This window comes from Thioalkalivibrio sp. AKL7 (assembly GCF_000381705.1).
Classification (GTDB): domain Bacteria; phylum Pseudomonadota; class Gammaproteobacteria; order Ectothiorhodospirales; family Ectothiorhodospiraceae; genus Thioalkalivibrio; species Thioalkalivibrio versutus.
Genome location: NZ_KB906957.1, coordinates 1 through 57,671 on the forward strand (window position 1 = coordinate 1; position 57,671 = coordinate 57,671).

50 protein-coding genes and 1 tRNA gene (1 of these 51 running past the window's edge) are annotated in these 57,671 nt (G+C 67.3%); 25 read left to right on the top strand and 26 right to left on the bottom strand.

Annotated elements, in window-relative coordinates; all coding sequences use genetic code 11:
• Window positions 1-365 precede the first annotated feature (365 nt).
• Together G315_RS0112565 and G315_RS0112570 are read right to left on the bottom strand one after the other, a co-directional pair.
• Window positions 366-456 (bottom strand) — tRNA-Ser (locus tag G315_RS0112565).
• 96 nt (window positions 457-552) lie between these two features.
• Window positions 553-882: a DUF1820 family protein gene (locus G315_RS0112570; protein WP_018144371.1), complete on the bottom strand. Its 330-nt coding sequence runs from the start codon at window positions 880-882 to the stop codon at window positions 553-555.
• Between the two features lie 111 nt (window positions 883-993).
• Between G315_RS0112570 and G315_RS0112575 the strand changes: the two genes are divergently transcribed.
• From G315_RS0112575 to G315_RS0112585, 3 genes are all read left to right on the top strand, one after another.
• On the top strand, window positions 994-1,854 hold the full coding sequence (locus G315_RS0112575; RefSeq protein ID WP_026182023.1) for a diiron oxygenase: 861 nt from the start codon (window positions 994-996) through the stop codon (window positions 1,852-1,854).
• A gap of 70 nt (window positions 1,855-1,924) precedes the next feature.
• Entirely contained in the window at window positions 1,925-3,478 is a 1,554-nt protein-coding gene (gene mltF / locus G315_RS0112580) for a membrane-bound lytic murein transglycosylase MltF (protein ID WP_019612618.1), read from the top strand.
• A gap of 242 nt (window positions 3,479-3,720) precedes the next feature.
• Window positions 3,721-5,022, top strand: coding sequence for an NRAMP family divalent metal transporter (locus G315_RS0112585; protein WP_018144374.1), 1,302 nt, complete (start codon window positions 3,721-3,723; stop codon window positions 5,020-5,022).
• A 14-nt stretch (window positions 5,023-5,036) separates the two neighbouring features.
• Here G315_RS0112585 and G315_RS0112590 read toward each other — a convergent pair whose 3' ends face one another.
• On the bottom strand, window positions 5,037-5,945 hold the full coding sequence (locus G315_RS0112590) for an NAD(P)-dependent oxidoreductase (RefSeq protein ID WP_019612619.1): 909 nt from the start codon (window positions 5,943-5,945) through the stop codon (window positions 5,037-5,039).
• Between the two features lie 76 nt (window positions 5,946-6,021).
• On the opposite strand from G315_RS0112590, the gene G315_RS0112595 reads away from it, so the two are divergent.
• The 6 genes from G315_RS0112595 (at window position 6,022) to rlmKL (ending at window position 12,405) form a co-directional block, all read left to right on the top strand.
• Window positions 6,022-6,885 carry a DMT family transporter gene (locus G315_RS0112595; RefSeq protein WP_019612620.1) on the top strand — a complete coding sequence of 288 codons (864 nt, stop codon included), beginning with the start codon at window positions 6,022-6,024 and terminating at the stop codon, window positions 6,883-6,885.
• A 192-nt stretch (window positions 6,886-7,077) separates the two neighbouring features.
• Window positions 7,078-7,524 carry a DsrE family protein gene (locus G315_RS0112600; protein WP_018144377.1) on the top strand — a complete coding sequence of 149 codons (447 nt, stop codon included), beginning with the start codon at window positions 7,078-7,080 and terminating at the stop codon, window positions 7,522-7,524.
• Window positions 7,525-7,822: 298 nt separating this feature from the next.
• Window positions 7,823-8,269 carry a DsrE family protein gene (locus G315_RS0112605; RefSeq protein ID WP_018144378.1) on the top strand — a complete coding sequence of 149 codons (447 nt, stop codon included), beginning with the start codon at window positions 7,823-7,825 and terminating at the stop codon, window positions 8,267-8,269.
• 135 nt (window positions 8,270-8,404) lie between these two features.
• Window positions 8,405-9,310, top strand: a complete 906-nt coding sequence (locus tag G315_RS0112610; protein WP_018144379.1) for an ABC transporter ATP-binding protein — start codon at window positions 8,405-8,407, stop codon at window positions 9,308-9,310.
• 4 nt (window positions 9,311-9,314) lie between these two features.
• Complete coding sequence (locus G315_RS0112615; RefSeq protein ID WP_019612621.1) at window positions 9,315-10,100, top strand: ABC transporter permease; 786 nt, start codon at window positions 9,315-9,317, stop codon at window positions 10,098-10,100.
• Window positions 10,101-10,182: 82 nt separating this feature from the next.
• A complete protein-coding gene (rlmKL, locus tag G315_RS0112620; protein WP_018175988.1) occupies window positions 10,183-12,405 on the top strand; it encodes a bifunctional 23S rRNA (guanine(2069)-N(7))-methyltransferase RlmK/23S rRNA (guanine(2445)-N(2))-methyltransferase RlmL in 2,223 nt (740 codons plus the stop codon).
• Between the two features lie 102 nt (window positions 12,406-12,507).
• Here the strand turns inward: rlmKL and G315_RS0112625 are convergent, their stop codons facing one another.
• Together G315_RS0112625 and G315_RS0112630 are read right to left on the bottom strand one after the other, a co-directional pair.
• Entirely contained in the window at window positions 12,508-12,834 is a 327-nt protein-coding gene (locus tag G315_RS0112625; protein ID WP_018937860.1) for a hypothetical protein, read from the bottom strand.
• A gap of 9 nt (window positions 12,835-12,843) precedes the next feature.
• Window positions 12,844-14,175 (bottom strand): sulfite oxidase, encoded by a 1,332-nt coding sequence (locus G315_RS0112630; protein ID WP_019612622.1) that lies wholly within the window; start codon window positions 14,173-14,175, stop codon window positions 12,844-12,846.
• Between the two features lie 257 nt (window positions 14,176-14,432).
• Between G315_RS0112630 and G315_RS0112635 the strand changes: the two genes are divergently transcribed.
• Window positions 14,433-15,242 carry an FKBP-type peptidyl-prolyl cis-trans isomerase gene (locus G315_RS0112635; RefSeq protein ID WP_018144384.1) on the top strand — a complete coding sequence of 270 codons (810 nt, stop codon included), beginning with the start codon at window positions 14,433-14,435 and terminating at the stop codon, window positions 15,240-15,242.
• A 2-nt stretch (window positions 15,243-15,244) separates the two neighbouring features.
• Here the strand turns inward: G315_RS0112635 and scpB are convergent, their stop codons facing one another.
• From scpB to G315_RS0112660, 5 genes are read right to left on the bottom strand one after another with little or no spacing between them, the layout of a single operon-like run.
• Window positions 15,245-15,970, bottom strand: a complete 726-nt coding sequence (gene scpB / locus G315_RS0112640; protein ID WP_018144385.1) for an SMC-Scp complex subunit ScpB — start codon at window positions 15,968-15,970, stop codon at window positions 15,245-15,247.
• The gene (locus G315_RS0112645; RefSeq protein ID WP_018144386.1) at window positions 15,967-16,836 is read right to left on the bottom strand and encodes a ScpA family protein; all 870 of its coding nucleotides are present in this window, start codon (window positions 16,834-16,836) and stop codon (window positions 15,967-15,969) included. The genes scpB and G315_RS0112645 overlap by 4 nt, the downstream gene beginning before the upstream one ends.
• Before the next feature lie 15 nt (window positions 16,837-16,851).
• Window positions 16,852-18,072, bottom strand: coding sequence for a tryptophan--tRNA ligase (locus tag G315_RS0112650; RefSeq protein ID WP_018144387.1), 1,221 nt, complete (start codon window positions 18,070-18,072; stop codon window positions 16,852-16,854).
• Between the two features lie 57 nt (window positions 18,073-18,129).
• The gene (locus G315_RS0112655) at window positions 18,130-19,497 is read right to left on the bottom strand and encodes a DUF945 family protein (protein ID WP_018144388.1); all 1,368 of its coding nucleotides are present in this window, start codon (window positions 19,495-19,497) and stop codon (window positions 18,130-18,132) included.
• A gap of 50 nt (window positions 19,498-19,547) precedes the next feature.
• Window positions 19,548-20,162 carry an L-threonylcarbamoyladenylate synthase gene (locus G315_RS0112660; RefSeq protein WP_018144389.1) on the bottom strand — a complete coding sequence of 205 codons (615 nt, stop codon included), beginning with the start codon at window positions 20,160-20,162 and terminating at the stop codon, window positions 19,548-19,550.
• A 412-nt stretch (window positions 20,163-20,574) separates the two neighbouring features.
• Between G315_RS0112660 and G315_RS0112665 the strand changes: the two genes are divergently transcribed.
• Both G315_RS0112665 and G315_RS0112670 read left to right on the top strand, forming a co-directional pair.
• A complete protein-coding gene (locus G315_RS0112665) occupies window positions 20,575-20,871 on the top strand; it encodes a YciI family protein (RefSeq protein WP_018144390.1) in 297 nt (98 codons plus the stop codon).
• Window positions 20,871-21,728, top strand: coding sequence for a peptidylprolyl isomerase (locus G315_RS0112670; protein ID WP_019612623.1), 858 nt, complete (start codon window positions 20,871-20,873; stop codon window positions 21,726-21,728). Before G315_RS0112665 ends, G315_RS0112670 begins: the two co-directional genes overlap by 1 nt.
• A 41-nt stretch (window positions 21,729-21,769) precedes the next feature.
• On the opposite strand, the gene G315_RS0112675 is transcribed toward G315_RS0112670, so the two are convergent.
• Window positions 21,770-22,324, bottom strand: coding sequence for a copper chaperone PCu(A)C (locus G315_RS0112675; RefSeq protein ID WP_019612624.1), 555 nt, complete (start codon window positions 22,322-22,324; stop codon window positions 21,770-21,772).
• Between the two features lie 185 nt (window positions 22,325-22,509).
• On the opposite strand from G315_RS0112675, the gene G315_RS0112680 reads away from it, so the two are divergent.
• Together G315_RS0112680 and G315_RS0112685 are read left to right on the top strand one after the other, a co-directional pair.
• Window positions 22,510-23,766, top strand: coding sequence for an efflux RND transporter periplasmic adaptor subunit (locus G315_RS0112680; RefSeq protein WP_019612625.1), 1,257 nt, complete (start codon window positions 22,510-22,512; stop codon window positions 23,764-23,766).
• A complete protein-coding gene (locus G315_RS0112685) occupies window positions 23,763-26,951 on the top strand; it encodes an efflux RND transporter permease subunit (RefSeq protein ID WP_018144394.1) in 3,189 nt (1,062 codons plus the stop codon). The genes G315_RS0112680 and G315_RS0112685 overlap by 4 nt, the downstream gene beginning before the upstream one ends.
• Before the next feature lie 85 nt (window positions 26,952-27,036).
• Here the strand turns inward: G315_RS0112685 and G315_RS0112690 are convergent, their stop codons facing one another.
• Both G315_RS0112690 and G315_RS0112695 read right to left on the bottom strand, forming a co-directional pair.
• Window positions 27,037-28,368, bottom strand: a complete 1,332-nt coding sequence (locus G315_RS0112690; protein WP_018144395.1) for an MFS transporter — start codon at window positions 28,366-28,368, stop codon at window positions 27,037-27,039.
• Between the two features lie 46 nt (window positions 28,369-28,414).
• Complete coding sequence (locus G315_RS0112695) at window positions 28,415-29,032, bottom strand: TIGR02281 family clan AA aspartic protease (RefSeq protein ID WP_018144396.1); 618 nt, start codon at window positions 29,030-29,032, stop codon at window positions 28,415-28,417.
• A gap of 163 nt (window positions 29,033-29,195) precedes the next feature.
• On the opposite strand from G315_RS0112695, the gene G315_RS0112700 reads away from it, so the two are divergent.
• The 3 genes from G315_RS0112700 to ispG all read left to right on the top strand — a co-directional run bounded on the left by G315_RS0112700 (window position 29,196) and on the right by ispG (window position 32,787).
• Window positions 29,196-30,050 (top strand): hypothetical protein, encoded by an 855-nt coding sequence (locus tag G315_RS0112700; RefSeq protein WP_026182025.1) that lies wholly within the window; start codon window positions 29,196-29,198, stop codon window positions 30,048-30,050.
• Between the two features lie 54 nt (window positions 30,051-30,104).
• Entirely contained in the window at window positions 30,105-31,193 is a 1,089-nt protein-coding gene (locus tag G315_RS0112705; protein WP_018144398.1) for a hypothetical protein, read from the top strand.
• 367 nt (window positions 31,194-31,560) lie between these two features.
• Window positions 31,561-32,787, top strand: coding sequence for a flavodoxin-dependent (E)-4-hydroxy-3-methylbut-2-enyl-diphosphate synthase (ispG, locus tag G315_RS0112710; protein WP_018144399.1), 1,227 nt, complete (start codon window positions 31,561-31,563; stop codon window positions 32,785-32,787).
• 193 nt (window positions 32,788-32,980) lie between these two features.
• On the opposite strand, the gene G315_RS0112715 is transcribed toward ispG, so the two are convergent.
• Entirely contained in the window at window positions 32,981-34,546 is a 1,566-nt protein-coding gene (locus G315_RS0112715; RefSeq protein ID WP_018144400.1) for a PAS domain-containing methyl-accepting chemotaxis protein, read from the bottom strand.
• Window positions 34,547-34,715: 169 nt separating this feature from the next.
• Entirely contained in the window at window positions 34,716-36,098 is a 1,383-nt protein-coding gene (locus G315_RS0112720; protein ID WP_018144401.1) for an HDOD domain-containing protein, read from the bottom strand.
• 113 nt (window positions 36,099-36,211) lie between these two features.
• Here G315_RS0112720 and motA point away from each other — a divergent pair, with 113 nt between their 5' ends.
• Genes motA through G315_RS0112735 form a run of 3 tightly spaced genes read left to right on the top strand, consistent with a single transcriptional unit; the run spans window position 36,212 to window position 39,132 of the window.
• Window positions 36,212-37,066: a flagellar motor stator protein MotA gene (motA, locus tag G315_RS0112725; protein ID WP_018144402.1), complete on the top strand. Its 855-nt coding sequence runs from the start codon at window positions 36,212-36,214 to the stop codon at window positions 37,064-37,066.
• A gap of 19 nt (window positions 37,067-37,085) precedes the next feature.
• A complete protein-coding gene (gene motB / locus G315_RS0112730; RefSeq protein WP_018144403.1) occupies window positions 37,086-38,036 on the top strand; it encodes a flagellar motor protein MotB in 951 nt (316 codons plus the stop codon).
• Between the two features lies 1 nt (window position 38,037).
• Window positions 38,038-39,132 (top strand): GTP-binding protein, encoded by a 1,095-nt coding sequence (locus tag G315_RS0112735; protein WP_019612626.1) that lies wholly within the window; start codon window positions 38,038-38,040, stop codon window positions 39,130-39,132.
• A gap of 126 nt (window positions 39,133-39,258) precedes the next feature.
• Here G315_RS0112735 and G315_RS0112740 read toward each other — a convergent pair whose 3' ends face one another.
• From G315_RS0112740 to G315_RS0112760, 5 genes are all read right to left on the bottom strand, one after another.
• The gene (locus tag G315_RS0112740) at window positions 39,259-40,047 is read right to left on the bottom strand and encodes a sulfite exporter TauE/SafE family protein (protein WP_019612627.1); all 789 of its coding nucleotides are present in this window, start codon (window positions 40,045-40,047) and stop codon (window positions 39,259-39,261) included.
• Between the two features lie 18 nt (window positions 40,048-40,065).
• Window positions 40,066-41,046: a M14 family metallopeptidase gene (locus G315_RS0112745; RefSeq protein WP_018144406.1), complete on the bottom strand. Its 981-nt coding sequence runs from the start codon at window positions 41,044-41,046 to the stop codon at window positions 40,066-40,068.
• Between the two features lie 98 nt (window positions 41,047-41,144).
• The gene (locus G315_RS0112750; RefSeq protein WP_019612628.1) at window positions 41,145-45,050 is read right to left on the bottom strand and encodes an EAL domain-containing protein; all 3,906 of its coding nucleotides are present in this window, start codon (window positions 45,048-45,050) and stop codon (window positions 41,145-41,147) included.
• Between the two features lie 32 nt (window positions 45,051-45,082).
• Window positions 45,083-45,517, bottom strand: coding sequence for a response regulator (locus G315_RS0112755; RefSeq protein ID WP_018144408.1), 435 nt, complete (start codon window positions 45,515-45,517; stop codon window positions 45,083-45,085).
• Window positions 45,514-47,601 carry a PAS domain S-box protein gene (locus tag G315_RS0112760; RefSeq protein ID WP_026182027.1) on the bottom strand — a complete coding sequence of 696 codons (2,088 nt, stop codon included), beginning with the start codon at window positions 47,599-47,601 and terminating at the stop codon, window positions 45,514-45,516. The genes G315_RS0112755 and G315_RS0112760 overlap by 4 nt, the downstream gene beginning before the upstream one ends.
• A 241-nt stretch (window positions 47,602-47,842) precedes the next feature.
• On the opposite strand from G315_RS0112760, the gene hisI reads away from it, so the two are divergent.
• The 5 genes from hisI to G315_RS0112785 all read left to right on the top strand — a co-directional run bounded on the left by hisI (window position 47,843) and on the right by G315_RS0112785 (window position 53,359).
• Window positions 47,843-48,283, top strand: coding sequence for a phosphoribosyl-AMP cyclohydrolase (gene hisI / locus G315_RS0112765; RefSeq protein WP_018144410.1), 441 nt, complete (start codon window positions 47,843-47,845; stop codon window positions 48,281-48,283).
• Window positions 48,280-49,689 carry a cysteine--tRNA ligase gene (gene cysS, locus G315_RS0112770; RefSeq protein WP_019612629.1) on the top strand — a complete coding sequence of 470 codons (1,410 nt, stop codon included), beginning with the start codon at window positions 48,280-48,282 and terminating at the stop codon, window positions 49,687-49,689. The genes hisI and cysS overlap by 4 nt, the downstream gene beginning before the upstream one ends.
• A gap of 5 nt (window positions 49,690-49,694) precedes the next feature.
• Entirely contained in the window at window positions 49,695-50,342 is a 648-nt protein-coding gene (locus tag G315_RS0112775; protein ID WP_019612630.1) for a DUF1007 family protein, read from the top strand.
• A gap of 69 nt (window positions 50,343-50,411) precedes the next feature.
• The gene (locus tag G315_RS0112780; RefSeq protein WP_019612631.1) at window positions 50,412-51,467 is read left to right on the top strand and encodes a nickel/cobalt transporter; all 1,056 of its coding nucleotides are present in this window, start codon (window positions 50,412-50,414) and stop codon (window positions 51,465-51,467) included.
• A gap of 89 nt (window positions 51,468-51,556) precedes the next feature.
• Window positions 51,557-53,359 (top strand): long-chain fatty acid--CoA ligase, encoded by a 1,803-nt coding sequence (locus G315_RS0112785; RefSeq protein ID WP_019612632.1) that lies wholly within the window; start codon window positions 51,557-51,559, stop codon window positions 53,357-53,359.
• 122 nt (window positions 53,360-53,481) lie between these two features.
• On the opposite strand, the gene G315_RS0112790 is transcribed toward G315_RS0112785, so the two are convergent.
• The 6 genes from G315_RS0112790 to G315_RS0112815 all read right to left on the bottom strand — a co-directional run.
• Complete coding sequence (locus G315_RS0112790) at window positions 53,482-53,952, bottom strand: DsrE/DsrF/DrsH-like family protein (RefSeq protein ID WP_018144415.1); 471 nt, start codon at window positions 53,950-53,952, stop codon at window positions 53,482-53,484.
• A gap of 105 nt (window positions 53,953-54,057) precedes the next feature.
• A complete protein-coding gene (locus G315_RS14670) occupies window positions 54,058-54,204 on the bottom strand; it encodes a hypothetical protein (RefSeq protein ID WP_018144416.1) in 147 nt (48 codons plus the stop codon).
• Between the two features lie 102 nt (window positions 54,205-54,306).
• Complete coding sequence (locus G315_RS0112800; RefSeq protein ID WP_018144417.1) at window positions 54,307-55,872, bottom strand: dynamin family protein; 1,566 nt, start codon at window positions 55,870-55,872, stop codon at window positions 54,307-54,309.
• A 27-nt stretch (window positions 55,873-55,899) separates the two neighbouring features.
• Window positions 55,900-56,421, bottom strand: a complete 522-nt coding sequence (locus tag G315_RS0112805; protein WP_018144418.1) for a hypothetical protein — start codon at window positions 56,419-56,421, stop codon at window positions 55,900-55,902.
• Window positions 56,422-56,465: 44 nt separating this feature from the next.
• The gene (locus tag G315_RS0112810) at window positions 56,466-57,053 is read right to left on the bottom strand and encodes a DUF302 domain-containing protein (protein ID WP_018168534.1); all 588 of its coding nucleotides are present in this window, start codon (window positions 57,051-57,053) and stop codon (window positions 56,466-56,468) included.
• Between the two features lie 51 nt (window positions 57,054-57,104).
• On the bottom strand, window positions 57,105-57,671 hold the 3' portion of the coding sequence (locus G315_RS0112815) for an AAA family ATPase (RefSeq protein ID WP_018144420.1). 78 nt of this gene lie beyond the right edge of the window; only the last 567 of its 645 coding nucleotides appear in the window; its start codon lies beyond the right edge, outside the window — the gene reads right to left on this strand; its stop codon occupies window positions 57,105-57,107.

Genomic DNA, 57,671 nt, shown 5'->3' on the forward strand with positions numbered 1-57,671 from the left:
CTTCTTTGCACGAGCAAAGAAGTACCTCGCGGTGCGCTCGCGAGAGAGCGCCTGGCAGGCGGCGGACCGAAGCCACCGTAAACACCGGATGCCGAACCAGGACCAGCCACTAGCCGGCAAGCAGGATCCCCGAGGCCAAAAATGCAAAAGGGGCCAACCTGGCCCCTTTGCTTGAATCTGGCGGAGAGGGAGGGATTACGGCGACGTGGTCGCCGCCCTCCGGGCCGCCTCCGCTCTGCTTCGGCGTTCCGGTGTCGCTTCGCGCCACCGGTCGAACCATCATCTTGATCGATCGAGGGTTCGAATCCCGATACGCCAGGGGCTGGAAATGCAAAAGGGGCCAACCTGGCCCCTTTGCTTGAATCTGGCGGAGAGGGAGGGATTCGAACCCTCGATACGGGGTTACCGTATACACACTTTCCAGGCGTGCGCCTTCGACCGCTCGGCCACCTCTCCGTTTTCCGCAACCGCTGGACGGTCACGAAGCGCGGAATCCTAAACCAGGCGCGGCAGCGGCGCAATGGAGGGGACGAAAAACAGCAGCTTGCGGGATCAGGAACCGCCCTTGCCCGGCAGACCGGGAAAAGCGTGCACATTGCCCCCGGCAGTTCCCGCATCGTGAATGCGCGGGGTACCCACTGCCGTGACCTCGTCGATCCGAATCAACGCATGCATCGGCACATGGAAGCGCTCCACACCCTCGAACTCGGTACGCAAGCGCTCCTCCGAGGGATCCACCACCACCTGTGTGCGCTCGCCGAACAGCAGGCCCTCGATGGTGACGAAACCGTAAAGCTCGTCCTGGTAAACGTCACGGGCGTACAGCTCGTACGTTTTTCCGTTGTTCAGAAAATTGATTCGGTACCGCAGATTCTTGTCCATGGGCTCCATCATGGGGGAGCAACCGCAGATTGCAACGGGTTGGCGTTGGTCCGGAGCGCCAGAGTCGGTATGATTCCGGGCGTTATCCGCATGGGTCCCGGCACGCCAACGATGAATTCCTCCCAGGAGCTGCTCGATCATTTGAGCCGCAACAGCTCGCCGTACCAGGATCCGCTCATGCGGGTTCGCTGGGATGCGCTGTCTTCGGAGGACTACTGGATCCCGGAAGAGGCCATCTCGCTGTTCGGCACGCCCGAATATTCCGCGCTGTCGGGCGAGCAGAAGCGGCGCCTCTCGCAGTACGAATTTCTCTATTTCATCAGTGGCGCGCTGTGGCTGGAAGGCCTGTTCATGGAACGCATCTCGCGCATCTCCATGCACTCGACCGGCCGCCTGGACCGGCTGAACTACCGCCTGCACGAGCTGCGTGAAGAGGCCGGTCACAGCCTGATGTTCATCGAGTTCATGCGTCGCAGCGGGCTGGAGCTGCCGGAACGGCGCTTCCCGAAACCAAGGCTCGCCACCCTGGTCGGCCGCTTTGCCCCCTTCGAGTCCTCGATCTTCTGGATCGCAGTGATGATCGGCGAGGAGGTCCCGGATCGGATGAACCGTCTGATCCACCAGCGCCGTGACCAGATCAGCCCCACGGTGCATGACGTCGTCTCCACCCACATGATCGACGAAGCGCGCCACATGGCACATGCCCGCGACACGCTGGAAAGCTACCTGGATACCCTGCCGACCTGGCAGAAGGCGGCCTATCGCCCGCTGATGCGGCGGGTGTTCCGCCAGTTCGTGCACGCCTTCTACTACCCCACGGCGGATATCTACCAGCTCGCGGGCCTGCCCGCGGGCCCACACTACCGCCGTCTGGCGCGCGACAACCCACGCCGGGCCGCCTTCATCGATACCTGTGTCGACCCCGCACTGCAGATCCTCCGCGCCCAGGGCCTGGTCCTGAACTGGCGATAGGGTCACCATCTCGCCCTTCGCCGGTCGTCGGCTAGCACTGCCTGCACGGCCGATTGGGTATCATCGGTTCATGTTCCCGCACCTCCACCTTCGCCCCCCGAGCTCGACCTGGCGCCAGATCGAGCTCGGCGTGTTCATCGTATTGCTGGTGATGATCGGCCTGCGGGTCTGGTTCCAGCCGCCCTCGGCCCTGCAGCAATTGACCTTCCGCGAGGAACTGCAGGTAGTGCTGGTCGAAGCGCCTTTGGGGCGTTCGGAGCTGGCGGCCACTGAGGGCCACGACCAACTGGAACTGGCCCTGCTGCATGGCTTCGCGAAGGAACTGGGCACGCGCATTCGCGTAACCCGCGTGGAGACCGCCGCCGAGGCCCACCGCCGCCTGCGCGAACACCGGGCGGACCTGGCCGCCGGGCTGCTGGTGGACCCCGATGAACCGACGATCAAACGCGGTCCGGAGATCCTCGCCATCCAGCAGGTTCTCGCCTTCTGGCGCGGCAACGAATCCACCGCTGCACTGCCCGCCCTCGCCAGCCTGCCCGCCGGAACCCGACTGGGACTCACCGCACAGTCGCCGCTGCCGGAACGCCTGCGGGCCCATCTGGCCCACGCCGACGCGGCGAGGCAACAGGTATCGGTCCGGGCAGGGGATCCGGAGTCCGAGACCCCGAATCCGGGCCTGTTCGAGACCCTCGGGTACGAGCCGCGAGACCCGCCGGTCGAGCTGGTACCCATCGGGACCGCCGAAGCGCAACGCCAGGCATTGGCCGCGGGCCAAATCGACTATGCCCTGATGAGCTCCCTGGAGTTCGGCCGGCTGCAACGCTTGCATCCCGACCTGCGTACCGCCTATGAATTCGAGCGCGGGGTGGCCGTCACCTGGCTGTTCCCGGCCGGCTTCGACCGCAGCCTGATCGACGCGGCGGAGGCCTACATTGACCGCCTGCGAGGGAACCGTGACCTGGAACTGATGATCGACCGCTACCTGGGCCATCTGGAGACCCACGACCTGGTGGACGCCCTGACCTTCGCCCGGCGCGTGGATAACCAGCTGGATCGCTTTCGCGACCTGTTCGAACGCGCCGGCGCCGAATACGGCCTGGACTGGCGCTTCATCGCCGCCGTGGCCTACCAGGAGTCACACTGGAACGCGGAGGCCATCTCCCCCACCGGGGTGCGCGGGCTGATGATGCTGACCCAGAACACCGCGTCCGGCCTCGGCGTCGAGGACCGCACCGACCCGGCATCCAGCGTCGACGGCGGCACCCGCTATCTGCTGGACCTGCGTGAGCGTCTACCGGAACGCATCCCGGAACCGGATCGCACCTGGATGACGCTGGCGGCCTACAACGTCGGGCTGGGACACCTGCATGACGCCCGGCGCCTGGCCGATGCCAACGGCGACGATCCGAATCGCTGGCTGGACGTAATGCAGTGGCTGCCACGCCTGGCGGAACGCGAATGGCACGAGCAAACCCGCTATGGCTACGCCCGCGGCTGGGAGCCCGTGCTCTACGTGCAGAACATTCGCAGCTATTACGACAAGTTGATCCAGCGCTTCCCCGCAAGCAGCGACCATATCCCCAACGCACCGAAAGTCTACCGTCGCGTCCCGCTATCGCTCTGAAGCGTGGCGGGCGCGGTCAGCGCACGCCCTCGTCTTCCCTGGGCGACGCTGATGAGTCGCGTTGATCCCCCAAGTTTTTCGAGACAAGGCGCGCTGTGCGGGCCTTGGCGTCCTGCGATCCGCTGCCCATCCATCAGACCCAAGGCAGGATCGGGAACATGGGACACCCAAACGCACGTGTACATTGATCAGTGTTTCCCTAGAATCCGTACCCCCACACCCTTACCCCCGGACCCAGGCCCATGACCGCTACCACCCGCGCCTCCCTGCGCGCCGCCATCGGACCGGGCCTGCTGATGGCCGGAGCGGCGGTGGGCGTCTCGCATCTGGTCCAGGCCACCCGGGGCGGGGCCGAATACGGTCTACTGCTGATCCCGATCGTGCTGCTGGCCTGCCTGTTCAAGTACCCCTTCCTGGAATTCGGCCCGCGCTACGCCGCGGCCACCGGACATAACCTGCTCACCGGCTACCACCGCCTTGGCAACTGGGCCCTAGGACTCTACATCGCCGTCACCCTGGGGACGCTGTTCATCATCCAGGCCGTGGTCACCCTGACCACTGCGGGGCTGTTCGCACTGGTGTTCGGGCTGGACCTGTCGATGGTCGCGCTGTCCGCGCTGATCCTGGCGGCCTGCATCGGGTTCCTGATGGTCGAGGCCTACAAGGGCCTGGACCTGGGCATGAAGATCATCATGGCGGCGCTGAGCGTTTCGACGGTGGTCGCGGTCGCCCTGGCCTTCCAGGAGGCCCCGGACTGGCAGACCCTCTCCGGCGCACCGGAATGGTCGAGCCTGTGGACCCTCGCCGGCTTCGCCTTCGTGCTGGCCCTGCTCGGCTGGATGCCGATCCCGCTGGATGTCGCCGCCTGGCACTCGGTCTGGACCCAGGAACGCGCCCGCATGACCGGGCACCATCCCAGCGTGCGCGAGGCCGTGTTCGACTTCCGCCTCGGCTTCATCGGCGCCACCCTGCTGGCGCTTGCATTCATGTTGCTGGGGGCATTGCTGATGTACGGCACCGGCATCGGCTTCGCCCCGGGGGCGGCCGCGTTCTCGGCGCAGCTGGTGGATCTCTATGCCCAGAGCCTGGGCGAGTGGAGCCGCTCGCTGATCGCCATCGCGGCACTCACCACCATGTTCTCCACCACCCTGGCGGTCACCGACGCCTATCCGCGGGTCATCATGGCGATCATCCGCACCCTGCGAGAGAACGGCCACCAGGCGCAGGACATGGAACCCGCCCCCCGGGGCGAGCGCGGGCTGGACTGGTGGGGCTATCGCATCGCCCTGCTGATCGTCGCGGCCGGCGCGCTGGCCCTGATCTGGCTGGCCGGCGAGCAGTTCACGCGCTTCGTCGACATCGCCACCACCCTGTCGTTCCTGTCCGCTCCGATCCTCGCCTGGCTCACCTTCCGCGCGGTGATGTCACCGGACGTGCCGGCCGCCGCGAAACCGGGTCCCGGCCTGCGTGGCCTGGCCTGGGCCGGCCTCGTCTTCCTCGGCGGGTTCTCGCTGGCCTGGCTGGTCTGGCGCTTCGGGCTCTGAAGCGCCGCAAGCCGTCAGGAAGCCGCTTCGCTGGCGCGCACACAGAATCGCGCCAGGATGGCCACGTCGTGCCGCGCCTGTCCGGCCTCGAGCGCCGCATCCACGGCCTCGCGCACCGGCGTGAGCCCCTCCGTCGCCAGCCCGAGATCGCGGCTCAGGTCGGCGATAATCCCCAGATCCTTGTGGTACAGGCCGACTTGGAACCCGGGCTCGAAGTCGCCGTCCAGCAGGCGCTGCCCGTGCACCTCGAGGATGCGCGAAGAGGCAAACCCGCCCATCAGCGCCTCGCGCACCCGCGCCGGGTCGACACCGGACTGCTCCGCCAGGGCAAAGGCCTCGCCCACCGCGACCAGGGTCTCGCCCACCACCAGCTGGTTGCAGGCCTTGGCGATCTGTCCCGCGCCGCTGTCGCCGACGTGGGTCAGGGTGGAGCCCACCACCTCGAAGATCGGCCGCAGCCTCTCGACAACATCGACCGGCCCGCCCACCATCAGGCTCAGCGTCCCGGCCCGCGCGCCCGGCTCCCCGCCCGAAACCGGGGCATCCACGAAGGTCACCTCGCGTTCGGCGGCCGCGCGGGCGATGGCGCGGGTACGCATCGGGTCGATGGTGCTGTGATCGATCACGACCAGTCCGGGACGGGCATGCTCCAGGACCCCGTCCGGCCCCAGCATCAGCGCCTCGACATCCGGCGTATCGGAGACATTCAGCACCAGCACCCGCACGCCGCGAACCAGCTCCGGGAGGCTCGTGCATGGCTGCGCCCCATCCTGCGCGAGTGCTTCCGCCGTCTCCGGCCGGCGCGCCCAGACCTGGACGTCAGCCCCGGCGGCGAGGAGGTTGCGATTCATGGGCGCCCCCATGATGCCGAGGCCAATGGCCCCGATCGGCTGGAGTTCGGGCGGGATCTGGGATGCGGACATACGGCACTCCGAAAACGGTACCCACGCACTGTAACAACCCCGCTGGAAAAGCGGCACATGGAGGGTGAACCGGATCATGCAACGCGAACACCTGCACGGCTCCCTGCTCGCCTTCACCGGCGTGATGGCACTCAGCTTCGACGGACTGCTGGTGCGCCTGGCCGACACCCAGGGCATGGATATCGTCTTCTGGCGCGGGTTGCTGATGGCCCTCGCCCTGACCCTGCTGCTGCGTATCCTCGACGGGCGCTGGGCCTGGACCCACCTGCGACTGGGCGGGCGCGATGCCGGCTGGGTCGCGGCCGGGTTCGCGGCGACCACCATCCTGTTCGTGCTCGGCATCCTGCACACCACGGTCGCCAACGTGGTGGTCATCCTGGCGGCCTCGCCGCTGTTCGCGGCCGTGTTCTCCGGACTGCTGCTGCGCGAATGGGTGCCGCTGCGGACCTGGATCGCCATGCTGATCTGTATCGGCGGGATCGTCGGGGTGTTGGCCGGCTCGCTGGAGGCCGGGGGCTGGCTGGGCGACGCCCTGGCGCTGCTGGCGGCCCTGGTGGTCGGCATCAACCTGACCCTGCTGCGCCGCTCGCCCCGCGTGGACCGGCTGGCCGTGATCGCGGCGGGCGGGATGCTGGCCGCGCTGATCGCGTGGCCGCTGGCGACACCGCTCGCCGTCGGGCTCGACAGCCTCGCGGTCCTGGCGATCATGGGCCTCGTCCAGCTCCCGCTGGCGCTGACCCTGATCGCCCTGTCGACCCGCTTTCTGCCGGCCGGCGAGGTGGCCCTGTTCCTGGTGCTGGAGGCGGTGTTCGGCACCCTCTGGGTCTGGCTGTTCCTGGCCGAGGCCCCCGGCACCCTCACGCTACTGGCCGGCGGCCTGATCCTGCTCACCCTGGCCGTGCATGCAGCCTGGGGCATACACCAAAAAAGCTCACCCTAATATTCTAATTTTCGACTTTATATCAAATGCTTATCTTGTATTTGATCGGAATAATCGCCAACGGTTCCCGTCTTACCCATAACCGGACACCAGAGGCATGGACGCCGCCTGGATCCGGTCTCTGATTGCAACGCGGCATACGCCCCGGGCGTATCGAAAACAAAACACGGGAACAAACGCAGGAGCCCGATCATGAACAAACGCTTCATCCTTCCGCTGGCCATGGCCGCCGCCGTATTCGCCCTGCCGGGTACCGCCCTCGCGGATAGCTACTATTCCGAGCAGAAAGTCGTCTATCACGTGAACCACGACAACGAACAGCGGCAGATCGGCGCGATGCGGAACATCCAGAACCACATCAACGCCGTGGGCGCCGACCGCATGAGCATCAAGGTCGTGATGCACGGCAACGGGCTCAGCCTGCTGCAGCACGCCAAATCGAACGAGGACCTGAAGGCCTTCGTCGATCAGCTGAAGATGCAGGACGTGGACTTCCAGGTGTGCAACAACACCGTCGTTGGGCGGAACATCGACATTGCTAACGACCTCTACGACGCCTCCGAGGACGACATCATCCCGAGCGGCGTGGCCCACCTGTCGCACCTGCAGCAGCAGGGCTACACCTACGTGCGTCCGTAATACCCCTGCAGCAAGCACCCGGCGACCGCCATCTCCCGGTCGTCGCTTCGGGCCCGGGTCTTCCCGGGCCCTTTTCTTTGTGCAACTAGACTCCACTCGTAAACCCGCCCCACACGGCACATGACCCTTTTTGTGGCGCTGCAGACGGGAATAGGCGCGTGCGCAGGGCGTCTTATTCATACCTGTTGACCGCCTTCCCTGCGAAGCCCCCGGTCACAGCGCGCCAACCCCGGCGCAAGGCCCCGTGGCGTACCGCAACCCGCCCGGGTTCGTTGTTGTTTCAGAAGGAACCTGTGCAATGAACGCAATGAAACTGCTCTTTCCCGCCCTGCTCGCCATGGTGCTCGGCATCCCCGGCCTGGCGGCCGCGAGCGACTTCGACTATGGCACGCACAAAGTGATCTACCACGTGAACTACGATGACGAGCGGCGCTACATGGCCGCGATGGGCAACATCCAGAACCATATCAACGCCGTGGGCGCCGACAACATGGAGATCAAGGTGGTGATGCACGGGGACGGCCTCGGGCTGCTGCAAACCGCCAACACCAACGAAAACCTGCGCGGCCGCATCGAGAACCTGAAGATGCAGAACGTGGAGTTCCAGGTCTGTGCGAACACCCTGCGCGGACGCAATATCGCCCTCGAAGAACTCTTCGACGCCTCCGAGGATGACGTAATCCCGAGCGGCGTGGCCCACATCTCCTGGCTGCAGCACCAGGGCTTTACCTACAGCCGGCCCTAACAGATTCCGAAAATGTGCCGAAAGATCGGCCCGGATCGCGAGATCCGGGCCTTTTTCATGGCATCACAGGGGGACATTGGGGGTGCCGCCGCGAATCGGTATGGTATGCATTCTCCATCCGCCACGAGTCCCGCCGTGTCCGCCATCTCCATTCAGCAGCTGTACAAGGCGTACGACGGCGTTGCGGTCGTGGACGGCGTGGACCTCGAAATCGCCCCCGGCGAATTCTTCGGCCTGCTGGGGCCCAACGGGGCCGGCAAGACCACCACCCTGCGCATGCTGCTGGGGATGACGCCGATCGATGGCGGGCAGGTCGAGGTCCTCGGCCTGCCGATGCCCGAGGGCGAGCGCGCGGTCCGCGAACGCCTGGGCATCGTGCCGCAGTTCGACACCCTCGACCCCGACTTCACGGTGATCGAGAACATGCGCACCTACGCCGCCTACTTCGGCCTGTCCGGGCCGGAGGTGGAGTCGCGCATCGACCGGCTGCTGGCGCAGGTCAACCTGAACGACAAGCGCGGCGCGCGCATCAATGCCCTGTCCGGCGGAATGAAGCGGCGCCTGACCCTGGCCCGTGCGCTGATCAACGAACCCGAGGTGGTGGTGCTGGACGAGCCCACCACCGGTCTCGACCCGCAGGCCCGGCATCATCTGTGGCGCCAGCTTCGGGCGCTGCGCGCCTCGGGCGTCACCCTCGTGCTGACCACTCACTACATGGAAGAAGCCGAGGAACTGTGCGACCGCATCGCGATCATCGACCACGGCCGCATCATCGCCTGTGAGGCCCCGAGCCGTCTGATCGCCGAGCATATCGAGCCCTGGGTGCTGACGGTCGGCGGCACAGACGCCGGGGAGGTCCTGCAGCGCGAGCTGGGCCCGAAGGACCGGGCCCACCAGGTCGCCGACACCTGGCTGGTCTATACCGCGGAGCCGGACCGGCTGCGCGAGCGCCTCCGCGCGCTCGGCCACGAGCCCACCCTGCGCGAGGCGGACCTGGAAGACGTCTTCCTCAAGCTCACCGGCCACGAGCTGAGGGACTGAGCCCATGTCCGGCGGCCACCCCATCCTGCCCCGCCCCAGCCTGCGCTTCGTCGCCGTCTGGCGGCGCAACCTGCTGGTCTGGCGCAAGCTGATCGTGCCGTCGATGCTGGGCAATTTCGGCGAGCCGATCCTGTATCTGCTGGCCTTTGGCTACGGCTTCGGCAGCCTGGTGGGCGATCTCGACGGCATGCGCTACATGGTCTTCATTGCCTCCGGCATCATCTGCTCGTCCGCGATGTTCACCGCGAGCTTCGAGGGCATGTATTCCGCCTACACCCGCATGGCGGAACAGAACACCTGGCTGGGCATGCTTGCCACTCCGCTCACGCTGGACGACATCGTCTTCGCCGAGGCCATCTGGGCCGCGACCAAGGGCCTGATCAGCGCCATTACCATCCTGATCGTCGCCAGCGTGCTGGGGCTGGTCGCCGATGCCCGCGCCCTGCTCGCGCTGCCGGTGATCTTCCTCGCCGCGTTCACCTTCGGCGCGCTGGCCCTGGTGATTACCGCCCTGGCGCGCAGCTACGACTTCTTCCTCTACTACTTCACCCTGGCCGTCACGCCGATGTTGCTGCTGTCCGGGGTGTTCTTTCCGCTGACCGAACTGCCCGGCTGGGTGCAGGGCCTGGCCCTGGCACTACCACTGGCGCATGTACTGGAGATCGTGCGTCCGCTGATGACCGGCACCTGGCCCGCGGCCTGGCTGCCGCACCTGGCCGTGATCACCGCCTACGGCGGGAGCGCCATCATCCTGGCCACCTACCTGATCCGCCGGCGCCTGCTGCGCTGAACGCCGCGAGTCCCCAGTCCCGCTCCGGCACGGCACCCGGTTGTGCCAGAATGTCGGGCTTCCCAGCCAGCCCGAGCCCACGATGACCGAGTCTCCCTCCGGCGAACCGATTGCCCCCTTCGACCCGACGGCCGACCACCGCGAATACCTGGCCACGGCCGCCGGCGGACTCGCCCCGCTGGTCGCGCGCGAGCTGGAGGGTTTCGGGGCCCTGGACCTGCGCGAAGACCGCGCCGGCATCCACTTTCACGCGGATCTCGCCACGCTGTACCGCTGCCTGCTCGGCAGCCGCGTGGCCAGCCGCATCCTGCTGCCGCTGGTACGCTTCGACGAACCCGACGGCGATGCCTGCTACGTCGCCAGCCGGGCCCTGGACTGGCCCGCCCTGTTCGGGCTCGACACCACCTTTGCGGTGGACGTAACCGGCAAGAGTTCGCACATCGGGCATACCCATTTCGCCGGGGTGCGCGTGAAGGATGGCATCGCCGACGCCTTCCGCGACGCCACCGGCGAACGCCCCGACGTGGACGCCGCCGATCCGGACGTGCGCGTGCTGCTGCAACTGCAGGGCCGACAGGCCCAGATCAGCCTGGACCTCGGCAACGGTGGCCTGCACCGTCGCGGCTATCGCGGCAGCGGCGGCGACGCCCCGCTGCGCGAGAACCTCGCCGCCGCGCTGCTGATGCGTGCCGGCTGGCCGGAACACCTGGAGACCCATCCCGACGCGCAGTTCCTCGACCCCTTCTGCGGCAGCGGCACCCTCGTGATCGAGGCCGCCCTGATGGCCACCCATACCGCCCCCGGCCTGCTGCGCGAGGATTTCCGCCCCCACGGCTGGTCCGGCCACGACGCCGGGCTCTGGGCCAGCTGCGTGGCCGAGGCGCGTGACGCGGTGCGCCCCTGGCAGGGCCCGCCGCTACTGGGCAGCGACCGCGACCGGGGGGCGGTGGCCGCCGCCCGCAAGGCGGCCCAGGCCGCCGGCGTGCGCGACTGCACGCGCTTCGAACAGGCCGATGCCCTGGCCCTGGAGCCCCCGGCCGACCACGGCATGCTGGTCAGCAACCCGCCCTACGGCGAGCGCATCGGCAACACCCCGGAACTGATCAAGCTCTACAGCCTGCTGGGCGAGCGCCTGCGCAGCGCCTTCGGCGGCTGGCATGTCGCCCTGCTGGTGGCGGACACAACGGACTCGCAACGCCTGGGCCTGCGCGCCAGCCACAAGCACCGCTTCTACAACGGCACCCTTGCCTGCCACCTGCTGCAGTTCGAGATCCATCGGCGCGACGAGCCGGCCGCGGCCCCGGCGCCGGATTTCGCCAACCGCCTGCAGAAGAACCTGCGTCACCTGGCTCGCTGGGCGCGGCGCCAGGAGATCACCTGCTATCGCATCTACGACACGGATCTGGCCGAATACCCCCTGCAGATCGACCGCTACGAGGCCGAGGACGGCACGGTTCACCTGCATGTGCAGGAGTTTGCCGCGCCCGCCAGCGTCGATCCCGCACGCGCCGAGGCGCGTCTGCGCGGCGCACTGGCCGCGATGCTGGAGGTTACCGGCGTCGAGCCCGCCCACCTGCATTACAAGCAGCGCCGGGCACAGAAGGGACGCTCGCAGTACCAGCGCGCGGAGACCGCCCAGCCCGCTCCGTTTCCGGTGCACGAGCACGGCTGCCGCCTGTGGGTCGACCTGGATGCCTACCTCGACAGCGGGCTGTTCCTGGACCACCGGCCGATGCGACTGCGCCTGCAACAGGAATGCCGCGGCCTGCGCCTGCTGAACCTGTTCTGCTACACCGCCGCGGTCAGCGTGCATGCCGCGGTGGGCGGCGCACGCCAGACCGTATCAGTCGATCTGTCCAACACCTACCTGGAGTGGGCCGAGGACAACTTCCGCGCCAACGGCCTGGAGGCCGAGATCCGCGATGGCCGCAGCCGTCGCCAGCCCGGCACCCACGCCCTCCTGCGCGAGGACGTGATCCACTGGCTGGAAGGGGCCAGCGACACGCCTGGCATGGTGTTCGAGCGGATCTTCCTGGACCCGCCCACCTTCTCCAACTCCAAGCGCACCGAGGACGACTTCGAGGTGCAGCGCGACCATGCCCACCTGATCCTCCTGGCCGCGCGCCTGCTCACCCCGGATGGGGTGCTCTACTTCTCCACCAACCGCCGCCGCTTCGAACTGGACCACGAGGCCCTGACCGGACTCGAGGCCCGCGACATCACCCGCGAGACGCTGGACGAAGACTACCGCCGCCCGCCCCCGCCCCATCGCTGCTGGGCCATCACGCACGCAGGCCGCGAATAAAGAGGCGGGGCGCCGAGGGCAACGTCGCCCAGCCCTGCACAGGGCACACACACAAAAACGCCCCGGGAAAACCCGGAGCGTTTTGTCTTCACCGTGTCACGATCAATTCGGTGGGTAGAAGGTTTCCAGGTAGTCCAGGATCTCTTCCTCCACTTCGGGGGAAAACTCCCAGAGCCCCTGCGTGTCCTGCATCCAGCGGATCTGTTCCAGCCAGATCTTGCGGGTGTACCCACGGCTGGTGAACAACCGGGCCGAGTGACATACCGTGCAATTGTTCTTGACCGTATCGAATCCCGGCGCCTTGATCAGCCCGGTTTCCGAATCGGTCTCGTACTCCTCGGCGGCCTCGACGTGGTCGCCCGCGGTCGCGGGCACCACCCAGAGGAGGCCGAGGATGGCCGGCAACAACAGGACCATCTTCGACTTCATTAGGGCTCCTTAGGCTTTGACTCGGACATCAATGTGGTGGGCCTTGTTGTTGCCGTAGCCCCGCGGGTTCCAGCCCGGCAGCACCATCGGCTGACGATCGCCCTTGCTGTTGGTGGCCACGGCCCACACCTGATGGAAACCGGGTTCGGAGAACTCGATGTCCGCCTCCCAGGTCTGCCAGGCAAACTTGTTCACGGGACGCTTCAGGTCGGCCTTTTGCCAGGTCACCCCGAAATCGGTCGAGACATGAAGCTCCTCCACATCGCCATAGCCATCCCAGGCCTTGCCCGCAACCTTCAGCGTGCTGCCAACGGAGGTCTCGGCACCGGTCTGCGGATAGGTGATCAGGGACTTCACCGGCATTTCCTCGAGGACGACCATGTCCTCGTTCGGCACGTCGGCACCCGGCTCCACCGGATGACGCGGTACGCGATAGCTGTGGCCAGTCATGCCCTGACCGTCATGCTCGCGATCACGGACGAGGATCTCGGTCAGCCACTTGCCGCTGGCGGAACCCGGGAAGCCCGGGGTGATCAGGCGCAGCGGATAGCCGTGCTGTTCCGGGATGTCTTCCCCATTCATCGCCCAGACGATGAGGGTCTCGTCTTCCACAGCCTTGCGCATGGGGCAGCCACGCGACAGCGCATCCAGATCATCACGGCCGCTCAGGTGCGCGTCACCGGCCTTGAAGCCAATGTACTCGGCCTTGTCGGCGTCGTAACCGACGTCTTCCAGCACGTCGCGCAAACGCACACCCGTCCAGGTCGGACAGCCGACCGCACCCAGATCCCACTGGTTACCGCGCGGGGACGGCTCGAACGCGGCACGCCCGTTGCCACCACACTCGATCCAGATTTGCAGGGTGTGGTGCTCGAACTTCTCCTTGAGGTCCGCGATGGTGTAGGACTTCTCCCCGTTCGCCGCTTCGCCGTGGACCGTCAGGGTCCATGCAGATGCGTCGATCCCGGCCTTCTCCGGAGGAACGCCGTTGTTGCGGATGAACATATTGGGGAACGGGGTCACTTCGTCGTGCAGCAGGTGCGGCGGCAGTTCACCGTTGATCGGGCGGTCATTCAGCCAGATGAAGCCGTCCACCTTGCCATCTACGTGGAAGCCCTCGATGCCGGCGGCCACGGCACTGGACAGGGTGCTGCGGTTGAACATGGTCTGCATGGCGGTTTCCGCGCCCAGACCCATCACGGCCAGGGCGGCACCGCCCTTGCCCAGGCGACCCAGGAAACCGCGACGGGCGGCGCCCGTCTCGGTCAGCTGTTCGGTCTCCCGGGTTTCTTCTTCGGACTTGCGGTCCATCTCGGAACCATCGTTCTTGTGGTCAGTCATTTGCCTGCCTCCGGCTTGTTCTCGGAACAAAATCTCATGTACTGCCCCTCTCTCCCTGGGACAGCCACTTGGAGTTGTAGCAAACGCCTTCAAAGCCTGCAATAAAAAATGGGGATTTTTTACAAGATCCAGAAACTTCTACATAACGCCTGTATTCGATCATCGATATGCGGTGTAGAATAGGGCCCCATTGGATCTCGCAACTTGCTGATCACAAGCTTTTATTAACCTTTTTTAATATAAACGGAAGCTACACAATGAAGATCACTTTTTGTCATTCCGCATATTCCGGTTTTATTATATTTACAGTGGCGCTGATCGGCTCGTTGCTCGCAGGCGGCATTGCCAGTGCGGAGCCCGCGGCATCCATCGAGATCCACGAAATCGAAGCCGGCGAAGGGCCCGGGATCGTGCGGCATGACACGGCCATCCTGCATTACACCGGGACGCTGGAAGAAGACGGGAGCGTGTTCGATTCCAGCCGCGAGTCCGGCGCGCCATTTGCGCTCACGCTGGGCGCGGGTCAGGTGATCCCGGGCTTCGAACAGGGCGTGATGGGCATGCGCGAAGGCGGCAAGCGCGAGATCGTCATCCCGCCGGAACTCGGCTATGGCGAACGCGGGGCCGGCAACATCATCCCGTCCAACGCGACCCTGCGCTTCGAGGTCGAGATCCTCGACGTCGAACGCGCACCGTTTAGCGGGCTGGACAACGAAGGCCTGGCCGAGAAGATCCGCGAGGGCGCAACCATCGTCGACATCCGCCGCCCGGACGAATGGGCGGAGACCGGCGTGATCGAGGGCAGCTACCGCATTACCGCCTTCGACGAGAATGGCGAGCTCAACCCGACCTTTGGCGAGCAGTTCACCAACCTGGTCAAGCCGGACGAGGAAGTCGTGCTGATCTGCCGCGTGGGCAACCGCACCGGCGCCCTCGCCCGCGCTTTGGCCGACGGCCTTGGCTACGAGAACGTCTACAACGTGACCGACGGGATCATGGAATGGCTGGACGACGATCGCCTGGTACAGCACGACTGCCCCAAGACCGCCGAAACGGCCCAGTGCTGATCTCAGAGTGAGTGCGTCGGGGGTGCCGGCTCCGGATCCGGATCGGCATCCCCGTCATCGAAATCGAGACGCTGGTTCGTGCCCGGACCAGCGTCTTCTTTCGCGTCCGGTGGCGACAGGCTAAGGCCCGCGTCGGAGGCCACATCCGCCAGGTCGCGGATCTGATCGAGCGGCGGCAGCTCTTCGAGGCGCTGCAGACCCAGGTCGTCGAGGAAGCTACGGGTGGTCGCGTACAGCGCGGGGCGGCCCGGCACCTCCTTGTGCCCTACCACCCGTACCCACTCGCGTTCCTGCAGCGTGCGCATGATCCCGGTACTGACCGCTACCCCGCGCACAGCCTCGATCTCGGCGCGGGTGACCGGCTGGCGATAGGCGATGATCGCCAGCGTCTCCAGCAGGGCCCGTGACAGCCGCGCCGGGCGCTCGGGCTGGGCGGCCTGCACGGTCGCGGAGAAGCGCGAACGCACGCGGAAGCGATACCCGCCAGCGGAGCGCACCAGCTCGATCGCGCGATCGTTATAGCGTTCCTGCAGACGACCAAGCGCCCGTTCCAGCAAGGCCTGATCGATCTCGCCGAGGTCCTCGCAGGCAGCCTTCAGGTCGCGCGACCCCACCGGTTCCGCGGCCGCAAACAGCACGGCCTCCACCGCCAGCTCGACGGCCCGCAACTGCTCGTCATCAACGGCGGCGGCAGACACCTGCACGTCCGATACAGTGGTTTCGCTCACGCCGGCTCTCCCCCTTCGTCTCCCACGGGCGCCCCACGCCGGCGCAACCGGATAGGGCTGTAGGGTTCGCTCTGGCCCCACTCGATCAGGCCCGCCTTGGTCAGCTCCAGCACCGCCAGGAACGACACCACGACGCCCTGGCGCCCCTCGGTAGCCAGAAGCAGAGCCACGAAATCGGTGAAGCGTTCGGGATGCAGGCTGTCGAGGATGTTCGACATGCGTTCGCGCACCGACAGCTGCTCGGTGGAGACATGATGGTGCGCCATCAGACTGGCGCGGTGCATCACCGCCGCCAGCGCCTCCATGAGCTCGTCCAGCGTCGGCCCGGGCGGCGGCGGGCCCTCGAGCGCCTCGACGCTGGCGCCGGCGGCGAACACATCGCGATCCATGCGCGGGAGGGCATCCACTCGTTCGGCGGCGATCTTGAATTGTTCGTATTCCTGCAGCTGCCGGATCAGCGCCATGCGCGGGTCCGCATCCTCGTCTGCCTCGGCCTCCTTCGGCCGCGGCAGGAGCATGCGCGACTTGATCTCGGCCAGCAGGGCGGCCATCACCAGATATTCCCCCGCCAGCTCCAGGCGCAGGGCCTGCATTACCTCGATATAGCCCATGTACTGCCGAGTGATCTCGGCGATGGGGATCGACAGGATGTCGAGGTTCTGGCGACGGATCAGGTACAGCAACAGATCCAGCGGCCCCTCGAAGGAGTCGAGAAAGACCTCCAGGGCGTCGGGCGGGATATAGAGATCGGCCGGCAGTTCCGCCACCGGCTCGCCATGCACACGATAAAGCACCTCCCCGTGCGCGCCGGTCTCGACGGTCGCGGGGCGCTCGAGGTCGTCGCTCGAGTCAGCGTACGGGTCCATGCCTCAGACTCTGGCTCATCGCAGGTAGTCCAGGCCCATGGCCCGGCGCACCTCTTCCAGGGTCTCGCGGGCCTCTTCGCGGGCGGCCTCGGAGCCCTCGACGATGATGGAGCGCACCAGCGCCGGATCCTCGGCGTATTCCTTCGCGCGTTGCTGGATGGGTTCCAGCTCGGCCTGCACCGCCTCGATCAGCGGGCGCTTGCAGTCGAGGCAGCCGATGCCCGCCGTGGTGCAGCCGGCGTGCAGCTCCTCGCGCTGGCTCGCGTCGGTGTAGACCTTGTGCAGATCCCATACCGGGCACTTTTCCGGATCCCCCGGATCGGTGCGCCGCACCCGCGCGGGGTCCGTCGGCATGGTACGGATCAGGCTCTCCACCTCGGCCGGCTCGGTGCGCAGGCTGATGGTGTTGCCGTAGCTCTTGGACATCTTGCGTCCGTCCAGGCCCGGCATCTTCGAGGCCGGGGTCAGGCGCGGCTGCGGCTCCGGCAGGATGATCTTGCCGCCACCCTCGAGGTAGCCGAACAGGCGCTCGCGATCCCCCAACGAGATGTTCTGCTGCGAATCGAGCATGGCCCGGGCAACCTCCAGCGACTCTTCCTCGCCCTGCTCCTGGAACCGCTTGCGCAGGTCGCGGTAGCGCTTGGCGGCCTTCTTGCCCATCTTGTCGGCGGCCGCCTCGGCCTTCTCGGCAAAGCCGGGCTCGCGGCCGTAGAGGTGATTGAAGCGCCGTGCGATCTCGCGCGTGACCTCCAGGTGCGATACCTGGTCCTCGCCCACCGGGACCATGCCGGCGCGGTAGGCCAGCACGTCGGCGCTCTGCAGCACCGGATAGCCGAGGAATCCGTAGGTCGCCAGGTCCTTCTCGCGCAGCTGCTCCTGCTGATCCTTGTAGGTCGGCACCCGCTCCAGCCAGCCGAGCGGGGTAATCATCGACAACAACAGATGCAACTCGGCGTGCTCCGGCACGCGCGACTGCACGAACAGCGTAGCGGAACCCGGGCTCACTCCGGCCGCCAGCCAGTCGATGACCATCTCGGTCACGTGCTGCTGCAGGTCACCCGGATCCTCGTAATGGGTGGTCAGCGCATGCCAGTCGGCGACGAAGAAGAAGCACTCGTAGTTGTGCTGCAACTCGATCCAGTTCTTCAGCACACCGTGGTAGTGGCCCAGATGCAGGCGCCCGGTGGGGCGCATGCCGGAGATCACGCGCTGGTTGGTACCCTGGTTACTGCTCACGGAATCTATCCCTTCCTCTCAGAATAAAACGGGCGCGTCCACGCCCGGTCAGTCGTCTCAGAACATGCCGCCGGACAAGGCGAACAGCATGGCCAGCAGCATCGCCGTGCGATCCACATCGTTGATGCGCACGCGGCCGTCCGCCATTGCCAGCGTGCCGTGCCAGTAGCCGGCCTCGGCATCGCGACGAACCCAGCCATCCGCAGCCAGGGCATGCAACTGCGCGTCCAGATCGATATCGGGATACGCGGCGTCGAATTCGGCTACCCATTCCAGCCCGAGTCGCAGATCGCTGTCCAGCCGCAGGGTCTCCAGCGGGCGGGTCGTCAGACTTTGCTGCGTACCATGCAGGCCGAGCTCGGCGTCCAGCGCGACCTGCCGGGGCGGCTCGTCGTTCAGCGACGCCCGCAACTGGATCGCCGGCTGGTGCTCAATCATGCCGCCCAGGGCATCGATCATGGCCGAGCCGATCAGGGCATTGCGCTGCTCGCCCTCGATGCCACGCGCGTCGACCGCTTCCAGCTCGGCCAGAAACTGCAGCATGCTGGGACGGTCCCAGCGCAGGATCCCCGCCTGCAGGTCCAGGGCCGTCAGCGTCAGGGCATCCCCCGCGCCGTCATCCACCCGGGCGTGATCGACCTGCAGCCGCAGGCGCGAATCCATGCGGTCGTTGTTCGTATGCTGGAAGGCGTCGAGGCGGGGGCGCTCCAGGTGAAGGCGGGTCGCCTCGCCCTCACGCAATTCGATCACGGCCGCCGCCAGGCCGCCTTCGTAGTCCGGCAGCCGCCCGAAGACCCCGTCGGCATCGGCCTCGAAAACCGTGGCATAACGCGCCTCGCGCGCCTCCCACGAGAAGCTGTCATCGGACAATCTCGTTTCCGGCAGGTCCAGGCTCACCAGGATCTGCTCGGACGACCAGGCGAAGCGCCCCTGGCCCGCCGCAAGATCCAGCCACAGCGGACCGCCCACCGTAGCGGCGTGTTCGGCCACCTCGGGCACGCTCATCAGGTCCATGCGCAGATCGTCGAACGCAATGCGGGTGGTCACGCCACCGCCGATCCCCGAGCGCGAATGCACCTGCAGATCCAGCGAGCGCAACAGGTGGGCGAGCAGCGAGTCGTCCGCGGCGGCCAGGGTATCCAGATCCACGAAGGAATCGCCGCGCGCCCCCAGCAGGCCATGGCGCACAGCGTGTACCAGGGGGATCTCGAAGCGCCCGTCGGCATCCTCCAGGATCAGCCGACTGCGACCGCTGGCGGCCAGGTAGCCGCGCTCGTATTCGAGCATCTCGTGACGCAGATACACCTCGCCAAGCTGAGCCTCGTGTGTCTCGGCGACGGTACCCTCGACCTGTGTGCCGACCACCACCGGCCAGATGGCCGCCACTGCCAGCACCACCACCGCAAGAACCACCCACTTACGCATTGCGCCTCCCTGCGGCCGTGCCGCGCCGTGATCCCCGCCGTCGGCCGGGGCTATTCATCCAGAAATCCCACGTCGCCCAGGCCATGCCGCATCACCTCGGGCGCGTCGCCGGTTAGATCCACCACGCTGGTGGCCTCCAGGGTCCCGGCGCCGCCGTCAATCACCAGATCCACCACCTTGCCCAGGCGCTCCTCGATCTCCCAGGGCTCGCTCAACGGGACTTCATCCCCAGGGAGTTGCAGGGTCGCGGACATCAGCGGCGACCCCAGCTCTTCCAGCAGCGCCGAGACAATCGGGCTCGCCGGCACGCGCATGCCGATCGTACGGCGCTTCGGGTGCTGCAGCCGCCGCGGGACCTCGCGGGTGGCGGGCAGAATGAACGTGTAAGCCCCCGGGGTCAGGGCCTTCATCAGGCGAAAGGCGGTGTTGTCCACCTTCGCGTAGACGCCCAGTTCCGAGAGATCGCGGCACAACAGCGTCAGGTGATGGGTCTCGTCCACCTGACGGATGCGGCGAATGCGATCCGCCCCGGTCTTGTCGCCCGGCAGGCAGGCCAGCGCATAGCAGGCATCCGTCGGCAGGGCGATGACGGCCCCCTCCTGCAGCTGGTCCAGGACCTGCCGTATCAGCCGGGGCTGGGGATTATCGGGGTGGATCGAGATCATGGGACAAGTCGGTGCGGTGATCGGCCGCGCAGTGTAGCGCATCCACCGGCGCGCCCATAAGAACGAGCCCTTAAGGAGACGCTGATTGAATCGCGCCCTCGCGCTCGAGTCGCTTTTGCGTGCGAACAAGGCGCGGTGACTGCCGTGCAGTCACTCTGCACAAGGGAGCCGCAACGCCGTGCGCGCGCAAAAGCGGCCGAGCCCCTGCTTTGAATGGTTTGTGGGGTTGGTGCCCCCTGTTCCCCGATCCTGCGTTGCGCCGCTTGCGGGTAGAACCACTACCCGCTGCTCGACGCGCCTTGTCTCGGAAAACAGGGGGCACCAACGCGAGCGCGCGATTCAATCAGCGTCTCCTTAACGGCATCCGCCCGCCGACATCGTTAGAATGATGCCCTTACCGAGGAGAATGCCGATGCTGTACATGATCCAGGGCGAGGATGCCCCCGATTCGCTGGATGCGCGCCTGGCCGCGCGCCCGGAACACGTCGCCCGGCTGCAGGCCCTGCGCGACGACGGCCGGCTGATCCTGGCCGGCCCCTGCCCCGCCATCGACAGCAACGACCCGGGCCCGGCCGGCTTCACCGGCAGCCTGATCGTCGCGGAGTTTCCCTCGCTGGAGGCCGCGCGCGAATGGGCCGACGCCGACCCCTACGTGGCGGCCGGCGTGTACACCACGGTCGACGTACGCCCGTTCAAGCAGGTGTTTTGATGAAGCGGCGCATCCTGACTACAGCCCTGAGCGCCCTGGCGCTCGCCGGGCTGCTCGCCGCCTGCGACACGCAGGACCAAGCCACGCCGGAGTTCACCGGTGACGACGTCACCACGGATACCGGGGACGCCGATACCGTCGCTATCGTCAACGGTGAAGCGATCACCCGCGCCGACCTGTTCGCCTACGCCGGCATGGACGAGGATCCCGGCCCGGCCGCGAGCGACGGCACGCTGGAGGAAGTCATCAGCCTTGAGCTACTGCGTCAGGAGGCGGTCGCCCGCGGGCTGGATACCGATGCCGAGACCCGGCGCATCCTGCGCATGGTCGAAACGAACCTGCTGGCTTCGCTGCTGATGGAACGCATCACCGCAGAGCTCGACATCACCCAGGCGGACCTCGAGGCGGAGTACGACCGCCAGATCGAGCAGATCCGCGGTACGGAATATCGCGCGCGGCACATCCTAGTGGAAGAGGAGGAACGCGCCCGCGAACTGCTCGAAGAGCTGGAAGCCGACGCGGACTTTGCCGAACTGGCCGAGGCCCACTCCGCCGATCCGGGCTCGGCGGCCCGTGGTGGCGAACTCGGCTGGTTCGCCCCGGAACAGATGGTCCCCGCATTCAGCGAGGCGGCCATGGCGCTGGAACCGGGCGAGACCACCGCGGAACCGGTCGAGAGCCGCTTCGGCTGGCACATCATCCGCCTGGAGGAAACCCGCGATACCCCGGTCCCGGAACTGGAAGACGTGCGCGCCGAGCTGATCGAGATCCTCGAAAGCCGTGCCATCCAGGAGTATCTGGAGGCGCTGCGCGAGGCTGCCGATGTCGAGATCCCGACCCGGCCCGCCAACCAATAAGGCCGGAACGCTGTGCCCCCAAAGGGTACGCCGCGTCCGTTTCAGTGCCCGTCGTGCCCGGCCCCGTGGTCCATGCCGCGAGCGTCTCCGTCCATGTTGTGCCCTCGGGGGTGACCCTCACCGGCACCCTCGCTCCGCTGCACCCGGGCATGAATCGCCATGGTTTCGCCGTCGGCAAACTCCAGGAGCACCGGGATCCAGTCCCCCGCCGTCAGCGGCTCGTGCAGGCCGATGAACATCAGATGCAGTCCGCCCGGCTCCAGCACCAGGGTCTCGCCAGCCGGGAGTTCCAGGCCGTCGACCTGGCGCATGCGCATCACGCCATCCACATGGGCATGCTCGTGTAGCTCCACCACCTTCGCGATGGGCGCCTCCGCCGCAACAATCCGATAATCCTGATCGCCGCTATTTCGGAGCACGAAGTACCCCCCCGTCATGTCGCCCGGCATCAGACGAATCCACGGCGTCCCCTCCATCTCCAGGCCATCGCGGCACTCGCAGATCTGCGGCGCCTCGGCCAGGACCGGAGCCGCGGCGCCGCCCGCCAGCAAACCCGCCGCCAAAAGCCCGCCAAGAAACCGCTTGGATCCCTTCATCGCCTTTATCCTCGTTTAAGCAAAACGTAATATTGGCACAATAGGGGCTGACCGCAACCGCGGGGGTTCCCCCACAAACCGCGATGGTATGATGTGCCCCGCTGCGGGAACCTCCGGCCCGCGCGCGTCTCCAAAGCGACGAGCCATACCCGGCTTGCCAGTACCGCGAACAAATCGAGATACCCATGCCGCGCGCCCTCCGCCGAGCCATCCTCCCTGTCCTGATCCTCGCCGTCGCGGTGGTGGGATTCATGATTCTGCGCGCGACCGGGCCCTCGGCCCCGCCGCCGGAGGCCAGCGAACGCACCTGGCCGGTGCAGGGTCTGACCGCCGAGCCCGGCACCCACCGCCCGGGCATCATGCTGAACGGACGCAGCCAGTCCGCCCGCGATGCGCTGCTGCGTGCCGCGGTCGAGGGCGAGATCGAAGACGTGCCGGCGCGCGCGGGGCAGCGGGTGGCGTCGGGCGATGCCCTCGTCCACATTGACCCGCGCGAGGCCCAGCTCCTGCTGGACCAGCGCGAGGCCGAACGCCAGGAACTGGAAGGCGCGGTCGAGAGCGAAGAACTGCGCGCCCGCTTCGACCGCGAGGCCCTGCGCCGCGAACGCGAGCTGCTGGCGATTGCCGAACGCGGCCTGGAACGGGCCCGCGACCTGCGCGGACGCAATCTCGGTTCCGAATCCGACGTCGATGCCGCGCGCGAACGCCTGCAACAGGCCAGCATCACCGTGGACAGCCGCGAGCAGGCCGTGGCCGATGCCCCGATGCGCCGGGCCCAGGCCGAGGCCCGCCTGGCGCGCGCCCGCGCCGCCGAGGCGCAGGCCGCGATCGACCTGGAACGCACCACCATCCGCGCCCCCTTCGACGCCCGCATCGTGGACGTCGAGGTGTCCACTGGCGAGCGCGCGCGTCCGGGAGATTCGCTGCTGCGGCTGTACGCCGTGGACGATCTGGAGATTCGCGCCAGCCTTCCGGAACACCTGATCGCCCGGGTCGAGGCCCTGCTGCAGGCGGGCACATCCCTCCCCGCGCACGCGACGGTCGGCGGCCACGAGATCGAGACCGAGCTGGCGCGCCTGGAGGGCGAGACCCGCAGCGGCGACTCCGGGATGCGCGGGGTGTTCGAGGTTCGCTCGGGCGGCCAGCGCCTACCGCTGAATCGATTCGTCGAGTTGCGCCTGCAGCTGCCCGAGGAGCCCGACAGCCTGGCCGTTCCGTTCGAGTCCCTGTTCGGGCGCGACCGCGTGTTCCGCGTGGTCGACGGCCGCCTGGAGTCGCTGCAGGTGGACCGTCTGGGTGACTTCATCGACGCGGACGGCAACACCCTCGCCCTGATCCGCAGCGACGCGATCGCCGCTGGCGACACCCTGATCGCCACCCGCCTGCCGAATGCCGTGGACGGCCTGCGGGTCGAGGTTGAAGAACAGGATTCCGGCCGATGAGCGAATCGGAGACCGGCAGCGCGCCGGAATCCGGGCAGCCCATGCCTGGTGGCGGCGCGCAGGAACACGACGGGCCTCCACGCGGCCCGATCCAGCTGTTCCTGGAGCATCGGCTCGCCGCCAACCTGCTGATTGCACTGATGCTGCTGGCCGGGGCCTTCGCCCTGACCAAGCTGAACACCCAGTTCTTCCCCAATTTCGAGCTCGACTTCGTGACCGTCGAAGTGCCCTGGACGGGGGCCAGCGCGGAGGACGTCGAACGCGCCATCGTCGACCCGCTGGAGCAGGACCTGCGCACCGTCGACGGCCTGCGCAACATGACCTCCACCTCGGCACTGGGCATCGGCGTGGTCACCATGGAGTTCGAGGCCGGGACCGACATGACCCTGGCGCTGGAGCAGGTCAACGACCGTGTGAACCAGCAGCGCAACCTGCCAGAGGCCGCCGAGACCCCGGTGGTCACCCGCATCATCCGCTACGAGCCGGTGGCGCGGTTGCTGCTGACCGGCCCCGAGGACCCGCAGCAACTGCGCATCCTCGCGCGTCAGTTCGAACGCGAACTGCTGGATGCCGGCATCGCGCGCATCGAGTTCACCGGCCTGACCGAGGACGAGATGGCCATCCAGGTGCCATCCGCAACGCTCTACCGCCTGGACATGACGCTCGCGGACATCGGCGAGCAGATCCGCGCCATGGCGCAGGACCTGCCGGCCGGCTCGGTGGGTCGCGACGACACCGCGCGCCAGATCCGCAGCCTGGAGCAGGCGCGCGACATCGTCAGCTTCGAGCGCCTGGTACTGCGCGGCGATGGCGAGCTGGGGCGCCTGACCCTGGGCGATATCGCGACCCTGGACCTGCGCCACCGCGATGGCCAGGTGCGCGTCCGCGCCAACGGCCAGCGGGCCATCGAGATGCAGCTGCTGCGCTCGGAGACCGGCGACTCCCTCGCCGCCGCCCAGGTGCTGGAGGACTGGCTGGCCGAGACCCGCCCCGCCCTGCCACCGGGGGTCCAGCTGCAGGTCACCGACGCCTTCTGGGAGCTCCTGTCCGAGCGCATCACGCTGCTGCTGAAAAACGGTCTGGGCGGCCTGTTGCTCGTCCTGGCGATCCTGTTCCTGTTCCTCAACCGCCACATCGCCCTGCGCGTGGCACTGGGCATCCCGATCGCGTTCACCGCCGCCTTCGTGGTGCTGTGGGTGGTCGGCGGCTCGATCAACATGATCTCGCTGTTCGGCTTCATCATGTCGCTGGGGATCATCGTCGACAACGCCATCGTGGTCTCGGAGCACGCCTACAGCCTGCACCAGCGCGGGCTCTCGGCCAGCCGCGCCGCGCGCGACGGCGCCCGGCGCATGGTCGGCCCGGTGATCGCCGCCTCGCTGACCACGGTCGCCGCCTTCCTGCCGCTGATGCTGATCGGGGGGATCATCGGCAACATCCTGTTCGACATCCCGCTGGTAGTGATCTGCGTGATCATCGCCACCTTGCTGATCGCCTTCCTGATCCTGCCCGCCCACCTCAAGGGCGTGATGCACCGGCTCAAGCCGCCGCGCCCGGGCAGCCTGCGCGAGCGTTTCGACAACGGCTTCGAGGGCTTCCGCAACGGCGCCTTCCGCCGCGCGGTCACGGTCTCGGTCAATCATTCCGGCACCACTCTTGCCTTGGCCGTCGGCGCTCTGATCCTGGCCATCGGCCTGGCCGCCAGCGGGCGCATCGGCTTCACCTTCTTCCCGTCGCCGGAGGGCACCATCGTCAACGCTGGCGTCAACTTCGTCGCCGGCACCCCGCCGGAGCGGGTGGAGGCCTTCCTGATCCACGTCGAGGAGGCCCTGGCGGAGACCGAACAGGAGCTCGGCGGCGACCTGGTGCGCGCCTCGGTGACTCGGCTTGGGCGCGGGATCGACCCCGGCGACGGCAACGCCCCACGCGGCGACCAGTTCGGCAACATCCAGGTCGAACTGGCATCGCCGGAACAGCGCGAGGTGCGCAACCGCCAATTCATCCAGGCCTGGGAGGAGCGCGTGCGCCAGGCCCCGGGCATCGAGAATTTCAGCATCGACGAGCGCCAGACCGGCCCGCCAGGACGCGATCTGGAGGTCCGCCTGACCGGCGACGACCCGCATGTGTTGAAAAATGCGGCACTGGAACTGGCGGATATCTTCGACGACTTCGCCGGCACCTTCGCCACCAACGACGACACCCCGTTCGGCCGCGAACAGCTGGTGTTCCAGGTCAAGCCGGAGGGCCGCGCCCTGGGCCTGACCACCGAATCGGTCGGTGCCCAGCTGCGCGACGCCTTCGACGGCCACCTGGCCCAGCTCTACCAGGACGGGCTGGAAGAGGTCGAGGTGCGCGTACGCCTGCCGGATCACGAGCGCCATTCCAGCGAGAGCCTGGAGCGACTGAACCTGCGCCTGCCGAGCGGCGAATTCGCCCCGTTGGGCAGCGTGGTCGATCTGCGCTCGCGCCAGGGCTTCGAGACCCTGCGCCATGCCGACACCCGCCTGGCCATCCAGGTCTCCACCGAGGTCGACCGCAGCGTGAACAACGCCGCGCGCATCCGCGCCGCGCTGGAGGACGGCCCGCTGGACGACCTCGCGGCACGCTACGGCATCGAGTATTCCTTCGAGGGGCGTGCAGCCGACCAGGCCGAGACCTTCGCCGACATGCGCACGGGCCTGATCCTGGCGCTGGGGCTGATGTACATCACCCTGGCCTGGGTGTTCGGCTCCTGGGGCTGGCCACTGATCGTGATGGCGATCATCCCGTTCGGCATCCTCGGCGCCCTGCTCGGACACTGGATCCTGAATGTGGAGCTGACCATCCTGTCGCTGTTCGGCCTGTTCGGCCTGACCGGGATCGTGGTCAACAACTCGATCATCCTGGTGAGCTTCTACCAGGGCCTGCGCGAGGCCGGGCTGGCCCTGCAGGAGGCGATCGTCGAGGCCGCCTGCCAGCGCCTGCGCGCGGTGATCCTGACCTCGGTCACCACCATCGCCGGCCTCACCCCGCTGCTGTTCGAACGCTCGGTCCAGGCCCAGTTCCTGATCCCGATGGCGATCTCCATCGTCTTCGGCCTGGCCATCGCCACCGTGCTGGTGCTGTTCGTGATCCCCGCGCTGCTGCGCCTCTACGAAGGCCGCTTCGATCGCGGCGCCACCACCACCCACCACGCCACCGAATAGCCCTCCGCGCCCACCCGTGGCTTTGTAATACCACCACGGAGCGCACGAAGATACGAAGAAGGACCTTCGTGTGCTTCGTGGCGAATCAAACCGCCGCGGCCTGGCGGCGGTCGGCGAGGCGGATGGGAATGGACGCCAGCAGCCCGGCGAGGAACAGGAACAGGCAGAACAGGATGGCGTTCTCGAGGCCCAGCCAGACCTGGAGCAGCCCGATGCCGAGCAGGCCGAAGATCGCCGCGGCCTTGGACGACAGCCCCCAGAAGCCAAACCAGCGCCCGGCCTCGCGCGCCGGGACCATCAGCGCCACCAGCGCACGCCCGGCGGACTGCGCCGAGCCAAGGCAAAGCCCGGCCAGGATGCCGACGCCGAGGAACACCATCTGCGCCTCCACCGGTCGTCCCAGCAGCACGCTCAGCCACTGGGCGATGGTCGGCGTGGCGAAGATCGCCAGCACCGCCAAGGCCCAAAGCACCAGCGTGATGCGATAGATGCGCACCGGCCCCGCGCGGTCCTGCAGGAACCCGAAGCCCACGGCACCGATCACCGCGGTGATCTGGGTCACCACGAACATCATCACGCGCGTCGGTTCGTCCCACTGGATCACCTGCGCACCGTAGATGAAGGTGAAGGCGATGATGATGTAGATCCCGGCCATCATGAAGAAGATCGAGACGAACAGCGCGCGCAGGTCGCGGCGCTCGCCCAGCGTGACCAGCGAGGCCTTCACCCGCTTCCAGCCGAGCCCCAGCTGGACGTTGCGGGCCATGCGCCGCCGGGTGCCGCGCTCCTTCAGGAACAGGAAGGTCGGCAGCGCCGAGACCAGGAAGAACGCGGCCGCGAACGGCCCGACCCAGCGAATGCGCTCGAAGTTCTCCGCGCTCACCTCGCCCAGAAGCCCCAGGGCAAAGGCCGTTGCCACCAACCCGCCGATATACCCGAGCCCCCAGCCCAACCCCGAGATCCAGCCGAGCCTCTCCGGTGGCCCCAGGTCGGGCAGGAAGCTGGCGATGAAGGACTCGCCGATGGCATAGCCGAAGTTGGAGGCGATGATCAGCGCCATGCCGAAGAACACCAGCCCCGGCTCGACGAAGTACAGCAACGCGGTGGTGATGATCGTCAGCACCCACGAGGCGGCGAGGAAGCGCTTGCGCGAGGCCGTGGCATCCATGATCGCCCCGGCAAACGGGGCGGCCACGATCACCATCGCGTAGCTGACCGCCAGGGCCACGCTCCACAGCAGGTTACCGAGGCGATAGTCCGGGGCGTCGCCGACGATCACGCGCGTAAACAGGTCGCCGAAGATCACCGTGATGATCAACAAGGTGTAGGCCTGATTGGCGAAGTCGAACATCGCCCAGCCGAAGATCTCGCGCCGGGGGGCGGGCGCGTTCTCGGGGTGGCGCCGAATCAGCGGCATGCAGGAATCTCGGGGGTCATGACGGGCCACATGCTAACCCACCTCCTCAGCGCTCGCGGATCACGACGGCATCGCCGTCCGTTTCGACCGCGAAGTGCTCGAGGAAGCTGCGGCCCAGACGCGAGCGCGGCAGCGCATCGTCGGGCAACACGATCGCACTGACCCCCGAACGGCGTAGCGCGCCCACCTGCAACTGCTCGATCCGGACGCGCTGCCCATGCTGCGTACCCCGGGCGTCGCGGATGCGCACCGAGCGCCCCTGATCGGCGTCAATCCCGGCCTGCTCGGCATCGGTCTCACGCAGCAACACCGAGTCAGCCTGCGCATCGACGACGACGGTAACGGCCGTGCCGTTCACCCCGGCGGTCAGCGCGTGGTCGCCGCGCGAGTCTCGATGCACCCGCACCTCGACACCCCCCTCCGCCGGCCCGACCGGCCGCGCCGGGGCCGCCCGTTGCTGCACCCGCAGCTCATGCTGTCGGCCGCCGTACTCCACCAGGGCCGCGCCCGGGCGCGTGCGCAGGACCCGCACCCCGTCCGGCCCTGTCTCGCCGGTAGAGACCACGGCCCGCTCGTCCCCCACGGACAGCACCGCGCGATCCCCGAACACCGCATGCAGACGCAGTCGTTCCTCTGCGGCTACAGAGGCCGGCCACCACAGCATCAGCCACACCGCCAGACCGAGTACGGCCGGCGAACAGTATCGAACGAGACGAGTCCAAGTCATGCCGCTGTTATAGCGCCTCCGGCTGAACGAAACCGGAACACCAGGCGACACCCCCGGCGCCTGCTACCATCAGGGCGTGCATAATCCTTCTGGAGCCCCCGTGTCCCGTTCATCCTCGTCCGCCGTGTCCAGCCCACTCCCGAGCCGGCATATCGCCCTGCGCCATGCCTTTACTGTGACGTTGCTGGTAATCGGGCTGTGGCTGATGCACATGAACCTGCGGGTCCTGCCCGAGGCCGGGGTGATGGCGCTGTGGATCGGCGTCACCCTGCTGATCGCCCATGGCGGCTTCCGGCGCCACCGGGTACGGCGCGCGGCCTTCCTGCGCGGCTACCTGGAGCCGACCAGCCAATGGCCTCGCCGCCTGCGGGGCGGGCCGCTGATGGCCCTGCGTCACCTGATCATCGGCGCGCTGCTGGGCGGTCTGCTGCTGATCACCCTCGCGCGCATCCCGACACAGGAGGTCTGGGCCGCCCTGCTGGTCGCCGGCTTCGTGCTGGTGATCAGCGAGGCCCTGTTCGCCCGACTGTTGCGCGGCCATGCCCATCCGCAGTTCGCACCGGAACTGGTCCGCCGCGGGGCCCTGAGGCTCACGGGCCTGCTGCTGATCGTCACCTTGCTGGCGCTGGCCCTGCAGGCCCGGTACCCCGACCTGACCGGCGCCACGCTGGAACAGGCGGTCTGGTTCCTGGTCCATCAGGAGGCCGCGCGCAGCCATCTGCTGGAGGCCGGGTTGCAACTCGCGGCCGCCCAGGATGCCCTGCGCCTGTGGCTGGGCCAGCAGTGGTTCCCGCAGGGTGTGGAATCCCTGCCGGCCCTGCTCGGCTGGCTGCTGGTGCTCGCGGAACAGGCCTTCCTGGCGCTCGGCTTCCTGCTGCTGGCCAACGGCCTGCTGCCGCTGCGCCCGACGAACGACACCCTGGGCGACCCGCGCAACGCCCCCGTCATCGAGTAGCCCGGACCCCGCCATGCCGTCGTGCATCCCGCAAGCCCCAACCGGCACCCGGCCATGGCGATGACGGCGGGGTGGCATACGGCCTGGACCTGGCTGGTCCTGACCCTACTGGCCAGCACCAGCCTTTTGTGGCTAGCCAGCCAGCACGAACCCCGTAACTGGGAAGAGACCGCTCCGCTGACCCTGCAACTCGGCGAGCAGCGCTACCAGGTCGAGCAAGAACGCCTCACCCGCCTCGAACGCTTCACGCTCGAATGGCTGGAGGCCGGCGACGCCGAGGCCCGGGAGCACTGGCAAGGCCGCGTGGATGCCGAACTCGATGCCCGCTTCGCGGAACTGCACGACCGCGTCCCCGAGGTCGCGGACTGGTACTACTCGCTGGGCGCCGAATACATGCGCCTGTGGCTGCGCGGGACCCAGTGGCTGGGCGACACCGAACCGGATGCCCCCGCGCGGATGCTGCGCGAGCGCCTGCTGCCCGAGGCGCTGTGGGATCACGCCCTGCGGGACCTGGCGACCCGCGTCGAATGGGGCGTGGACGAGCAACAACGCCAGGTTCGCGACGCCTGGCGTTTGGAGCTGGCCGAGCGCCTCGCGGACGCGCGCATCCCGGACCCACCGCCGCGCGCCGGAGGGCCCTCAGCGGCCGAGATCGAACGCGGCCACGCCCTGCACGCGGCGCTGGATATCGACCTGGAGCGCTTCGATCAGCGCACCGGCCTGGCGGCCACGGCCGCCGCCGGCACCGGGCTCGCGACCCCGTTGATCGCGCGCGCCGTGCAGGCCCGGCTGGCCGCCCGCGCCACGCAGGCGGGGCTGGCGCGCAGCCTCGGTCGCGCCGGCCGCGCGGGCGCCCTTGGTGCCGGGGTCTGCGCCTGGAGCGGTCCGTTCTCGCTGGGCTGTGGCATCACCGCTGCCGGGGCCACGATCATCGGCGTGGACTGGCTGCTTCTGCGGCTCGACGAGACCCGCCACCGCGAAGACCTGGAGCAGGCCCTGCACGAGGCCCTGGACGCCCTGCACGCCGAGACCCACCTGGCCTGGCAGCAGGCCATTGCCGAGCGCGTCGAGGCCCGGCACGCGGCCAGTCGCGCCGCGGTCGAGAACACCTTCCAGCCCTGGAGGGCCGGCCTGATTCCCTGACCCACACCTGCGGGTCGCCGAGCCGCCGGACGCCACAAACACCCCGTCATCCCTGCCGCAGCGAAGCGCAGAGCCGGGATCTCCACCGCCTGCCGCGCTCCGAGGCCCGTCATCGCGAGGCGCGCCGCGCCGTGGCGATCTCCCCGAGCGGCCCCGGCGTCGGGGCTGCGTCAGGAGATGGCCACGGCCCCTGCGGGGCCTCGCCATGACGGGGAGAGGAGACATCAGCGCCAATGTCCCTGGCGTTCGGCCACACGCCCCTCCGCCAGCCAACGGGGGCATTACGACTTGGGGCCTGCAGTTTCTCGGCAGTCGAGCAGTGCTGCGTTACACTCCGCACACCGTTACCTCGCGCCCGCGCCTACTGATGAATACGACTCCCAAGCGCCACAAGACCGTCCCCGTCCGCGTCGGCAACGTCACCGTCGGCGGCGACCACCCGGTGATGGTGCAATCGATGACCAATACCGACACCGCGGACGCCCTGCGCACCGCCGTGCAGGTGGCGGAACTCGCGCGCGCCGGCTCCGAGGTCGTACGCATCACGGTGAACTCCGAGGCCGCGGCGAAGGCCGTACCGGAGATCCGCGAACGCCTGGATGCGATGGGACTGGACGTGCCGCTGGTCGGGGACTTCCACTTCAACGGCCACAAGCTGCTGACTCAATACCCGGAGTGCGCGCAGGCGCTGGCCAAGCTGCGCATCAACCCGGGCAACGTCGGGCGCGGCTCGAAGCGCGATAGCCAGTACGCGGCCATGATCGAGACCGCCTGCGAGTACGACAAGCCGGTGCGCATCGGCGTGAACTGGGGCAGCCTCGACCAGGCCCTGCTCGCACGGATGATGGACGCGAACAACGAGCGCACCGAACCCCTGTCGCCCGAGGCGGTGATGCAGGAGGCCCTGATCACCTCGGCGCTCGAGAGCGCGGCCGAGGCCGAACGTATCGGCCTGCCGCATGACCGCATCATCCTGTCGGCCAAGGTCAGCGGCGTGCAACCGCTGATCGCGGTCTATCAGGACCTGGCCGCGCGCTGCGACTACCCGCTGCATCTGGGCCTGACCGAGGCCGGCATGGGGGCCAAGGGCATCGTCGCCTCCACGGCCGCGCTATCGGTGCTACTGCAACAGGGTATCGGCGACACCATCCGTATCTCGCTGACGCCGGAGCCCGGCGGCGACCGTACTAAGGAAGTCCTGGTCGCGCAGGAGATCCTGCAGAGCATGGGGCTGCGCAGTTTCCTGCCGTCGGTGGTTGCCTGCCCCGGCTGCGGACGCACCTCCAGCGAGTACTTCCAGCATCTGGCGCAGGACATCCAGACCTACATCCGCCACCAGATGCCCACCTGGAAGGAACGCTATCCGGGCGTGGAGGAGATGACCGTCGCGGTGATGGGCTGCGTGGTCAACGGCCCCGGCGAGAGCAAGCACGCCAACATCGGCATCTCCCTGCCCGGCACCGGCGAACAACCGGTCGCCCCGGTCTACGAGGACGGCGAGAAGACCGTTACCCTCAAGGGCGACCGCATCGCCGAAGAATTCCAGGCCCGCGTCGAGGCCTACATCGAACGCCGCTACCGCCAGACCGCCTGACGTTCCCGTTCACCACGAGGCGCAGAGAAAATCAGGGCCTCTGCCGACACATGAACTTGCAGGATGCGGTTCGCTGCGCTCAACGCATCCTGCCCACTGCGTGCCAACGCGGTTCCGCCCGCCATCGCCACGCAGGCTCGACGCCACCGTTCCAACCCCTACCGAGTCGATAACGGCCCGATCGAGGCTCGGCTTATTTCTGTTCGAACCGGTGGATCAGCGCCTTCAGTTCGGCGGCCTCGGCCTGCATCCGCGCGCTGGCGTCGCGGGCATGGGCGGAGACGGAACCGGTCTCGGTGGCCACGTCGCGAATGGACGTCACGTTGCGGTTGATCTCCTCGGAGACCGCGCTTTGTTCCTCGACCGCGGTGGCGATCTGGGTGTTCATCTCGGTGATCTGACCAACGGCCTCGCGGATGCTGGTCAGTGAATCGCCCGCCGCCTGGGCCTTCTCCACCCCGTCAGCGGCCCGCTCCTGACTGGCACGCATCGCGGACATGGCCTCGCGCGCCCCGGACTGCAGGCTCTCGATCATATTGCGAATGGTCACCGTGGATTCGTCGGTGCGCTGCGACAGGCTGCGCACCTCGTCGGCCACCACGGCGAACCCGCGGCCGTGTTCCCCGGCGCGGGCGGCCTCGATCGCGGCATTCAGCGCCAGCAGGTTGGTCTGTTCGGCGATCTCGCGAATGACACTCAGAATCTTGTCGATCTCCACGGTGCTCGCCTCCAGCTTGCCGAGCTTCTCGGCCGTGGACTCGACTTCCGCTGCCATGCGGTTGATCACGGAAACCGTGTCGTTCACGACATCCTGCCCGGAACCGGTTTCCTTCTCGGCGTTGTTGGCGGCCTCGGCGGCGCGCGCGGAGTTGCTCGCCATCTCCTGGATGGTCGAAGTCATCTCGTTCATGGCCGTGGCGACCTGGTCGATCTCGTTTTGCTGGCGCTCCACGCCGGAGGCAGTCTGGTCCACGCTGCTGGCCATGGCGTGGGCGTCGTCGTTCACCGCGTCGGCCTTGTCCTCGATCCGTCCCAGCACGGTGCGCAGCTTCGCCTCGCCGAAATGCTGCACCAGCTCGAGTGACGCGCTGTCGTCGCGGCGCCCAGTGTAGATCGCCTCCATCACCGGGTTGTCGAACTGTTCCCGGGCGCGCGTGACCGCCTGCCGGACGCCGGAGGTGAACGCCAGCGACGCGATACCGCCGACGGCAAAGATCAATACCAGGAGGCCCGCCTGGACCAGCGGCGAGGGCGCAAGGAACACGACCGCCAGCGCCAGCAGGAAACCGACCATCCAGGTCCCCGCAAGACGGCAGGTGAGACCGTGGTACCAGCGCCGCGCGAAGCTCCGGCCCCGGTTGAGCGCGGCATACGCCTTTTCCGCGCGGGCGACGTATTCGCGTTCGGGGATCGCCCGAACCGACTCGTAGCCAGTCTTGCGCCCATTCTCGTAGGACGGCGTCACAAAGGCGTCCACCCAGTAGTGGTCGCCGTTCTTGCGCCGATTCTTGACGATCCCCATCCAGGCCCGGTCGGCCTTCAGGGTCTCCCACATGTTCGCGTAGGCCGCCTCCGGCATATCCGGGTGGCGCACGATATTGTGAGCGGCCCCCTCCAACTCCGCGCAGTCGAAGCCGCTGACCGCGACGAAGTCGTCGTTCGCATAGCGAATGCGGCCTTTTTCGTCCGTGGCCGAGATCAGATCCCCATGCCGATCCAGCGAATACTCCGCCTGGGTGACGGGAAGATTCTTGCGCATGCCGTACTTCCTTATTCTTGTGTGCCGAACAGGACGTGTCCGGCAACCAAAAGTCGCGCGGGCCGTTCGCTGCGCCCCGCGCCCTCGAGGATGATCCCCGGCGAATATATTCGCTCTTACGAATGTATCGACCCGGATGCCCCAAACTTGAATCGCATCTGGCGGCGGCCTACCGGGATTCAACAGGCCGCGCTGCCGCGGCCAGCACACGCCGAAAGCCCTCGAAGGCGAACGGGGTCAGCTCCAGGTCACGCGAACGCCGGTCGGCGTAGACCAGGCCCAGCACGCGCTCGCCATCGCACAGGCGCGCGACGAGGCAGTCGACCCCGCCGGTCAGCTTGCGCACCGCCGAGGGCATCTGCTCATGGATGCGCTTGCGGTCCCACCACTGCGGCGTGTCCATATCCAGAACCTGCGCCAACGGTCCGAGCGCCGCACGGTTGATCACAAAGTGACTGAACTCCGGTTCGTGCAGCGTGCCGACCAGGTGCTCGGCGCGCAGCGTCTCGCCATCCCGGGACAGACGGGCAAAAACCACCCGGTTCAGGCCTACACCGAACTGCATCACCCGCAGCATCCGCCGTACGCGCAGCTCGCGGTTCGGCTCTTTCTCGAGCGCGGCAATCCCCTCTTCCAGCAGGTCGACCCGCGGCATCAGGGCCAGGCGCGGCCGATGGGGCTCGCGCAGCCAGACCCGCCCGGGTATCTGCGGATCCAGCGGTTCACGATGATAGACCGCGACATCCGCGTTGAAACGCTCGATCACCGCACTGATCCGGTCCGCGGCCTCCTTGTCGGTCAAACCCATCAACCCGGCCAGCAACGCGAGGTCGCGGTCACCGCGCGCGGTATCCATGCCGCGAAAGACCTGCCAGGCCACGGCGCTCGCGACCATCACCTCAAAGGCCCGGTGATGCGCCGCATTGACCGCCCGCAGCGTCCCCTGCACCAGTTCCGGCAGCTCCATTTGTTCCGCCATCGCACGCGAAAGATCGTCCGTTGCGTACCCCAGCGCGGTGTAACTGGCCTCGTCCGGAAGCGCATTCAGCTCGAGGATCTCCATCAGCCGGGCCAGGCGCGGCTCGCCCTCCACCAGCAGGGCGAGCAGGCCGAGCTGATTCAGCAGGGCGGCCAGGGCCAGCTCGCCCGGCTCGGTATCGTGGCGCTCGCCTGCGATTTCGGTCGCAATCATTGCCGCCAGCCGCGATTGCGCCGCCATCTCGCGATAAGCCTGCGGCTGGGTAACGACATCCTCGACGCGCGGCGCCGCAGTCGCCTCCTGATGGACGTTCTGCAACCCCAGCATGGCGATGGCGTCCCCCACCGCGTGCACTTCCTGGCGCAGGCCGCGGCGCGAACGGTTTGCACGCAGGATCAGACGCAGGCTCAGACCGGGGTCGCGTTCGGCGTAACGCGCCAGTTCGCGCAGCGAGCGCTCAACCAGGGCGTCGGGGTCGGCAAACACCGCATCGCTCGCCTCGAGGATCGGCCATTCCACGGCCGTCAGGCGGGCGGCTTCGTCCATGTAGGGCGCGTCCTTGTCCAGGGACATGCTGTACCTCGCGCAGGGGAGTCGTTATGGTTATGCCCGTCACTATAGCAACTGCGGCACTGTGAACTGGCCCGCAGAACCCCTACTCGAGCCCACATCCCGGAACCCCATCAGTGAAGTACATTCTCGGCTTTATCATCGTGCTCGGCGGCGTGTTCGGCGGCTTCATGCTGCACGGTGGCAATATCATGGTCATCTGGCAGCCGTACGAATACATGATCATCGGCGGCGCGGCCCTGGGCGCCTTCCTGATCGCCAACCCGTTGCGGGTTGTGATCACCGTCATGAAGTCCCTCCCCCAACTCCTGAAGGGGGGTGCCAAGTACTCGCGCGACGACTATCTCGACCTGCTCGCGCTGATGTACAAGCTGTTCACCAAGGCCCGCAAGGAAGGCCTGATGGGCATCGAAGGCGACGTCGAGGAGCCCGAGGAGAGTGCCCTGTTCCAGGCGCATCCCCGGGTACTCAAGGACCATCACGCGGTCGAGTTCATCACCGACTACATGCGCCTGATCATCTCCGGCTCGATGAACCCGCACGAGCTGGACGCCCTGATGGACGTGGACCTGGAGACCCACCACGAGGAATCCGAGCGCCCCAGCCATGCGGTCAACCGCGTGGCGGATGCCCTGCCCGGCTTCGGTATCGTGGCCGCTGTTCTGGGGATCGTGAACACCATGGGCGCAATCGGCGGTTCGATCGAGGAAATCGGGATGAGCGTGGCAGCGGCCCTGGTCGGCTCCTTCCTCGGCATCCTCCTGGCCTATGGCTTTGTCGGTCCAACCGCGGCCGCCCTGGAGTCGCGGTCCCAAGAAGAAGCCAAGTTCCTCCAGTGCATCAAGGCCTGCATCCTCGCCAACGTTCAGGGGTACAGCCCGCAGGTGGCAGTGGAATTCGGGCGCAAGACCATGGAAAGCGAGATGCGTCCCGGCTTCGCCGAACTCGAGGAGCACGTGAAGGCGGCCTGAGGCCGTCCGGACCGAATCCATGGGCGTCGAAGACAAGACCCAGCCGATCATCGTCAAGAAGAAGGTGGTCAAGGCGGCCCACCACGGGGGCTCGTGGAAGGTCGCCTTCGCCGACTTCGCCACCGCGATGATGGCCTTCTTCCTGCTCCTGTGGCTGCTCGCGGCGATGGAGGTAGAAGAACGCGCCGGGCTGTCGGAATACTTCAAGAACCCGTCGGCCTTCGACGGCGAGGCGGCCCTGCCCGGGCAGGCCCCGGGCGACGGCACCGGCGTGGACCCGTCGATCATCGACTTCGAGGGCCTGCCCGAGATCCTCGATGACCCCGAGCGCATGGACTCCCCCGTGGGCATCGACGAGCAGACCTTCGACGACCTGGCCGAGGCGCGCGACCGTGAGGCCCTCGAGACACTGCAAAGGGCCCTGGAGGAAGCGGTCGAACAAAGCCAGGCGCTGGAGCCCTTCAAGGACCAGTTGCTCCTGGACATCACGCCCGAGGGCCTGCGCATCCAGATCATCGATCGCGAGAATCGCCCGATGTTCGACAGCGCCAGCGCGCGGCCCCTCGAGCACGCCGACGCGATCCTGCGTGAACTGGCCAGCCTGATCAACAAGGTCCCCAACCGCGTCTCGATCACCGGACACACCGACGCGCGCCCGCTGCTGCGCCCGGACTACACCAACTGGGAACTCTCGGCCGACCGTGCCAACGCGGCCCGCCGCGCGCTGATCGCCGGCGGCACCGAATCCGACCAGATTGCCCAGGTGGTGGGTCTGGCGGCCAGCGTGCCCTTCAACCGCGAAGAACCGGAGGCGGCGATCAATCGCCGTATCTCTATCATCGTCATGTCCCAACAGGCCGACGATGCCATGCGCCAGAGCCTGGAGAGCGAGGGCGTGCGCCCCGAAACCCTGGGGCCGGCAGACAACGGCACCGGCCCACCGCCCGCGCAACTGGACGACCCCAGCTAAAATGGCCCAACATCGCGACATCCCGCTGAACCTGATCACCGGTTTTCTTGGCGTCGGCAAGACCACCGCCATCCGTCACCTGCTCGCACAGCGCCCGGAAGGCGAGCACTGGGCTGTGCTGGTCAACGAGTTCGGCGAGATCGGCGTGGATGGCGGGCTGCTGGCGGATACCGGCGTGGCCCTGGAGGAGATCCCCGGCGGCTGCCTGTGCTGCGTCTCGGCGCAGATGTTCACCGTCGGCCTGAACCGGCTGATCCGCAGCCAGAAACCCGACCGCATCCTGATCGAGCCGACCGGTCTCGGGCACCCGGCGCAGATCATCCGCACCCTAACCGAACCGCCCTATGCCGGCGTCCTCGATCTGCGCGCTACCGTGACCCTGATGGACGCACGCCACCTGGCCTCGCCCCGCCATCGCGAGCACCCGACCTGGCAGGATCAGATCGCCCTGGCCGATGTGCTCCTGGCCAACAAGGCCGACCTCTACAGCGAGGATGACCGCGAGACGCTGCATGCCTACGTCGCCGCGATGCCCTCGCCGCGCCCCCTGGTGGTCGAGACGACTCAGGCCCGCATCGAGCGCGCATGGCTGGACCGGCCCCGGCTGGAGCGCGGCGGTGCCCTGTTCCCCGAGGCCCGCGCCTTCCTCGACGCCGCGACCGAATCCACGGACCATGACCATGACCATGACCATGACCATGACCATGACCATGACCATGACCATGACCACGACCACGCCCATGACCATGACCATGACCATGCCGCTCCCGCGGCAGACGAATGGGTGACCATTGACACCCGCGGCGATGGCTACATCGGTCGCAGCTGGCTGATGCCCGAGGGGCAGGTCGTCGACCACGCAACCCTCACAGGGCTGGTCGACAGCTTTACCGGCGACCGCTTGAAAGGACTGGTGGCGACCAACCAGGGCTGGCACCGCATCAACCGCGTGGACGGCCACGGTGGGCTGGAGCCAATGGCCGCCCCCAACACGCCGCTGCGCCCCCGCATCGAGGCCATCCTGCCGGAATCCGATACCGCCGCCCTGGACGCCCTCGCCCGGACACTCGAAGCCGCACACACCCCGAACCCCTGACCGGGCCCTCAACGCCAATGGCAGACGCTTCGCAGGCTGCGTTGAGCCCCGCGACACGCATCAGGACGCACGGGTGCACGGAAAGACGTCACGCCGACCGATGCGTTTCGCTTCGCTCAACGCATCCTACAAGTCTGGCGAGGCGAGCCAGGCGGGGTCGAGGAAAAACAGCACGGTAATCACCGCGCCGGTCAGGATGACAACGTGGCGATAGCCGGCCTCCGGCACGCGGCGCACCAGGGCGATACCGAGCCGCGCGCCCAGGATCGCACCGGCCCCGACGGCCAACAGCCCGGTCGCCACCACCTGGCCGCCCGCGATGTAGACTCCCACCGCCATCAGGGTCAGCACCGAGGAGAGCAGGTTCTTCACCGCATTGGCCCGCGCGAGATCCGTGATCCCCTGGCCACGCAGGATGGCCAGCAGCAGGATGCCGACCCCACCGTTGAAATAGCCGCCGTAGGCACAGCCCAGCCCGGCCCCCAATACCCGCAGCGGCCCCGAATGCGTCCGCGCGGCCTGATGCTGTAGCCAAGGGCCGAGGGCAAACAGCACCGTGGCCAGCAGCAACAGCCAGGGGATCAGCGCGCGGAACCGGGCATCCCCGGTCAGCAGCAGCACGGAGGCCCCCAGGGCCCCGCCCAGCACCCCCGCCAGCAGCAGGCCCCAGGCCAGCCCTCGGCCCAGCTCCTGCCACGCCCCGCGTAACTGCCGCCGATCCGCCAGCACGCTGGCCAGATAACCGGGCAGCAGGGCCGCGGTCCCCGTGGCATTCGCGGCCACCGGCGGCACGCCAACGCTCATCAGCGCCGGCAGGGTCAGGAAACTGCCGCCACCGGCCACCGCATTCAGCAGGCCGGCGAAGAACCCGGCGGCGAGGAGCAGCAACGCAACGCCGGAGGGCGCAAAGTCCATGCCGCGCGGTATCCCGGCTCAGACGACCTTGCGGTCACTGAACTCGGCGCGATAGAACCACTCGTTGCCCGGCAAGGAATTGGGGTTGGGAAACACGATGAAGCCCGGCTCCGGGGCACGCACCTCGGTGCCGTCGGCACGCGTACCGATCAGCTCGCCGGCCGCCAGCGGATCGAAGCTCTTCCACTCCCGCGCAAAGCGGTCATCCGGGTGGTCGCGGTCGATCACCTCGACCAGACGCAGCACCTCCGGACTGGCCTGGCCCGCGGTGGCCGGGGCCTCCAGCATGTCCAGATGCGCGAGGGTGTTGCGGATCGCGTTGTACGCCACCTCCGGCGCCTGCGGGTCGTCATGCTGGCCGCATTCCAGGGTCACGCCGTAGCCGCCCTGCGAGCGCATGTACTCGGTGGTGCCGATGCCGTAGCTCGGGTCGGTACTGAGCATCTGCGCGCGCTGGCTGGCGTTCGGGTTCTTCATCCGGCGCGCGACCCCGCGGGCGTAGGTATCCAGCCAGCCCTCGACCATGCGCTGCGGCCCCAGGCAGGCCGCCAGCGCCTGTTCCTCGGCCGCGTGCGTGAAGCCTTCCAGCTCGCCGTCGTTGTCGCGCGGGCCGAGCATGATGAACGGCTGCCCACCGGTGTGGAACGAGTGCAGATCCAGCAGCACATCATGCGCCGCCAGCAGCGGGCACAGCACGTTGGCGATGCGGTCCTCGAAGTCCTGCGGGTCGTCGGTCACGCGCAGATTGCGGTTCAGGTTGCGCTCGCCCATGCGGCTTTCCAACTGATAGGCCAGCGGGTTGGTGCGCGGCACCAGCGTCAGTTGTCCGCGCAGCAAACGCCGCTGCCCCGACTCCAGCTCCGCGTGCAGGCGTTCGGTGGCCTGGGTGCCACAGGTCTCGTTGCCGTGCACCGCCCCCAGCACGATCAGACGCGGCCCCGGCTCCAGGCCGTGAAAGGTGATCGAACGCAACGCAGTGGGACGGGACGGATCGGACATCGGGGCAGCTCCGGGCAAAAGACGGGCCTAAAGGCTACCGGAGCGGCCCAGGGGATGCCACGCGGGCATGCCTGACGACACTGACCAGCGGGGCCCCCTCAGGGTGTCGGCAGGCCGGCGTGCTTCGTCATCCAGGCATCCAGCGCCTCGATCTCCAGCGGCCGACTGTAGAGATACCCCTGACCCAGGGCACAGCCGCGCTCTTGCAGGAAGGCCGCCTGCTCCGCCGTCTCCACGCCTTCGGCGATCACCTGCATATTCAGGTTGCGGCCCATCGCGATGATGGTGGCGGCGATCTCGCGGTCGGCGCTCTCGCTGGCAACGCCATCCACGAAACTGCGGTCGATCTTCAGGACATCCAGCGGGTAGGTCCTCAAGGCCGCCAGCGAGGAATACCCGGTCCCGAAGTCGTCGATGGCCAGCTTCACCCCCAGCGCCTTCAGGGCCACCAACCGTGCAATCGCCTGATCGCCCTGCTGCATGATCGCGGTCTCGGTGATCTCCAGCTCCAGCTGGGCGGCCGGGAAACCGGTCAGCGCCAGGATCTCCGCCACGCGATTGACGAAGTCGCTGCGCTGCAGCTGCACCGGGGACAGATTGACCGCCAGACCGAAATCTCCGGCGCCGCGGTCCAGCAATCGGCGCCCGGCATCGCAGGCCTCGCGCAATACCCACTCGCCCAGCGCAACGATCAACCCGGTGTCCTCGGCGATCGGGATAAAGCGATCTGGCGGGATCATCTCCCCCTGTGCCGGCTGCCAGCGCAGCAGCGCCTCCATGCCGAAGGGTTGCCCGTCCTCCAGCCGCACCTGTGGCTGGAAACGCAGCCGCAACTCGCCGGTGTCGTCCTGCAGGGCCTGGCGCAGTCGGTTCTCCAGCTCCAGGCGTTCGTCGGCCGCGCGTGTCAGGGCCTGGGTATAGACACTCCAGGTCTGGCGCCCGGAAGCCTTGGCCTGGTACATCGCCGCATCCGCGTGCTGGATCAGCGCGGTCACGGTGTCGCCATGATCCGGGTAGAGACTGATGCCGATGCTGCCATTCAGATAGACCGAACGCCCGTCCTCCAGCGTAAAGGGGCGCTCGAAGCTTGCCAGCAAACTGCGGGCGCAGCGCGCGATCTCGTCGTCACTATCCGGGTTCTCCGCCACAATCAGGAATTCATCGCCGCCCAGCCGACCCAGCACATGGGTTGGCCCAAGCTCCCCGCGCAGACGCCGCGCGACCTCCACCAGCACCTGATCGCCCGCCGGGTGCCCCATGGAATCGTTCACGTTCTTGAACCGGTCCAGATCGAGATTCAGCACCGCAATCCGGTGCCCATGCATGCGGGCACGCTCCAGCGCCTGCCCCAGCATCACCTGCAGCTGGCTGCGATTGGGCAGGTCGGTCAGGGCGTCGTTCTGAGCCAGGTACTGCAACTCTTCCTCCGAGCGGCGCAACTCGGACATGTCGGTCAGCACCCCGGAATAGTGCAGGGCCTGGCCCTGCTCGTCGTAAACGGTATTCAGGCTCAGCCACTGCGGGGCCACCTCGCCATTGTGCCGGCGGTTCCAGATCTCGCCCTGCCAGTGACCCTCGCGCTGCAGGCTGTCCCACATGTGCTTGAAGAACTCTCCGTCATGGCGCCCGGACTGCAGGAAACTCGGGTTGCGACCCATCGCCTCGGCCTCGGAAAAACCGGTGATGTCGACGAAGGCCGGATTCACCGCGACGATCCGCGGGGTCAGGTCGGTGATGATGATGCCGTCCCGGGTACTCTCGAATACCGCCGCCATGCGCCGCAGGCCCAGCAAGGCCTGGCGCCGTTCCAGCGCCGCCCCCAGACTGGAGGCGACGATGCGCGCCAGGCTCTGGTCCGCCTCGGTCCAGCGCTGCGCGCGCCGCACCCGGTCGAGCGCGAGGAACCCGCGGTACTCGCCCTCCACGTACAGGGGTACCAGCAGCACAGCCTGGCTTTGCGAGGCCTCCAGGATCGCGCGTTCCTCACCCGGCAGCTCGCGGGTCAGCACATCGACCGCACCGCCGCCCTGCAGGATCTCGTGCCAGCGCGGCAGGACCGATTCCAGGCTCAGGTTGCGCAGCGGCGGCGGGCGGATCATCTCCTCGGTATCCGAACGCACCCAGTAGTAGCGGTGGATATCCAGGGCCTCACGCACCGCGTGGTCCAGCTCGGCCACCAGCACATAAGCACGGTCGGCGCCAGCCTCCTGCCCCAGTTCGGCCAGCAGCCGGTGGATCACGCTGGCGGGGTTGTCCTCGCGCAACAGTTCCACGGTCAGCTCGGCGGCGGTCCGCAGCGCTCGCTCGCGATCGCCCAGGGCCTGTGAGACGCGCAGCTTCTGCGCCGCCAGCCCCGCGATCTGCGTGAACTCGTCGATCAGCACCCGTTCGCCGGGGTAGGGTCCGCGTGACGTGGCGAGATAAATACCCAGAGTGCCCAGCACGCCGCCGTCGGCATCCCGGAAGGGGAACGACCAGCAGGCGCCAAAGCCCGCCCCACGCACGAGATCGCGGAACCCGGCCCAGTTCGGGTGCGTCCCGCAGTCCTCGACGATCATCGGCTCGCCGCCCCACGCGGCCTCGCCGCAGGAGGCCATCCCCTGCGCAGCGCGGATCCGGCGGGTCGCACTGCGCAGGGGGTCCGGAAGCCGCGGAGCCGCCACGCCGTACAGTTCCTGGCTGTCGGCATCCAGCAGCATGATGCAACCGTGCAGGTCGGGGGCCAGCGACTCCAGGCCCTTGACCACATCCTCCAGCAGGCGCGGATCACGTTCGCCGGTTGCCAGCCGCGCCAGCACATTCCCACGCACTTCCTGGACGCGCTGGTCCAGCACCCGCCGGGTCACATCCACCAGACTCCCGGACAGGCCTGTGGCCCGGCCCGTCGCATCCAGATTGGCCTGGCCGCGCAAGTCCAGCCAGCACAGCGAGCCATCTGCCGCGAGCAGGCGAATCTCGGCCGCCAGCCGGCCATCCTCGGCCTCCGCCGCACGGGACAGCAGCCGTGCCGCTATTCCGCGGTCCTCCAGCGGCATGAACGACAGCATCTCCTCACCGATCGCGGATTCCACCGAATGGCCGGTGATAGCCGTCCAGGCCGGATTGAGGAAGCGCCAGCAACCGGCGGCATCGATCTCGAAGACGATATCGCCAGCGCGTTCGATCACCTCGCGGCAGCGCCGCTCCGAGGCCGCCAGCGCCACGCGCTCCCGCCGCAGCCGGGCACGGGCATGCACCTGGTCCAGCAGCATCGGCAGCGTCTTCAGGTAGCCCTCGTGCTTGACCGTGTAGTCGTCCACGCCCATGCGCAGGGCCCGCGCCGCCAGGTCCTCGCTGCCCTGCCCGGTGATCAGGATGGTCGGCAGATCCAGCCCGCGTTCCTCGCGCACCAAGCGCGCCAGTTCCAGACCGTCGATCCCGGGCAACCGGTAGTCCAACAGCAACAGGTCGAAGTCCCCGTCCCCGGCGGCACTTTCCGGCAGCAACGCCAGGGCCTCCTCGGCAGTGTGCACCGTCTCCAGCTGCACATGCGGGGCCGCGCGCGCCAGTTCGCGGCGGGTCAGGCCAACATCGAATTCGCTGTGCTCGGCATACAGCACCCGCAGCGGCTCGCAGGCCTCGGTGATGCGCAGTTCGCGGCGGGCGCGGGCATCCACCACCCGCCCCGGCAGGCGCTCCAGATAGCCGTCGGCCTTGGTCAGGTAGTCATCGGCGCCGGCACGAAACGCCGCCACCACCGTTTCCTGTTCGCCGTGACCGGTGAGCACCAGCACGGCCTCGCCGCGATTCACGGCGTTCAGCTCGCTGATCAGCTCAAGACCACTACCGTCCGGCAGGCGCAGGTCCACCACCACGCAGTCAAAGGCATCCGCACCGGTCAGCGCCGCGCGCGCCTCGGCCAGGGAACCCGCCGGGGACACGTCGGCGCCCGGCACCTGGCGCTCTAGGGCCCGGCGCTGCAGATCGGCATCTGCCGAATTATCTTCTACGAGCAGGATTCGCATGGGGTCTCGGGTTGCAAGGGCGGGCGACGGCTTCAGACCGGCGGGTGGTTGAGCAGGCACCAATAGAGTTTGACCTGCTCGGCAACGTCCAGGAACCTGGTGAAGCCCACCGGCTTCACAATGTAGGAGTTGGCGCCGCAGTCATAGGCAGTGGCGATGTCACGGTCCTCGCTGGAGGAGGTCAGCATCACCACCGGAATGCGCCGGAAGCGTTCGTGCGCGCGGATGCGCCGCAGCACCTCCAGTCCGTCCACCTTGGGCAGCTCGATATCCAGCAGGATCACCGCCGGTGGCGCGAGTTCGCCGCGCTCCCAGCGATCGAGAAACTCCAGGGCCTCCACACCATCGCGCGCGACCGTCAGCGGGTTGGAGAGGTTTCTCCGATCGAAGGCACGCCGCATCAGATCAATATCCACCGGGTTGTCCTCCACCACCAGGATGGAGGGCTGACGGCCGGCGTTGCTCATCGCGGGAACTCCACGTGGAAGGCGGCCCCCTCGCCCGGCGTGCCCTCGGCGCGGATCTCGCCGCGCAGGCGCTTGACTGCTCGCCGCACAAGGGCCAGGCCGACACCGGTCCCGGGATAGGCCTCGGCACGGTTCAGGCGCTGGAAGATATCGAAGATGCGATCCCGAAACACCATGTCAAAACCGATCCCGTTATCCCGCACCGTTATCCCGAGTGTAGCGCTGCGAGATTCGGCCTGCACCGTTACTCGCGGGGCCTCGCGCTCGGCACTGAATTTGAACGCGTTCTCCAGCAGGTTGCGCAGGATCAGGGCGACGCCATCCGGATCGCTGACGAAGCAGAGATCGGGGTCGATCTCGATACTCACCTCCGCGCGCTCGCGCAGTTTCGGATCCACCGACTCCAGCACCTCCTCCACCAGCGCGCGCACGCGGACGGTGCGCTCCTCCAGCGGCCGACGCTCCATGCGCGAGTAGGCCAGAAGATCCGAGATCAGGTCGTTCATCTGCGCCACGCCATTGCGGATATTGCTTAAGAAAGTACGGCCCTCACCCTCCAGCTGCTCGCCGTAGTCCGCCTCCAGCAACTGGCTGTAGCCCTCGATTCCGCGCAGGGGTGCCTTCAGGTCGTGCGAGACGGCATAGGAAAACGATTCCAGTTCCTGGTTCAGGGCCTGCAACGCGGCGGTGCGTTCGGCCACCCGCTGTTCGAGCGTGGCGTTCAGGTCGCGCAGCTCCAGCTCGTGGCGCTTGAGTTCGGTCACCTCCAGCACCGTGCCCTGGACGTAATGCCGGCCGTCGGCGCGCTCCATCGGCGCCTCCACCGTGATGCTGAACCAGGCCTCCCCACGCACCTCCGGCCGCGCCTTCAGGAGCAACCGTTGCGGACCGGGACGGCCGCCGGCGATCAGGGTCTCCATCGCCTCGGAGAAACTCGCCCCGTCCTCGGACTCGAGGTCGAAGAAATCGCGCGCAAAGGACTCCAGCGTCGGCGTGCCGTAATGGGCATCGCAGCCCAGCAGGGCATACAACCGATCCGACCACCACAGCTCGCGGGTCTCCAGCAGGTACTCCCAGCTGCCCAGCCCGGCGTGGCGCTCCGCCTGGCTCAACCGATCCACCTGGCGCGCCAGGGCCGCCTCCGCCCGCTTGCGCGCCTCGATATTGCGCACCGTCGCCAGCAGCAGCTTCTCGCCAGCGATCTCGGTGACCTGCAGGTTGACCTCCACCCAAAAACCGTCGCCGTCGCGGTGCCGGGCGCGCCACTCGAACACCAGCTGTTCGCCCCGCCGGGCGCGCTCGATCAGCGCCTTCTGGCGCTGGACGTCGAACCCGGTCTCGTCCACGCTCAAGTCGTCCACGCTGCAGGCCAGCAACTCGGCGCGGCTGTAGCCATACATATCCTCGGCCGCGGCATTGGCCCCGATCACGGCCTCGGTATCCAGGTCTTGCAGCAGGATCGCCTCCTGCACGTTGTCGAAGATCGCGCGGAAGCGGGTCTCGGAATCACGCAGGTCCTGCTCGGCGCGCCGGCGTTCGGTCACGTCCACCAGCAGGCCATTGATACGGATCACCTGCCCGGACTCGTCGCGGGTCAGCCAGGTCCGGTCTTCCACCCAGATCCAGCCCCCCGACCCGTCCTTCAGGCGATACTGCTGGGTGTAACGGTCCGGGCCGCGCTCGATGTGCGCGGCGACCTCGGTCACGATGCGGTCGATATCATCGGGGTGGATCAGGTCGGCATAGTGCACCTCGCCGCGCAGCAGGGCATCGCGGGCGATGCCCCAGCGCTCGATATTCGGGGAGACAAAGGTGACCGGCCAGCCGGGGGTGGTAGCCCACTCGATGGCAACCACCGGGGAACGTTCAACAATCCCGGTGAGCCGGCGCGCCTCGCGCGTGGCGCGGTCACGGGCCTTGAGGGGAAAATACACCAGCAGGAACAGGAGGATAGCCGTAACCACCACGTAGCCCCAGCCCTTGAGGGTTTGCAACTGCCCCAGCAGCTCCAGATCGTCGACCATCAGCAGCAGGGCCCGGTCGGACAGGGCAATCCAGAGCAGCCCGACAACCAGATACAGCACGGCGATGAGTAACGCGGTGCGCCCCGCGCTGGGTTTCCAGCTTTCCTTGTTGCCTCCCGCCATGCCATTCCTCCGACCGCCACGGAGACCCGGCCGGCATTCCCTGCCCGCCAGCTGTCCTGTCTCGAGCATCGACCACCCGTGGCCCAAGCGCAACCCAGGGCAGGCGGGGCCGGTTTGCGGGCTTCGGAGCGCGGTTCGAAAATGGTATTCTTCGCCGCTCCCGCAAGCGGACGCAGCGATGTTCAAGCAACTCGAAGGCGAGCCCCGTGGCGAGCGCCACCCGACCCCAGTGGTCCTGGATCGCCTGAAGCTCAATGCCGGCGGGCTGATCCCCGCCATTGCCCAGCAGCACGACACCGGCGAGGTCCTGATGCTGGCGTGGATGAACCGCGAGGCCCTGGACGAGACCCTGGCGACCGGACGCGTCTGCTACTACTCGCGCTCGCGCCAGGCATTGTGGCGCAAGGGCGAGCAGTCCGGGCAGGTGCAGCAGCTGCATTCGCTGCACCTGGACTGCGACGGCGACACCCTGCTGCTGAAGGTCGACCAGACCGGCCCCGCCTGCCACACGGGGCGGCGCAGCTGCTTCTACCTCCAGGTCGAACAGGACACCGTCGTGGTGACCAGCGATCCCGAGATCGCCCCCGAGACGCTGTACGGCAAGGACACCGGGCAATGAGCGCGGCCCGGACCCTCAGACTGCACAACACCCTGGGCGGGCGCGACGAGCCGTTCGTGCCCCAGGACCCGGAGCGGGTGACGCTCTACGTCTGCGGCCCCACCGTGTACAACCGCGTGCACATCGGCAACGGCCGGCCGGTGGTCGTGTTCGACGTGCTGTTCCGCGTGTTGCGCGAGCTCTACGGCCCGGATCACGTGGTCTACGCCCGCAACATCACCGACGTCGACGACAAGATCAACAAGGCCGCCGCCGACAACGGCGAGCCCATCGCCGCGCTGACCGAGCGCTTCACCCGGGCCTTCCACGAGGACATCGCCGAACTCGGCACGCTCAAGCCGACCCTCGAGCCGCGCGCGACCGAACACATCCAGCCGATGATCGAGCTGATCGAACGCCTGATCGAACGCGGCCATGCCTACGTGGCCGACGACCACGTGCTGTTCGACGTGACCTCCTACCCGGACTACGGCGCCCTGTCCGGGCGCTCGCTGGCGGACATGCAGGCCGGCGCCCGGGTCGAGGTCGCCGACTACAAGCGCCACCCCGGCGACTTCGTGCTGTGGAAGCCGGCTGCGGCGGGCGAGCCCGGCTGGGAGAGCCCCTGGGGCACGGGCCGCCCCGGCTGGCACCTGGAATGCACGGCAATGATCCGTAGCCACCTGGGCCCGATGATCGACATCCACGGCGGCGGCCACGACCTGGTCTTCCCGCACCACGAGAACGAGATCGCCCAGGGCTGCGCGGCCGAAGGCTGCCACGAGCACGGTACCCACTACGCCCGTTATTGGGTGCACAACGGGCACCTGACCATCGACGGCGAGAAGATGTCCAAGTCACTGGGCAATTTTCAGCTGCTGCACGACCTGCTGCAGCACTACCCCGGCGAGGTCCTGCGCCTGGCGCTGCTGTCGCGCCACTACCGCGCCCCGCTGAACTTCTCGGAAGAGACCCTGACCCAGTCGCGCAACAGCCTGAATGGCCTGTACCGCGTACTGCGCGATGTGGCCGATATCAAGGCCGACGACATTGCTGCCTCCGACACGGCCGTGTTCACGGCGTTGCTGGACGACCTGAACACCCCCGCCGCGATCACCGCGCTGCACCGCATGACCGACGCCCTGGCAACAGCATCCGACGATGCCGAACGGGCCCGCCGCAAGGGTGAACTGCTGGCGGGCGCCGCCCTGCTGGGTCTGCTGCAACAGGACCCGGCCGCGTGGTTTCAGGGCGACGCCGGGGACGATGACCTGGCCACCTGGGTGGAGGAGCGCATCGCCGCACGCAAGTCCGCGCGCCAGGACCGCGACTTCGCCAAGGCGGATGCCATCCGCGACGAACTCGTCGCGCGCGGCATCGAGCTGGAAGACACGCCGGATGGCACGCGCTGGCAGCGCACCACCTGAAGCCGATGCATCTGCACCCCTGGCTCATGCGATTGACGCTGGTTCTGGGCCTGCTCCTGCCAGCCGGCGCGCTCGCCCACCCGCATGCGTGGATCGACCTGCGCATGGGGCTGGTCTTCGACGATGCCGGCAACCTGGCGAGCATGCAGCAATCCTGGCGCATCGACCCGACCTACAGCCACATGCTGCTGGAAGACCTGACCCGGGACCTCGACGGTGCCACCGGCATCGACGCGGCGCTGGAACACGCCGCCGAACGCATGCTCGGAAACCTGGCTGCCTACGACTACTTCAGCGAACTGAACCTGGGCGACGAGCGCCTGGACGTGCCGCCGGCCCGCAACGCGCGCCTGACCCTGGAGGACCGGCGCCTGCACCTGCGTTTCGAGCTGCCGCTGGACGAACACGACATCACCGCCGGTGACGCCTTCACCTACCGCGTCTTCGATCCGGAATACTGGATCGAGATCCGGCACGACCCGGACGACATCGTCTTCGTGGAGAATCGGCCCGGTTGCGAGGTCGCCGTCACCGAGCCCCGACCGGACCCGCAGCTGATCCGCTACGCCGCCACCCTGGAACGTTCGGACCGCAGCCCGGTCAACGACCTGGGCCGTCACTTCGCCGAAACCGCCACGCTGGAATGCGACTGAGCCTGGTGCTGCCGCGCGATCGGACGCCACGCACACCACACCGCAGCCTGAGTGTTATACAGTAACGCCATGCGCACCGACCAAGACCTGTTCCGCCACCGTTCCCTCAACCTGCTACTTCTGTTGCTGGCCCTGCTGTTTGGCGGCTCCGGACTCGTGCAGGCCGAGACCGGCCACCCGCTGGGCGCCCCCACCGGGGCGCCCGCCAGCGGCAATCAGGCGCCAACCCCACTGGTTGAGCCCCCGGGCCACCTGGAACGCCTGACCGGCTGGATGCTGCAGACCCAGCGGCAGTTGCACCGCAGCCTGACCGAGGGCCTGCACGCCCTGCGCGACGGTCCTACCGCACAAACCGCCGGGGCGCTCATCCTGGTCAGCCTGCTCTACGGGATCTTCCACGCCGCCGGCCCCGGCCACGGCAAGGCGGTGATCAGCGCCTACCTGCTGACCCAGCCGCAGAACCTGCGGCGCGGGATCCTGCTATCCACCGCCTCCGCGCTGGCGCAGGGCGTCACCGCCATCGCCCTGGTCGGTGTGTTGATCGGCCTGTTCGGCTGGCTGGCGCGCGACACCCTGGGTCAGGTACGCACCCTGGAGATCGCCAGCTTCGCCCTGGTCGCGCTGCTCGGGCTGTGGCTGATGGTTCGTGCCCTGCGCCATGCCTGGCGGCTGCATCGCGCCCACCGCGCTCAAGCCCACGATCACGATCACGATCATGCACACGAACACGACGCGCACTGCGGCTGCGGCACCCCGCACCATGTGGATCCCAACCAGCGTGGTACCTGGTGGGGCACGGTGCTGGCCGTCGGCATTCGCCCCTGTTCCGGCGCGGTGCTGATCATGGCGGTCTCCACCGCCCTGGGCCTGGCCTGGGCTGGCGTGGCCGCCGTGCTGGCGATGTCACTGGGCACAGCGGCCACGGTCTCGGTGCTGGCGACCCTCGCCGTCTCCGCGCGTGACTGGACCCGCCGCTGGCTGGGCTCGACGCGCATGGGCCGACTCACCTACATCGGGCCGTCCCTGGGCCTGGCCGGAGGCGGCGTGATCGCCCTGATCGGTCTCAGCCTGGTCCTCGGCGCCATCGCCTACCAACCCGTCGCTCACCCACTGGGGATTCGCTAGGCAGACGACGCCTCCCCGGGGCCGAGCTTGCCCCGGATGGACACCTCCTCTAACGTCCGGGTCATCGGACCCTAGCGCGCGAGGCCCTCATGTCGTCGACCACCATCACCCCGGAACAGGCCCCCACCCTGCCGGCGCTGTTCCGCACTCGGGTCTCCATGAGTCGGGATGCCCCGGCCTATCGCCACTTCAGCGCCGACGACCAGACCTGGAAGCAGACCACCTGGGGCGAAATGGCCGCGATGGTGGATCGCTGGCAGGCCGCGCTGGCGCGCGAAGGTTTCAAGCCCGGGGAACGCGTTGCGCTGATGCTCGGCAACTCGCGCGAGTGGGTCGCCCTCGACCAGGCCGCCAGCGAACTGGGGCTGATTACCGTGCCGCTGTACACCGACGACCGCCCCGACAACGTCGCCTACATCATTGGCCAGACTCAGGCCCGCATGCTCTTGCTGGGCGAGAGCATGCACAACCGCCGCCTGTCCGAACACTTCGAAAACATGCCCTCGCTCAAGCGCATCGTGTGTCTGGGCCAAACCGAGGGTGAGCCCGATGACTCGCGGGTGATGCACCTCGACCGCTGGCTGGAGCGCGGCGACCCCGACCACGTGCATCGCCCGGACCTGGACCCCCTGGGCCTGGCGACCATCGTGTTCACCTCCGGCACCACGGGGCGACCCAAGGGCGTCATGCTGTCGCATCGCAATATTCTCGACAACGCCCAGGCCTCTTCCACCGCCGGACCGCTGTCGGATACCGACCGCTTCCTCTCCTTCCTGCCCTTGTCCCACATGCTGGAACGCACCGGCGGCTATTACATGCCCATGCTGATCGGCGCCGAGGTCGCCTTCGCGCGCTCTATCCAGGGTCTGGGCGAGGATCTGATGTCCGTGCAGCCCACCGTGCTGATCTCGGTCCCGCGCATCTACGAACGTGTGCATGGCCGCATCCAGGCCGGCCTGAAGGAGAAATCCGCGATCGGCCGTGGCCTGTTCAAGGCCACGGTGGCCATTGGCTGGCGCCGCTTCGAATACCGGCAGGGCCGCGCGTCCTGGTCCCCGGGCTTGTTGCTGTGGCCCCTGCTGGAGCGAATCGTGGCGCACAAGGTGCTGAATCGCCTGGGCGGCAAGCTGCGCTTCGCCGTATGCGGCGGCGCGCCGCTGCCGCCACCGATTGCCCGCTTCTTCATCGGCCTCGGCCTCCCGGTACTGCATGGCTACGGCATGACCGAATCCAGCCCGGTGGTCAGCGTCAACACCCCGGACGACAACCTGCCCGCCTCCATCGGCAAGCCCCTTCCGGGGGTCGAAGTAAAGATCGGCGAAATGGACGAGCTGCTTACCCGTTCCAGCAGCGTCATGCTTGGCTACTGGAAGAACGAAGAGGCCACCGCCTCCACGATCGACCAGGATCACTGGCTGCACAGCGGGGATCAGGCACGAATCGACGACGATGGCCGCATCTTCATCACCGGACGCCTGAAGGACATCCTCGTACTGACCAATGGCGAGAAGGTCCCACCGGCGGACATGGAGATGGCCATCGCCCTGGACGCCCTGTTCGATCAGGTCATGGTGGTCGGCGACGGCCACTCCTTCCTGAGCGCCCTGGTGGTCCCCGAACCCGAGGCCTGGGCGACCTTCGCCGAGGACCACAACCTCGACCCCAGTGCCGCCGGACGCCTGTCGCGTGCTACCGAGCGCGCTCTGCTCCAGCGCATGCAGTACCAGCTACGCGACTTTCCCGGCTACGCCAGGATCCGCCACGTCCACGTGGTGCACGAACCCTGGTCAGTGGACAACGGCATGCTGACCCCGACCATGAAGCTCAAGCGCCCGGTCATTACCAAGCACTACGCCAAAGCCATCGAGGCCATGTACGCCGGCCACGACTGATCTTTTCTCTTTTTATCCACCACGAAGCGCCCTTTGACCCACCGGAAGCACCCCAAAAACGAAAAAGGCCCCGCAGCGCAACGCCGCGGGGCCTTGATGGGCGCGCCAGGCGCGCCGCCGGTTCAGATGAACAGGCAGATATCGGACTCGCCGGCGAACTCGAAGAACGCGGCGGCCCCGGCATATTCCACGCCGTCGATGAATTCGCTGGTGTCCATGTCGAACAGGTCCACCGTCATCTGGCAGGCAATCATGCGTACCTCGGCCTCCAGGCACAGCTCGCGCAGGTCGCCCAGATCGGAGACGCCCTTCGCCGCCATCTTTTTCTTCATCATCACGGTCATCATCTTCTGCATGCCCGGCAGGGCCTGCAGAAGCACCGGCATCGGCATCGGCATCGGCATGCCCGGATTGCCCAGCGAGGTCACCTGCAGATCCAGTTTCTTGCGCAGCAGCTGCAGGCCATAGAAGGTAAAGAACACCTCGCAGTCGTACCCCAGAGCGGCCGCCGTGGAGGCGAGGATGAAGGGCGGATAACCCCAGTCCAGGCTACCCTTCGTGGCAATGATGGCCATCTTCTTTTGATCACTCATTTCTACTTTCTCCTCCAGTGGTAACAGGAATCGGATCCGCCACAGCCCCCTGCGCACGATCCGTCCCCAGTTGGTTAAAGCCCGTGGGTGTCGGGGCGGGAGGGCCTACTGCTCCGACGCCTGACGCCCCCTGCGCCAGTCGCGGATCAGTGCACACCCGGCACAAACCCCCAGCGCTGCCATGCTGGCCCATACCGAGATGGGCACCAGGATCATGGCCAGCGCGAACATAAGCCACGCCAGTATGGTCATCGTTCTCCTCCTGCACAACATTAGCGGCCGGTAACCGCGCCCGCTGGTCGTGCTGCTTGCTGCGAGCCGGCGCAGGAGGAGGCATCATGCCTGCCCCTACCCCTAGCGCCTCTCCGGCGCCTCCGGCTCGGCGTAATCGCGGGGCGCATCCGTGCCCGGCGTCGGGTTGGGGGCCGGGGCTTCCGGCTCCTTCGGGTTGTAGACATCGCTGGCCGAGGCCCGCCCGCCCTGGCGCGAGACCGGGCTGGCATCCACAAACTGGTTGTTCAGGCGCTGGATGTAGGCCTCGGCGCGGTCGCGCAACTGATGCAGGCGGCCGATCATCCGCCGTCCCAGACCCAGCGGTGCTCGTCCCATCATCGGGCGCCAGGGACGCGTGTTCTTCTCGAAGGCCGCGCGCCAGTTACCGGCGGGGGTCTCGGTCGGCAGCGTCCGCGCTATGCGGCGCGCCAGCCAGCGGCGATTGAAGAAGTGAATCCCGCCGAGCACGATGGCCAGCACCACGATGCCAAAGACCGTCAGCAACGGGCGCTCGCCCATGGACTGCCAGACGCTGCCATCGGTCCACGGGGCCACACCACCAGTCCACTGATAGCCAATCAGACCCAGGATCACCGCGACCACCGCGAACATCCCGGCGTCGAACTGCATGACACGGCGGCGCCAGCGTGCGAGCGCACGTTGCAGCGCCGGCATGACGTCCATCTCGATGGATTCGGCGATCGCCTGCAGCGAGCCAAGGATCCGGTAGGAACGCGAGGAACTGATCTCCTGGATCTTGGCGTGGATCTCCTGACGATCGCGCCGGGATTTTTCCTCGTAGCGCTCGCGCACCTGAGGATCGCCGATCTCGACCGCCGCACTCTCGTTGTACAAGCAATAGAAGCGCCCGGTGGCATTGCCCTGACGCACGACGGCGCGCTGCCAGGCGGAAACAACCTCTTCCAGGTTGTCCTCGCGCCAGGTGGTGTCGATCTGGTTAAGGATAAACACCAGTTTGGTGAAATCATTGCGTTCGGCGACGCGATTGACCAGGTGCTCCAGGGTGTCGCGCATCGCGCCCGGTTCCGGGTGGCGGGCATCGAAGAACACCAGCACCAGGTCGGACAGATCGATGATGTGGTCGGTCAGCTGCAGGATTGTCGCGCGCTGCTCGTCGGCATCGAACCCGGGAGAGTCGATGATGATGCGCCCGCGCAGATGCTCCGCGCGCGCGGTCTTCATCGCCAGGAAATGATCCACCGTACGCCCGCCACCGTCGGTGATGCGCTCGATCTCGTCGGATACGCGATAGAACGGGAAACGCGGATCGCCGTCCAGCGCGAGCCCCGGCAGCTCCTGCACGTGCTCGCTTCCGCCGTAGCTGATCACGGTGAACTTGTCGTCTACCGCCTGCGAACCGCTGCGCTGCACGGTGGTGCCCACGTATTCGTTGATGAAGGTGGACTTGCCGGCCGAGAACGTCCCCAGCATGGCGATCATCGGCCACCAGGAGATGGTGAAGGCGTAGGAGTCTTCGGTGGGATCCAGCAGACCGGCCGCATAGCCGACCCGGTCCAGATCACGGAAGGGATCGACCACCCCCTTCAGGACCGGATTCTCTTCGGCAAGGCGGTCGCTGAGCAGCTTGAGCTGCTTGCGTACCCGAGGGCCAGGACGATTGAACATGCGGACTCCGTCAGTCGAAACGCGTGATCAGCGCGGGTAATACGGCCCCGGCGAACCCCGGACCGGACCGCTCTGATCGGTGAATGGGTTGAACATGTTCATCATACCCATGGGCGCCCCCACATTGCGATTCAGACTCCACATGTCCTGTTGCATGCCCGTGATCGCGCCCGCCATCACGCTGGTATCGCGCGTCATCGAGCCGATATTGGCATCCATCGAGCGCGTATTGCCCGCGATCACCGCCACTTCCTCGTTCATTACCCGCATGGTGTTGTTGATGTCCGTCATCTGGTGGTCCATCGAGGCCATGTGCCCGGCGATGGTGGACATGTCGCGATCGACCACCTGGGTCATCTGGGCGATCTCCTGGGTCAACTGGCTGACATCCCGGGTCAGGCTGGTGATCAGCCAGAACCCGTAGATGGCCAGGACCACGAAGGCCAGCAACGCGGCGTACACAATCAGCTCCACACGCCGGGAGCGGGCATCCGCCTTGTCCGCCTCGTCGCGGACCCTGTTGAAATCACTGTTGCTCTCGTCGCTCATTGAACGCCCTTGGTCGATGCATGGAAACGGGTTCGATACCCCCGTCAGAAGGCGCCGACGGCGGCGCGGTCAATGATTTCCTCCAGTGATTCCTTCACAAAAATGGCCTGCTCGCGCAGATCCTCGGGCAGCGGGCGCCCTCCGTGGATCATCGGCTCCAGATCCAGCGTCATCAGCCACAGATTGCCCTCGGCATCTTCCTGCAGCACGATCCGGCACGGCAGATACGCAGCCATCGCCGGGCTGTGGCGAACCATCTGCGCGGCAATCGCCACATCACAGAACATATAGATCTTCAGAAACGGAAAGTCCTCCCCAGTAACGCTTCGTACCTCCTCCCCCATCGGCAATTCGCCGACGTTGCGGATATTCAGCTCGTTGGCCACCAGGCGCAGAATATCCTCGACCTCTTCGACCGCCAGGCCCGCGTCCACCTTGCGCTTGTAGACCATGGCCTCCGCGGCGTCGCCGGTCTCCAGCACCGTGCGGGCCATCTGCGAATAGACCTTGGGCGCCTGGGAATCCAGCGAGCGGACCTGACCGAGGTAGGGCTCGAAAGCAAAAATGGCATACCCCACCCCAATCAGTGCCAGCAATCCGATCACGACCAACGCATTGCGTATGAAGCGCATGAAGCTCTCCTGCTCGGTGCCCGCCGCCCGGTGATCACCGGACGCGACACATTATTGTTTCTTGCGGCGGTTGCGCCCGAACAGGGCTACAGCCAGGGCATCCAGCTCGGCGGCGGCTTTGCCGCGGGGCTCCAGTTCGCGCACCGAGAGCCCTTCGCTGAAGGAACGGCGAAAGGCCATGCGCTGCTTCAGCCGCGGTTTCAGCAAGCGGACCCCCTCGATCTGCTGCAGCGCCTCGTGCGTCTCGTCGGTCTCGCGCACGGCCTGGTGCGTATCGGCACGATTGATGAAAGCCAGGATCTCGGGACGATCACGCGACCCCCGTTGCTCCTGAATGCGCTGAACGAAGCGATAAGTCGACCAGACGTCCGCCTGGCTGGGCGGCACCGGGATCAGCACACGGTCGGCACCCTCCACCGCAGTCATCAGGGAGGCCATGTCCGACGCACCGACATCAATCAGCACCTCGTCGTAATCACCCGCGCGCGAGCGGACCGCATCGAGATCACTGACCCCGTCCAGCGCGGGTTCGTAGCCTTCCTCGTGGCGCACCTCCAGCACATCGCTGAGGGTTCGCTGCGGATCCAGATCCACGGTCAGGGCGCGGCGACGCCCCTC

Coding starts and splice junctions, on each gene's coding strand:
- G315_RS0112570 (WP_018144371.1), bottom strand. CDS start 882: ATGGACAAGAATCTGCGGTACCGAATCAATTTTCTGAACAACGGAAAA.
- G315_RS0112575 (WP_026182023.1), top strand. CDS start 994: ATGAATTCCTCCCAGGAGCTGCTCGATCATTTGAGCCGCAACAGCTCG.
- mltF (WP_019612618.1), top strand. CDS start 1,925: ATGTTCCCGCACCTCCACCTTCGCCCCCCGAGCTCGACCTGGCGCCAG.
- G315_RS0112585 (WP_018144374.1), top strand. CDS start 3,721: ATGACCGCTACCACCCGCGCCTCCCTGCGCGCCGCCATCGGACCGGGC.
- G315_RS0112590 (WP_019612619.1), bottom strand. CDS start 5,945: ATGTCCGCATCCCAGATCCCGCCCGAACTCCAGCCGATCGGGGCCATT.
- G315_RS0112595 (WP_019612620.1), top strand. CDS start 6,022: ATGCAACGCGAACACCTGCACGGCTCCCTGCTCGCCTTCACCGGCGTG.
- G315_RS0112600 (WP_018144377.1), top strand. CDS start 7,078: ATGAACAAACGCTTCATCCTTCCGCTGGCCATGGCCGCCGCCGTATTC.
- G315_RS0112605 (WP_018144378.1), top strand. CDS start 7,823: ATGAACGCAATGAAACTGCTCTTTCCCGCCCTGCTCGCCATGGTGCTC.
- G315_RS0112615 (WP_019612621.1), top strand. CDS start 9,315: ATGTCCGGCGGCCACCCCATCCTGCCCCGCCCCAGCCTGCGCTTCGTC.
- rlmKL (WP_018175988.1), top strand. CDS start 10,183: ATGACCGAGTCTCCCTCCGGCGAACCGATTGCCCCCTTCGACCCGACG.
- G315_RS0112625 (WP_018937860.1), bottom strand. CDS start 12,834: ATGAAGTCGAAGATGGTCCTGTTGTTGCCGGCCATCCTCGGCCTCCTC.
- G315_RS0112630 (WP_019612622.1), bottom strand. CDS start 14,175: ATGACTGACCACAAGAACGATGGTTCCGAGATGGACCGCAAGTCCGAA.
- G315_RS0112635 (WP_018144384.1), top strand. CDS start 14,433: ATGAAGATCACTTTTTGTCATTCCGCATATTCCGGTTTTATTATATTT.
- G315_RS0112645 (WP_018144386.1), bottom strand. CDS start 16,836: ATGGACCCGTACGCTGACTCGAGCGACGACCTCGAGCGCCCCGCGACC.
- G315_RS0112655 (WP_018144388.1), bottom strand. CDS start 19,497: ATGCGTAAGTGGGTGGTTCTTGCGGTGGTGGTGCTGGCAGTGGCGGCC.
- G315_RS0112660 (WP_018144389.1), bottom strand. CDS start 20,162: ATGATCTCGATCCACCCCGATAATCCCCAGCCCCGGCTGATACGGCAG.
- G315_RS0112665 (WP_018144390.1), top strand. CDS start 20,575: ATGCTGTACATGATCCAGGGCGAGGATGCCCCCGATTCGCTGGATGCG.
- G315_RS0112670 (WP_019612623.1), top strand. CDS start 20,871: ATGAAGCGGCGCATCCTGACTACAGCCCTGAGCGCCCTGGCGCTCGCC.
- G315_RS0112675 (WP_019612624.1), bottom strand. CDS start 22,324: ATGAAGGGATCCAAGCGGTTTCTTGGCGGGCTTTTGGCGGCGGGTTTG.
- G315_RS0112680 (WP_019612625.1), top strand. CDS start 22,510: ATGCCGCGCGCCCTCCGCCGAGCCATCCTCCCTGTCCTGATCCTCGCC.
- G315_RS0112685 (WP_018144394.1), top strand. CDS start 23,763: ATGAGCGAATCGGAGACCGGCAGCGCGCCGGAATCCGGGCAGCCCATG.
- G315_RS0112690 (WP_018144395.1), bottom strand. CDS start 28,368: ATGCCGCTGATTCGGCGCCACCCCGAGAACGCGCCCGCCCCCCGGCGC.
- G315_RS0112695 (WP_018144396.1), bottom strand. CDS start 29,032: ATGCTGTGGTGGCCGGCCTCTGTAGCCGCAGAGGAACGACTGCGTCTG.
- G315_RS0112705 (WP_018144398.1), top strand. CDS start 30,105: ATGGCGATGACGGCGGGGTGGCATACGGCCTGGACCTGGCTGGTCCTG.
- ispG (WP_018144399.1), top strand. CDS start 31,561: ATGAATACGACTCCCAAGCGCCACAAGACCGTCCCCGTCCGCGTCGGC.
- G315_RS0112715 (WP_018144400.1), bottom strand. CDS start 34,546: ATGCGCAAGAATCTTCCCGTCACCCAGGCGGAGTATTCGCTGGATCGG.
- G315_RS0112720 (WP_018144401.1), bottom strand. CDS start 36,098: ATGTCCCTGGACAAGGACGCGCCCTACATGGACGAAGCCGCCCGCCTG.
- motB (WP_018144403.1), top strand. CDS start 37,086: ATGGGCGTCGAAGACAAGACCCAGCCGATCATCGTCAAGAAGAAGGTG.
- G315_RS0112735 (WP_019612626.1), top strand. CDS start 38,038: ATGGCCCAACATCGCGACATCCCGCTGAACCTGATCACCGGTTTTCTT.
- G315_RS0112740 (WP_019612627.1), bottom strand. CDS start 40,047: ATGGACTTTGCGCCCTCCGGCGTTGCGTTGCTGCTCCTCGCCGCCGGG.
- G315_RS0112745 (WP_018144406.1), bottom strand. CDS start 41,046: ATGTCCGATCCGTCCCGTCCCACTGCGTTGCGTTCGATCACCTTTCAC.
- G315_RS0112750 (WP_019612628.1), bottom strand. CDS start 45,050: ATGCGAATCCTGCTCGTAGAAGATAATTCGGCAGATGCCGATCTGCAG.
- G315_RS0112755 (WP_018144408.1), bottom strand. CDS start 45,517: ATGAGCAACGCCGGCCGTCAGCCCTCCATCCTGGTGGTGGAGGACAAC.
- hisI (WP_018144410.1), top strand. CDS start 47,843: ATGTTCAAGCAACTCGAAGGCGAGCCCCGTGGCGAGCGCCACCCGACC.
- cysS (WP_019612629.1), top strand. CDS start 48,280: ATGAGCGCGGCCCGGACCCTCAGACTGCACAACACCCTGGGCGGGCGC.
- G315_RS0112775 (WP_019612630.1), top strand. CDS start 49,695: ATGCATCTGCACCCCTGGCTCATGCGATTGACGCTGGTTCTGGGCCTG.
- G315_RS0112780 (WP_019612631.1), top strand. CDS start 50,412: ATGCGCACCGACCAAGACCTGTTCCGCCACCGTTCCCTCAACCTGCTA.
- G315_RS0112785 (WP_019612632.1), top strand. CDS start 51,557: ATGTCGTCGACCACCATCACCCCGGAACAGGCCCCCACCCTGCCGGCG.
- G315_RS0112790 (WP_018144415.1), bottom strand. CDS start 53,952: ATGAGTGATCAAAAGAAGATGGCCATCATTGCCACGAAGGGTAGCCTG.
- G315_RS14670 (WP_018144416.1), bottom strand. CDS start 54,204: ATGACCATACTGGCGTGGCTTATGTTCGCGCTGGCCATGATCCTGGTG.
- G315_RS0112800 (WP_018144417.1), bottom strand. CDS start 55,872: ATGTTCAATCGTCCTGGCCCTCGGGTACGCAAGCAGCTCAAGCTGCTC.
- G315_RS0112805 (WP_018144418.1), bottom strand. CDS start 56,421: ATGAGCGACGAGAGCAACAGTGATTTCAACAGGGTCCGCGACGAGGCG.
- G315_RS0112810 (WP_018168534.1), bottom strand. CDS start 57,053: ATGCGCTTCATACGCAATGCGTTGGTCGTGATCGGATTGCTGGCACTG.